The sequence below is a fragment of the Pseudonocardia acidicola genome (genome assembly GCF_012911935.1).
Classification (GTDB): Bacteria; Actinomycetota; Actinomycetes; order Mycobacteriales; family Pseudonocardiaceae; genus Pseudonocardia; species Pseudonocardia acidicola.
This window is the reverse complement of sequence record NZ_JAAXLA010000049.1, coordinates 1-50,873: the sequence shown is the minus strand read 5'-3', so window position 1 is coordinate 50,873 and position 50,873 is coordinate 1. Positions and strand designations below refer to the sequence as shown.

Annotated in this window: 51 protein-coding genes, 1 tRNA gene, 1 rRNA gene and 1 pseudogene; 38 read left to right on the top strand and 16 right to left on the bottom strand. The window is 72.8% G+C overall.

Going from position 1 to position 50,873, the window contains the following annotated elements:
* Positions 1-117: ribosomal RNA gene (gene rrf / locus HF526_RS23015) — 5S ribosomal RNA — on the top strand.
* A gap of 168 nt (positions 118-285) precedes the next feature.
* On the opposite strand, the gene HF526_RS23010 is transcribed toward rrf, so the two are convergent.
* Entirely contained in the window at positions 286-1,896 is a 1,611-nt protein-coding gene (locus tag HF526_RS23010) for a hypothetical protein (RefSeq protein ID WP_239029030.1), read from the bottom strand.
* Here HF526_RS23010 and HF526_RS35630 point away from each other — a divergent pair.
* From HF526_RS35630 to HF526_RS22895, 23 genes are all read left to right on the top strand, one after another.
* On the top strand, positions 1,858-2,919 hold the full coding sequence (locus tag HF526_RS35630; RefSeq protein WP_239029029.1) for a tetratricopeptide repeat protein: 1,062 nt from the start codon (positions 1,858-1,860) through the stop codon (positions 2,917-2,919). The two genes, HF526_RS23010 and HF526_RS35630, sit on opposite strands and share 39 nt — an antisense overlap.
* Positions 2,916-3,971 (top strand): HAD-IIA family hydrolase, encoded by a 1,056-nt coding sequence (locus tag HF526_RS23000; RefSeq protein ID WP_169383627.1) that lies wholly within the window; start codon positions 2,916-2,918, stop codon positions 3,969-3,971. Before HF526_RS35630 ends, HF526_RS23000 begins: the two co-directional genes overlap by 4 nt.
* A 21-nt stretch (positions 3,972-3,992) precedes the next feature.
* The gene (locus HF526_RS22995) at positions 3,993-4,241 is read left to right on the top strand and encodes a hypothetical protein (RefSeq protein ID WP_169383626.1); all 249 of its coding nucleotides are present in this window, start codon (positions 3,993-3,995) and stop codon (positions 4,239-4,241) included.
* A gap of 5 nt (positions 4,242-4,246) precedes the next feature.
* Entirely contained in the window at positions 4,247-5,050 is an 804-nt protein-coding gene (locus tag HF526_RS22990) for a TlyA family rRNA (cytidine-2'-O)-methyltransferase (protein WP_169383637.1), read from the top strand.
* Between the two features lie 10 nt (positions 5,051-5,060).
* Entirely contained in the window at positions 5,061-6,023 is a 963-nt protein-coding gene (locus HF526_RS22985) for an NAD kinase (RefSeq protein ID WP_169383625.1), read from the top strand.
* 52 nt (positions 6,024-6,075) lie between these two features.
* Positions 6,076-7,905 (top strand): DNA repair protein RecN, encoded by a 1,830-nt coding sequence (recN, locus tag HF526_RS22980; protein WP_169383624.1) that lies wholly within the window; start codon positions 6,076-6,078, stop codon positions 7,903-7,905.
* 158 nt (positions 7,906-8,063) lie between these two features.
* Complete coding sequence (gene steA, locus HF526_RS22975) at positions 8,064-9,248, top strand: putative cytokinetic ring protein SteA (protein ID WP_169383623.1); 1,185 nt, start codon at positions 8,064-8,066, stop codon at positions 9,246-9,248.
* A complete protein-coding gene (locus HF526_RS22970) occupies positions 9,245-10,171 on the top strand; it encodes a copper transporter (protein WP_169383622.1) in 927 nt (308 codons plus the stop codon). The genes steA and HF526_RS22970 overlap by 4 nt, the downstream gene beginning before the upstream one ends.
* 134 nt (positions 10,172-10,305) lie before the next feature.
* Entirely contained in the window at positions 10,306-12,078 is a 1,773-nt protein-coding gene (locus HF526_RS22965) for a CTP synthase (protein ID WP_169383621.1), read from the top strand.
* Positions 12,075-12,701, top strand: a complete 627-nt coding sequence (locus tag HF526_RS22960) for an NUDIX domain-containing protein (protein ID WP_338051676.1) — start codon at positions 12,075-12,077, stop codon at positions 12,699-12,701. Before HF526_RS22965 ends, HF526_RS22960 begins: the two co-directional genes overlap by 4 nt.
* 69 nt (positions 12,702-12,770) lie before the next feature.
* On the top strand, positions 12,771-13,757 hold the full coding sequence (locus HF526_RS22955; RefSeq protein ID WP_169383635.1) for an LLM class F420-dependent oxidoreductase: 987 nt from the start codon (positions 12,771-12,773) through the stop codon (positions 13,755-13,757).
* Positions 13,758-13,819: 62 nt separating this feature from the next.
* A complete protein-coding gene (xerD, locus tag HF526_RS22950) occupies positions 13,820-14,761 on the top strand; it encodes a site-specific tyrosine recombinase XerD (RefSeq protein WP_169383620.1) in 942 nt (313 codons plus the stop codon).
* 57 nt (positions 14,762-14,818) lie between these two features.
* Positions 14,819-15,595, top strand: a complete 777-nt coding sequence (locus tag HF526_RS22945) for a DUF4097 family beta strand repeat-containing protein (RefSeq protein WP_169383619.1) — start codon at positions 14,819-14,821, stop codon at positions 15,593-15,595.
* A 204-nt stretch (positions 15,596-15,799) separates the two neighbouring features.
* Positions 15,800-16,705 carry a ParA family protein gene (locus HF526_RS22940; RefSeq protein WP_169383618.1) on the top strand — a complete coding sequence of 302 codons (906 nt, stop codon included), beginning with the start codon at positions 15,800-15,802 and terminating at the stop codon, positions 16,703-16,705.
* A gap of 2 nt (positions 16,706-16,707) precedes the next feature.
* Positions 16,708-17,559 (top strand): segregation and condensation protein A, encoded by an 852-nt coding sequence (locus HF526_RS22935; protein WP_211177665.1) that lies wholly within the window; start codon positions 16,708-16,710, stop codon positions 17,557-17,559.
* Between the two features lie 14 nt (positions 17,560-17,573).
* Positions 17,574-18,212 carry an SMC-Scp complex subunit ScpB gene (scpB, locus tag HF526_RS22930; RefSeq protein ID WP_338051674.1) on the top strand — a complete coding sequence of 213 codons (639 nt, stop codon included), beginning with the start codon at positions 17,574-17,576 and terminating at the stop codon, positions 18,210-18,212.
* Complete coding sequence (locus HF526_RS22925) at positions 18,212-18,964, top strand: pseudouridine synthase (RefSeq protein ID WP_169383615.1); 753 nt, start codon at positions 18,212-18,214, stop codon at positions 18,962-18,964. The genes scpB and HF526_RS22925 overlap by 1 nt, the downstream gene beginning before the upstream one ends.
* 26 nt (positions 18,965-18,990) lie before the next feature.
* Positions 18,991-19,278: a chorismate mutase gene (locus HF526_RS22920; RefSeq protein WP_169383614.1), complete on the top strand. Its 288-nt coding sequence runs from the start codon at positions 18,991-18,993 to the stop codon at positions 19,276-19,278.
* Positions 19,279-19,459: 181 nt separating this feature from the next.
* Entirely contained in the window at positions 19,460-20,137 is a 678-nt protein-coding gene (cmk, locus tag HF526_RS22915; protein WP_169383634.1) for a (d)CMP kinase, read from the top strand.
* A complete protein-coding gene (locus HF526_RS22910) occupies positions 20,134-20,787 on the top strand; it encodes a lysophospholipid acyltransferase family protein (protein WP_338051672.1) in 654 nt (217 codons plus the stop codon). The genes cmk and HF526_RS22910 overlap by 4 nt, the downstream gene beginning before the upstream one ends.
* A 59-nt stretch (positions 20,788-20,846) precedes the next feature.
* Complete coding sequence (gene der, locus HF526_RS22905) at positions 20,847-22,241, top strand: ribosome biogenesis GTPase Der (protein WP_476705401.1); 1,395 nt, start codon at positions 20,847-20,849, stop codon at positions 22,239-22,241.
* 72 nt (positions 22,242-22,313) lie between these two features.
* Positions 22,314-22,979: a response regulator gene (locus HF526_RS22900; RefSeq protein ID WP_169383613.1), complete on the top strand. Its 666-nt coding sequence runs from the start codon at positions 22,314-22,316 to the stop codon at positions 22,977-22,979.
* Positions 22,976-24,172 carry a sensor histidine kinase gene (locus HF526_RS22895; protein ID WP_169383612.1) on the top strand — a complete coding sequence of 399 codons (1,197 nt, stop codon included), beginning with the start codon at positions 22,976-22,978 and terminating at the stop codon, positions 24,170-24,172. Before HF526_RS22900 ends, HF526_RS22895 begins: the two co-directional genes overlap by 4 nt.
* A gap of 32 nt (positions 24,173-24,204) precedes the next feature.
* On the opposite strand, the gene HF526_RS35625 is transcribed toward HF526_RS22895, so the two are convergent.
* On the bottom strand, positions 24,205-24,663 hold the full coding sequence (locus HF526_RS35625; RefSeq protein WP_211177663.1) for a MarR family winged helix-turn-helix transcriptional regulator: 459 nt from the start codon (positions 24,661-24,663) through the stop codon (positions 24,205-24,207).
* Positions 24,664-24,828: 165 nt separating this feature from the next.
* Between HF526_RS35625 and HF526_RS22885 the strand changes: the two genes are divergently transcribed.
* From HF526_RS22885 to HF526_RS22870, 4 genes are all read left to right on the top strand, one after another.
* Positions 24,829-25,170 carry an FmdB family zinc ribbon protein gene (locus HF526_RS22885; RefSeq protein ID WP_338051671.1) on the top strand — a complete coding sequence of 114 codons (342 nt, stop codon included), beginning with the start codon at positions 24,829-24,831 and terminating at the stop codon, positions 25,168-25,170.
* A 31-nt stretch (positions 25,171-25,201) separates the two neighbouring features.
* Complete coding sequence (gene fmdA / locus HF526_RS22880) at positions 25,202-26,449, top strand: formamidase (RefSeq protein ID WP_169383611.1); 1,248 nt, start codon at positions 25,202-25,204, stop codon at positions 26,447-26,449.
* A 66-nt stretch (positions 26,450-26,515) separates the two neighbouring features.
* Entirely contained in the window at positions 26,516-27,562 is a 1,047-nt protein-coding gene (locus HF526_RS22875) for an alpha/beta fold hydrolase (protein WP_169383610.1), read from the top strand.
* 226 nt (positions 27,563-27,788) lie between these two features.
* A tRNA-Pro gene (locus HF526_RS22870) sits at positions 27,789-27,862 on the top strand.
* A 495-nt stretch (positions 27,863-28,357) separates the two neighbouring features.
* On the opposite strand, the gene HF526_RS22865 is transcribed toward HF526_RS22870, so the two are convergent.
* The gene (locus HF526_RS22865) at positions 28,358-31,177 is read right to left on the bottom strand and encodes an AAA family ATPase (protein WP_169383609.1); all 2,820 of its coding nucleotides are present in this window, start codon (positions 31,175-31,177) and stop codon (positions 28,358-28,360) included.
* 174 nt (positions 31,178-31,351) lie between these two features.
* Between HF526_RS22865 and HF526_RS22860 the strand changes: the two genes are divergently transcribed.
* The gene (locus tag HF526_RS22860; protein ID WP_169383608.1) at positions 31,352-31,768 is read left to right on the top strand and encodes a hypothetical protein; all 417 of its coding nucleotides are present in this window, start codon (positions 31,352-31,354) and stop codon (positions 31,766-31,768) included.
* 333 nt (positions 31,769-32,101) lie between these two features.
* On the opposite strand, the gene HF526_RS22855 is transcribed toward HF526_RS22860, so the two are convergent.
* Positions 32,102-32,983, bottom strand: a complete 882-nt coding sequence (locus tag HF526_RS22855; protein ID WP_169383629.1) for an NAD-dependent epimerase/dehydratase family protein — start codon at positions 32,981-32,983, stop codon at positions 32,102-32,104.
* An 84-nt stretch (positions 32,984-33,067) separates the two neighbouring features.
* Here HF526_RS22855 and HF526_RS22850 point away from each other — a divergent pair, with 84 nt between their 5' ends.
* The 5 genes and pseudogenes from HF526_RS22850 to HF526_RS22830 all read left to right on the top strand — a co-directional run bounded on the left by HF526_RS22850 (position 33,068) and on the right by HF526_RS22830 (position 36,510).
* The gene (locus HF526_RS22850) at positions 33,068-33,646 is read left to right on the top strand and encodes a TetR/AcrR family transcriptional regulator (RefSeq protein ID WP_169383607.1); all 579 of its coding nucleotides are present in this window, start codon (positions 33,068-33,070) and stop codon (positions 33,644-33,646) included.
* 76 nt (positions 33,647-33,722) lie between these two features.
* Positions 33,723-34,379, top strand: a complete 657-nt coding sequence (locus HF526_RS22845; protein ID WP_169383606.1) for a TetR/AcrR family transcriptional regulator — start codon at positions 33,723-33,725, stop codon at positions 34,377-34,379.
* Positions 34,379-35,293 (top strand): NADP-dependent oxidoreductase, encoded by a 915-nt coding sequence (locus tag HF526_RS22840; protein WP_169383605.1) that lies wholly within the window; start codon positions 34,379-34,381, stop codon positions 35,291-35,293. Before HF526_RS22845 ends, HF526_RS22840 begins: the two co-directional genes overlap by 1 nt.
* A gap of 283 nt (positions 35,294-35,576) precedes the next feature.
* Positions 35,577-35,729, top strand: a pseudogene (locus HF526_RS37510) (SDR family oxidoreductase); the annotation flags it as partial.
* A gap of 262 nt (positions 35,730-35,991) precedes the next feature.
* Positions 35,992-36,510: a hypothetical protein gene (locus tag HF526_RS22830; RefSeq protein ID WP_169383604.1), complete on the top strand. Its 519-nt coding sequence runs from the start codon at positions 35,992-35,994 to the stop codon at positions 36,508-36,510.
* Between the two features lie 23 nt (positions 36,511-36,533).
* Here the strand turns inward: HF526_RS22830 and HF526_RS22825 are convergent, their stop codons facing one another.
* Positions 36,534-36,926, bottom strand: coding sequence for a transposase (locus tag HF526_RS22825; RefSeq protein WP_338051678.1), 393 nt, complete (start codon positions 36,924-36,926; stop codon positions 36,534-36,536).
* A 101-nt stretch (positions 36,927-37,027) separates the two neighbouring features.
* Here HF526_RS22825 and HF526_RS22820 point away from each other — a divergent pair, with 101 nt between their 5' ends.
* On the top strand, positions 37,028-37,213 hold the full coding sequence (locus HF526_RS22820) for a hypothetical protein (protein ID WP_169383603.1): 186 nt from the start codon (positions 37,028-37,030) through the stop codon (positions 37,211-37,213).
* Between the two features lie 3 nt (positions 37,214-37,216).
* Here the strand turns inward: HF526_RS22820 and HF526_RS22815 are convergent, their stop codons facing one another.
* The 10 genes from HF526_RS22815 to HF526_RS22770 form a co-directional block, all read right to left on the bottom strand.
* The gene (locus HF526_RS22815; RefSeq protein ID WP_169383602.1) at positions 37,217-38,302 is read right to left on the bottom strand and encodes a YncE family protein; all 1,086 of its coding nucleotides are present in this window, start codon (positions 38,300-38,302) and stop codon (positions 37,217-37,219) included.
* Between the two features lie 2 nt (positions 38,303-38,304).
* Positions 38,305-39,225, bottom strand: a complete 921-nt coding sequence (locus tag HF526_RS22810; RefSeq protein WP_169383601.1) for an alpha/beta hydrolase fold domain-containing protein — start codon at positions 39,223-39,225, stop codon at positions 38,305-38,307.
* A gap of 1 nt (position 39,226) precedes the next feature.
* The gene (locus tag HF526_RS22805; RefSeq protein WP_169383600.1) at positions 39,227-40,423 is read right to left on the bottom strand and encodes an acyl-CoA dehydrogenase family protein; all 1,197 of its coding nucleotides are present in this window, start codon (positions 40,421-40,423) and stop codon (positions 39,227-39,229) included.
* A 54-nt stretch (positions 40,424-40,477) separates the two neighbouring features.
* Positions 40,478-41,272: an SDR family NAD(P)-dependent oxidoreductase gene (locus tag HF526_RS22800; protein ID WP_169383599.1), complete on the bottom strand. Its 795-nt coding sequence runs from the start codon at positions 41,270-41,272 to the stop codon at positions 40,478-40,480.
* The gene (locus HF526_RS22795; RefSeq protein ID WP_169383598.1) at positions 41,269-42,828 is read right to left on the bottom strand and encodes an AMP-binding protein; all 1,560 of its coding nucleotides are present in this window, start codon (positions 42,826-42,828) and stop codon (positions 41,269-41,271) included. Before HF526_RS22795 ends, HF526_RS22800 begins: the two co-directional genes overlap by 4 nt.
* A 37-nt stretch (positions 42,829-42,865) precedes the next feature.
* Entirely contained in the window at positions 42,866-44,035 is a 1,170-nt protein-coding gene (locus HF526_RS22790) for a thiolase family protein (RefSeq protein WP_169383597.1), read from the bottom strand.
* Positions 44,032-44,643 (bottom strand): carboxymuconolactone decarboxylase family protein, encoded by a 612-nt coding sequence (locus HF526_RS22785; protein WP_169383596.1) that lies wholly within the window; start codon positions 44,641-44,643, stop codon positions 44,032-44,034. Before HF526_RS22785 ends, HF526_RS22790 begins: the two co-directional genes overlap by 4 nt.
* Positions 44,644-44,743: 100 nt before the next feature.
* Positions 44,744-45,361, bottom strand: a complete 618-nt coding sequence (locus HF526_RS22780) for a hypothetical protein (protein WP_169383595.1) — start codon at positions 45,359-45,361, stop codon at positions 44,744-44,746.
* The gene (locus tag HF526_RS22775; protein ID WP_169383594.1) at positions 45,358-46,581 is read right to left on the bottom strand and encodes a CaiB/BaiF CoA transferase family protein; all 1,224 of its coding nucleotides are present in this window, start codon (positions 46,579-46,581) and stop codon (positions 45,358-45,360) included. Before HF526_RS22775 ends, HF526_RS22780 begins: the two co-directional genes overlap by 4 nt.
* A gap of 158 nt (positions 46,582-46,739) precedes the next feature.
* Positions 46,740-47,489 (bottom strand): IclR family transcriptional regulator domain-containing protein, encoded by a 750-nt coding sequence (locus HF526_RS22770; RefSeq protein ID WP_169383593.1) that lies wholly within the window; start codon positions 47,487-47,489, stop codon positions 46,740-46,742.
* Between the two features lie 315 nt (positions 47,490-47,804).
* Between HF526_RS22770 and HF526_RS35620 the strand changes: the two genes are divergently transcribed.
* The 3 genes from HF526_RS35620 to HF526_RS22760 all read left to right on the top strand — a co-directional run bounded on the left by HF526_RS35620 (position 47,805) and on the right by HF526_RS22760 (position 50,751).
* A complete protein-coding gene (locus tag HF526_RS35620; protein WP_239029027.1) occupies positions 47,805-48,071 on the top strand; it encodes a helix-turn-helix domain containing protein in 267 nt (88 codons plus the stop codon).
* Positions 48,061-49,044, top strand: coding sequence for a Mu transposase domain-containing protein (locus HF526_RS22765; RefSeq protein ID WP_338051677.1), 984 nt, complete (start codon positions 48,061-48,063; stop codon positions 49,042-49,044). Before HF526_RS35620 ends, HF526_RS22765 begins: the two co-directional genes overlap by 11 nt.
* 168 nt (positions 49,045-49,212) lie before the next feature.
* A complete protein-coding gene (locus HF526_RS22760; RefSeq protein WP_169383591.1) occupies positions 49,213-50,751 on the top strand; it encodes a carboxyl transferase domain-containing protein in 1,539 nt (512 codons plus the stop codon).
* A 28-nt stretch (positions 50,752-50,779) separates the two neighbouring features.
* Here the strand turns inward: HF526_RS22760 and HF526_RS22755 are convergent, their stop codons facing one another.
* Positions 50,780-50,866, bottom strand: coding sequence for an integrase core domain-containing protein (locus HF526_RS22755; protein WP_420821637.1), 87 nt, complete (start codon positions 50,864-50,866; stop codon positions 50,780-50,782).
* Between the last annotated feature and the right edge of the window lie 7 nt (positions 50,867-50,873).

The following is a 50,873-nucleotide window of genomic DNA, read 5'->3' as shown; positions in this document are numbered from 1 at the left end:
GTCGGTGGTCATGGCGGAGGGGAAACGCCCGGTCCCATCCCGAACCCGGAAGCTAAGCCCTCCAGCGCCGATGGTACTGCACTCGCCAGGGTGTGGGAGAGTAGGTCGCCGCCGACATCAAACCCGACAAATCATCAGTGGGCCCCTGCCGCAGGCAGGGGCCCACTTTTGTATTCTAGAGATATGAGTATCGCGGATGGTTCCGGCGATAACCGTCCGCGACGCGACGAGCGCGACGGTTCCCGGGATCGCAACGACCGGTCCCCCCGCTCCGACAGCCGGCGGTCAGACCGCCGGGACGAGGGCGGACGGCAGAACGACCGACGCGGCTTGCCCGCTCGGGGTGAGCGACGTGGCGACAGCGGACGTTCGGGCGGTTTCGACCGGCGGGGCGGGACACCGGGACGAGACCGGTCGTCTGGCGCCCGGGTCGGTAGTGGCTGGAGTGGTCGCGGCGAGGAGCGCGCGGATCGCGGCGACTCGCGCCCCGATCGGCACCGCGGCGAGGGAGGGTTCCGGCGCGGAACCGACACCGGTGGCTCCGGGCGCAGCGGTGGCGCCGGGGCTCGCGGTCGCTGGCAGGGCGACCAGGCACGTGGTGGCCGGCGCCAGGAGGGCCAGTGGCGCGACGGGTCCGCGCGCGGTGATGACGCCTCCGCCGGCCGTCGGGGCGACGACCGCCGTGATGACGACCGGCGGTCCTACCGACGCAGCGACGAGTCCGGCGGGCAGGACCGCGGCCGGTGGTCCGGCGGCGGCTCGCAGCGGGGCGACGCCCGTGGTGATCGTGACCGTGGCGACGCCGGCGCGCGCGGCGGGTGGGGCAACCGGTCCCAGGACGACGGCCGCCGCGGCGGTGGCCGGCACGGCGCGGACGAGCGGCGCGGTAGCGGATGGCGCGGCGATGACCGCCGCGGCGGTGACCGTCGTTCCGACGACGCCCGCCCGCGACGCGACCGGGAGCAGGGACGGGACCAGGCCCGCGGTGGCGACTCCGGCCGGCCGGATCGGGGCTTCCGTTCCGACGACCGACCGCGGGGTGAGGGCGGTTCGGGCCCGCGGCCGTACGGCGCCGCGCCGCGGCGGCGTGCGGAGGGCCGAGGAGGATCCGACGAGCGCGGCGCGCGGAGCGATCGGGACTCCGCCCAGCGACGTGACAACCGCGACGACCGTGGGGGTCAGCGCGCGTTCCGTCGCGACGACCGTGGCGGGAGCAAGCCGGCGTACCAGCGCGACGAGCGCGGCGGTGAGCGTTCCCCCCGCAGGGATGAGCAGAGCGGAGATCGGCCGTCCTCCCGGCGTGACGACCGCGGCGCAGACCGCGCCGCGTTCCGCAGCGGAGACCGCCGCGACGACCGCAGCGGAGACCGCCGCGACGACCGCGGCGGAGACCGCCGCGACGACCGCGGCGGAGACCGCCGCGACGACCGCGGCGGAGACCGCGCTGCATTCCGCCGTGACGACCGTGGCGGGAACCGTTCCGGCTTCCGTGACGACCGGGGCGCAGACCGCGCGGGTTCCCGCGATGACCGTGGCGCAGACCGCTCCGGCTTCCGCGATGACCGCGCAGGACCGCGTCGCGAGCAGCGTTCCGGGGGCGACCGTCGTGGTCAGGACCGGGCCGGTGCGCGTCCCGAGCGCGGGACGTCCGCCGGTGGTTCCGGCCAGCAGCGGTGGAACCGCGAGGAGAGCCGTCCGCGGCGGGTCCCGGAGCGGGCGGAGAGCACCTTCGTGCCCGAGCCGCCGCTGACCGACGACATCGCCGCCGCCGGCCTCGACGCCGAGGTCCGCCGCGACCTGCGAGGCCTGCAGAAGGACACCGCGGACAGTGTCGCCCGGCACCTCGTCGCGGCGGGCATGCTCCTCGACGAGGACCCGGAACTCGCGCTGCAGCACGCCCGGTACGCCCGCCGTCGCGCGTCGCGGATCGCTGTGGTCCGGGAGGCCGCCGGTATCGCCGCGTACCACGCGGGCGAGTGGTCCGAGGCCCTCGGTGAGCTGCGCGCCGCCCGGCGGATGGGTGGTGGACCCGGCCACATCGCCGTGATGGCCGACATCGAGCGGGCACTCGGCCGCCCCGAGCGGGCCCTCGAGCTCGCCCGTGGCCCCGAGGTCGCGGAGCTCGGACCGGCCGAGCAGATCGAGCTCGCGATCGTGTCCGCCGGTGCGCGCCGGGATCTCGGTGAGCTCGACGCAGCGGTCGTCGGGCTGCAGATCTCGGCGCTGGACCCGCGCCGTCGCGATCCGTGGAGCGCGCGGCTGTTCTACGCCTACGCCGACAACCTGCTGGCCGCCGGGCGCGAGTCCGATGCGCTGCAGTGGTTCGTGCACGCGGCCGACGCCGATGCCGACGCCGAGACCGACGCCGCCGTGCGGATCGCCGAGCTGACCGGCGAGCCGCTCCCGGAGGAGGACGTGATCTTCGGCGAGGACGAGGTGCCGGACGAGCCTGCCGCACCGGCTGACGAGGCGACCAATGCCGCAGCCGACGTCGAGGAGGACGCCGACGCTGCCGAGGCCGGCGCGACCGGCGACTCGGCCGCCGAGGAGGGGGCCGACGCCGACGTCGAAGACGCCGACGTGACCGACGACTCGGATGCCGGGGCGGACGCCCTCGAGGACGGGGCCGGGGCCGAGAACGCCGACGCGACCGCGGACTCGGACGCCGGGGCCGAGACGGACACCCTCGCCGTCGGCGCCGAGGCGGAGAACGCCGACGCGCAGAGTGACACGGACGCCGAGGAGGACGAGGAAGACTCCGAAGGCCGTGCCGCCGCCGGCGCCGACCCCGGCGCAGGCGGTGCGCAGACCTCCGGGAACGCCGCTGAGGCCGAGCCCGCCGACACCCCGGCGCCGGACAGCACCGCATCCCGGCCGGGCGGGGACGCCCCTTCCGCGAAGGACGGCAGCGACTCGTGAGCGATCTGCTCGATGCCCACGATGTCCTGCTGGCCGACCTGGACGGCACCTTGTACCGCGGCCGGGGCGCGGTGCCGGGGGCGGTGGACGCGGTGACCGGCGCCGCCCGGCGCGGCACCCGCACCGTCTACGTCACCAACAACGCGTCGCGACGCCCGGTCGACGTGGCCGGGCACCTGGCGGAGTTGGGCTTCCCGGCCACCGAGCAGGACGTGATGACCAGCTCGCAGGCCGCGGCGGCGATGCTCGCCGAGCAGTTGCCGGTCGGCTCGCCGGTGCTGGTCGTGGGCACCGAAGCGCTCGCCGAAGAGGTCATCGGCGTCGGTCTGACCGTCACTACGGACCCTGACGGGGCCGTCGCTGTCGTCCAGGGGCACTCGCCGGACACCGGGTGGCGCGCGCTCGCCGACGCGACGGTCGCGGTGCGCGCGGGCGCGGTCTGGGTGGCCTGCAACATCGACCCCACGCTGCCCACCGAGCGCGGCCCGCTGCCCGGCAACGGCTCGATGGTCGCCGTGGTGCGCACGGCGTCGGGCCGGGAACCGCAGGTTGCCGGCAAGCCGGCGCCGCGGCTGCTGCGGGATGCGCTGCGGCGCAGCGGCGCCCGCAGCGGGCTGGTCGTCGGTGACCGGCTGGACACCGACATCGAGGGCGGCAACGCCGTCGACCTGCCCACGCTGCTGGTCTTCACCGGGGTCTCCGGCCCGGCCGAGGTGCTCGCCGCGCCGCCCGCGCTGCGCCCGACGTATCTGGCCGCCGACCTGGCCGCGCTCACCCGGCCCGCCGCCGAGCTCGCGCCCGCGGCCCGGCCCGGCTGGCAGGCCCAGCCCGGCGACGACGGCACGCTGGTCCTGTCCGGCGACGGCGCGGGCTCGCCCGAGCCTGCACTCGACGCGCTGCGGGCGTTGGCGGCCGTGCACTGGGCCGGCAAGGGCGGCGAGGTGCGGGTCCAGCCCGACGGCCCGGCCGCCGAGCGGGCGGTCAACGAGCTGGGCCTGCCGACCGGAGCGGACGCCGGCACCGGTGGCTCGACTACCGTGGCGAGTGCCTGACATCCGACTGGGAGCCCACTGATGACCGTCCCGCCGCAGCACCGACCGCGGCCACCGCACGACGCACCGCGTCCTGGCGACCCCCGGCCGGCCGCCGCCCGTCCGCTGGAGGCCGTGCAGGCCGCCGTCGGGGCCGCGATGGCCGGGCTCGACGCGCTCGAGGGCCGCCCCGCGGCCGAGCACGTGCCGGCCTTCGAGCGCGTGCACGCCGCGCTGGGCGAGGCACTCGCCGCCGGTGCTCCCACCGATCAGGCCACCGGCCGGGCGTGAGGGCGGTGGTCACCCGGGCCCGCCTCGACGCCGAGCTGGTCCGCCGGGGTCTGGCCCGGTCCCGCCAGCAGGCGGCCGAGCTGATCGAGCAGGGCCGGGTCCTGGTGCGCGGCGTGCCCGCGGGCAAGCCGGCGACGCAGATCGACCGGGACACCCCGGTCGTCGTCAAGCAGACCGACGAGCCGGAATGGGCGTCCCGCGGCGCGAAGAAGCTGATCGGGGCCCTCGACGCGTTCGACGTCGGCGTGCAGGGGGCGCGCTGCCTCGACGCCGGCGCCTCCACCGGCGGCTTCACCGACGTGCTGCTCAGCCGCGGTGCGGCGGAGGTCGTCGCCGTCGACGTCGGGTACGGCCAGCTGATCTGGCGGCTGCGCAGCGACGAGCGGGTCCGGGTGCACGATCGCACCAACGTCCGCTCACTGACCCCCGAGGCCATCGAGGGTCTCGCCGCGGTCACCGTCGCGGACCTGTCGTTCATCTCGCTGCGCACCGTGCTGCCGGCGCTGGCCGCGTGCACGGCCTCCGGCGGCATCCTGCTGCCGATGGTGAAACCGCAGTTCGAGGTCGGCCGGGAACGGCTCGGCGCCGGCGGGGTCGTGCGCGACCCGCAGCTGCGGCTGTCCGCGCTGACCGGGGTCGCGGCGGCCGCGCGCGAGCTGGGCCTGACCGTGCGCGGGGCGGTGGCCAGCCCACTGCCCGGGCCGTCGGGCAACGTCGAGTACTTCCTGCTGCTCGTCCGCGGCGACTCCGGAGGCCCGGACGTCGGGGACGCGGTGCTGGCCCAGGCCGTCGCGGAGGGTCCTCAGTGAGGGCGGCGCGGTGAGGGAGGCGTTGCTCGTGCTGCACGCCGGCCGTGAGACCAACCGGCGGACGGCGGCCGCGGTCGCCAAGCGCCTGGCCGCGGAGGGGATCCGGCTGCGGATGCTCGCCTCGGAGCTGGCCGAGGTCGGCACCGACCTGCCGGCCGGGCTCGAGCCGGTGCCCGTGGAGGACCGCCCGGGATCGGCGAAGGGCGTCGAGGTGGTGCTCGTCCTCGGTGGCGACGGCACGTTCCTGCGGGCCGCCGCGCTGGCCCGGCCCTGCCGGGTGCCGCTGCTGGGGGTGAACCTCGGCCGGGTCGGCTTCCTCGCCGAGGCCGAGCAGGAGTCGCTCGACGAGGCCCTGGACGCGATCGTCGCGCGCAACTACGCCGTCGAGGAACGCATGACGATCGACGCCGTCGTCCGCTCCAACGGGCACGTCCTCGGACGTACCTGGGCGCTCAACGAGGTGGTGGTCGAGAAGAGCACCCGCGAGCGGATCCTCGAGGTGGTGCTCGAGATCGACGGGCGGCCGGTGTCGAGCTTCGGGTGCGACGGCGTCATCTGTTCCACCCCGACCGGCTCGACCGCGTACGCGTTCTCCGCGGGCGGCCCGGTGGTGTGGCCGGAGGTGGAGGCGCTGCTGGTCGTGCCGAGCAACGCGCACGCGTTGTTCGCGCGGCCGATGATGATCTCCCCCGACAGCGAGGTGGCGATCGAGGTGGACCCGACCGGGCCGCCTGCGGTGCTCGACGCCGACGGCCGGCGCACCATCGTGCTGCCGCCCGGTGCGCGGGTGGAGCTGTTCCGGGGCCACCTGCCGGTGCGCATGGTGCGGCTGCACGCTCATCCGTTCGCCGACCGGCTGGTGCGCAAGTTCGACCTGCCGGTGCGCGGCTGGCGCGGTGCCCCGAGCCATCCCGAGGACGCCGCGGACTGGGAGGACATCGACCACGGCGCCGACCGGGACCCGCGGACCTGATCCGGCGATGTCGGGAACCGGAACGTCGGGGCGGCGCCGTACGCTGCGCCCCATGCTGGCCGAGATGCGGATCCAGGGCCTCGGCGTGATCGATGACGCGACCCTCGAGCTCGACCCGGGCCTGACCGTCCTCACCGGGGAGACCGGCGCGGGCAAGACGATGGTGGTCACCGGGCTGTCCCTGCTCGGGGGCGGCCGGGCCGAGGCGTCGCGGGTCGCCGAGGGCGCCCGCCGCGCGGTCGTCGAGGGCCGGTTCACCGCGGGGGAGCAGGCGCTCGTGCTGGCCGAGGAGGTCGGCGCCGAGCCCGACGACGACGGCACGCTGATCGCGGTGCGCACGGTGTCCGCCGACGGGCGGTCCCGCGCGCACCTGGGCGGGCGGTCGGTGCCGGTCGGAGTGCTGGGCCGGCTGTCCGAGGCCAGCCTGGCCGTGCACGGGCAGAACGACCAGCTGCGGCTGCTGCGGCCCGCCGACCAGCGGGCGTTGCTGGACCGCTACGCCGGCGACGCGGTCGGGAAGCCGCTCGCGGCGTACCGCGAGGTCCGGGCCGAATGGCAGCGGGTGTCCGCCGAGCTGGTCGAGCGCCGTGACGGGGCCCGGCGGCTGGCCCAGGAGGCCGACATGCTGCGCCACGGGCTCACCGAGATCGAGGCGGTCGACCCGCAGCCGGGCGAGGACCGCGAGCTCGTCGAACAGGCCCGCCGGCTCGCCGCCGCGGACGACCTGCGCGAGGCCGCGAGCGCGGCGCGGGCAGCACTGGCCGGGGCCGACGACGCCGCCTCGATGACCGACGCCGGGGGCCTGGGCGCACTGGGGCTGATCGGGGAGGCGCGGCACCGGCTCGCCGCCGCAGGCGACCCCGAGCTCGCCGCGCTCGATCCGCGGCTGGGCGAGGCGCTGGCTGTGCTCGACGACGTCGCCGGCGAGCTGTCCGGCTACCTCGACCGGCTCGACGCCGACCCGGAGCGGCTCGCCGTCGTGCTGTCCCGGCAGGCCGAGCTGAAGGCGCTGACCCGCAAGTACGCCGCCGACACCGACGGGGTGCTGGCGTGGGCCGAGCAGGCCCGGGAACGGCTCGAGCACCTCGACACCTCCGACGAGGCGCTCGCGGCGCTGGCGGCCCGGCGGAACGAGCTCGCCGGCGAGCTGGCCGGGCATGCCGCTGCGGTGACCGCCGCCCGCGCCGAGGCCGCGACCCGGCTGGCCGCCGAGACCACCGCCGAGCTCTCCGGCCTGGCCATGCGCGACGCGACGCTGCAGGTCGGGGTCTCACCGCGGGCGGCCACCGGTCCGGACGCCGCCGACGCGGTGCTCGTCGACGGCGTCGCGCTCGTCGCGGGCGCCGACGGGGTGGACGAGGTGGAGCTGCGGCTCGTCCCGCACGCCGGATCGAGCCCGCAGCCGCTGCACAAGGGCGCCTCCGGCGGTGAGCTGTCCCGGGTGATGCTGGCTCTGGAGGTCGCGCTGGCCGGCGCCGACCCGGTCCCGACGATGGTGTTCGACGAGGTCGACGCCGGGGTCGGCGGCCGGGCAGCGGTCGAGATCGGGCGCAGGCTGGCCCGGCTCGCCGCGCGTCACCAGGTCATCGTCGTGACCCACCTGCCGCAGGTCGCGGCGTACGCCGACCGGCACCTGGTGGTGCACAAGGCAGGCGAGGGCGGCGTCACCCGCAGCCGGGTCCGGACCCTCGCGGAGAGCGACCGGATCGTCGAGCTGGCCCGGATGCTGGCCGGGCTCGACGACACCGACACCGGGCGGGCGCATGCCGAGGAGCTGCTCGCGTCCGCGCGGGCGCACCGGGAGGCCGACCGTGCAGGCGCGGGGACCGGTGCCGCGGCCACATCCCGGCGCCGACCGCGGAAAGCTTCCGCGAAGGCGTAGCCGCGACTCCACCCGTTCGGGCGCCCCTTGCTCACCCCCCGTTCGTGAGAACCCGGGGGTGTGTGCGCCCGTCGACGGGTAGCCGACCTCGGTGACTGTGTGATCACTGTCCGGCGTGCCTTCCTCGCAACATGCGTCCCAGGTGTCACAGTGCGTGCATGAAGCTCTCCGGCCTGCTTCACCGTTCGCGACCGGAGCTACCCGGGCTCACCGGGGTGGCCCGGGTCGACCGCCGCACCGACGCACTCCTACGCCGGCTGCGCCCCGGCGACATCGTGGTGCTCGACCAGATCGACCTGGACCGGGCCACGGCCGACGCGCTCATCGCGGCGCAGGTCGCGGCCGTGGTCAACGCGTCGCCGTCGATCTCCGGGCGGTTCCCGAACCTCGGCCCGGAGGCCCTGGTCGACGCCGGCATCACGCTGGTGGACGACGCCGGGCCCGAGGTCGTGCACGCAGTCAAGGACGGCAGCCGGGTCCGGCTGCACGAGGGCGTCCTGTACGCCGGCGAGACGGTGGTCGGCGGGGGCGTGGTGCAGACGGCCGACTCGGTGGCCGACGCGCTGGTGGAGGCCAAGTCCGGGCTGACCCACCAGCTCGAGGCCTTCGCCGCGAACACCATCGAGTTCATGCGCCGCGAGCGGGCGCTGCTGCTGGACGGCGTCGGGGTCCCCGAGGTCGACCTCGACCTGGCCAACCGGCAGGTCCTCGTCGCCGGGGCCGGGTTCGACCACGCCGCCGAGTTGGCCCGGCTCAAGAGCTACATCAAGGAGTATCAGCCGGTGCTGATCGGTGTCGGCGCCGGCGCGGACGCGCTGATGGCGGCCGGGCACAAGCCCCACCTGATCGTCGGCGACCCGGCCGAGGTCTCCACCGAAGCGCTGACCAGCGGTGCGGACGTCGTCGTGCCCGCGTTCGCCGACGGGCACGCGCCCGGACTGCACCGGGTGCAGGACCTCGGGGCCGGCGCGGTGACGTTCCCCAGCTCGGCCAACCCGGAGGACCTCGCGCTGCTGCTGGCCCAGCACCGCGGCGCCGCGTTGATCGTCACGGTCGGGCTCACGGCGAGCATGGCCGAGTTCCTCGACCGTGGTCGCTCCGGCAGCAACGCCTCGACGTTCCTGACCCGGCTGCAGCTGGGCGGCACCCTGGTCGACGGCCGGGTGATCGCGGCGCTGTACCGCAGCCGCATCTCGTTCGGCGCGATCGCGCTGATGATCGGCGCCGCGCTCGTCGCGGTGGTGGCCGCGCTGCTCGTCTCCGACGCCGGGGACGCGGTGCTGGCGTGGTTGTCCCAGGGCTGGCACGGAATCGTCGATCAGATCAGGGGCCGGTCCGCGTGATCTCTCTGCGTTACCACGCGGTGTCGATCACCGCGGTGTTCCTGGCGCTCGCGATCGGGGTGTTCCTCGGGGCCAGCGGGCTGTCCGACCGGTTGCTCTCCGCGGTGTCCGCGCAGCGTGACAGCCTCAGCACCCAGGTCGACAAACTGACCACGGAGCGCGACAACCTGGCCGCCGCCCAGCGCGCGGCCGACGAGTTCGCCGCTCGTGTCGGCCCCGCCGCGGTGCGTGGGCTGCTGCCCGGCCAGACCGTCACGCTCGTCACCGTCGACGCCGACCAGGCCGACCGGGACGCCGTCGTCGGGCTCCTCGGGAAGGCCGGGGCCACGGTGACCGGACAGCTCGCCCTCACCGACGCCGTCGCCGACCCGGCCCGGGCCGACCAGCTCCGCGAGTTGACCTCGCAACTGCTGCCCAGCGGGGCACAGCTGCCCGCCGCCTCCGACACCGGCAGCCTCGTCGGCGGCTTGCTCGGCGCGGTGCTGCTGAACCGTGGGGGGCAGCCGCAGACCAGCCCGGACCAGGCGCAGGCGGTGCTGTCCGGGCTCACCGGCGCCGGGTTCGTCACCCCCGGCGACGCGCCGCGGCCCGCGAATCTCGTCGTCGTGCTGACCGGCGGCGCGCTGACCGGGGTCGACGCGGGCGACGCCGCCGCGGTGACCGCGCGGATGGCCACCCAGCTGGACCGGTCCGGGGCGGGTGCGGTGCTCGCCGGGCGCACCGGGTCGGCCGACGCCACCGGTGCGGTCGGGGTCGCGCGCGCCGACCGGGGTGCGACGGCCGGCCTGTCGACCGTGGACGACGTCGACACCGGCTCCGGGCGGGTGGCCACCGTGCTCGCGCTGCGCGAGGAACTGGACGGCCGCGCCGGGCGGTACGGCTCGGCGACGAGCGCGGACAGCGGGGCGGCCCCGGCGGCGTGAGGCCGCTCGGCCGCCGGGCGGTGCGGCTTTCGCCGCACCGTGCGCAGCACGAGCCACAATCGCCCCAGGGGGACGGCCGGCACACGGGGGGGTCAGCCGCGCCGGCGGTTGATCGGCGGGTACCCTGGAGACCCGTGCAGCCACGCGCGACCCGTCATCTGTTCGTCACCGGCGGGGTAGCGTCCTCGCTGGGTAAAGGCCTCACGGCGTCCAGCCTGGGCCAGTTGCTGACCTCCCGGGGCCTCCGGGTGATCATGCAGAAGCTGGACCCGTACCTGAACGTCGACCCCGGGACGATGAACCCCTTCCAGCACGGCGAGGTCTTCGTGACCGAGGACGGGGCCGAGACGGACCTCGACATCGGTCACTACGAGCGCTTCCTCGACCGCAACCTGCACGGCCGGGCCAACGTCACCACCGGCCAGGTGTACTCGTCGGTGATCGCCAAGGAGCGCCGCGGCGAGTACCTCGGCGACACCGTGCAGGTCATCCCGCACATCACCAACGAGATCAAGGACCGCATCCTCGCGATGGCGGAGCCCGACGACGACGGGGTCATCCCGGACGTGGTGATCACCGAGGTCGGCGGGACCGTCGGCGACATCGAGTCGCTGCCGTTCCTCGAGGCCGTCCGCCAGGTCCGCCACGACGTCGGCCGGGACAACTGCTTCTTCCTGCACGTCTCGCTGGTGCCGTTCCTGGCGCCGTCGGGAGAGCTGAAGACCAAGCCGACGCAGCACTCCGTCGCGGCGCTGCGCAACATCGGTATCCAGCCCGACGCGCTGGTGCTGCGCGCGGACCGGGATATCCCCGACGGCATGAAGCGCAAGATCAGCCTGATGTGCGACGTCGAGCTGGACGGCGTGGCCGCGGCACCGGACGCGCCGTCGATCTACGACATTCCGCGGGTGCTGCACCGGGAGGGCCTCGACGCCTACGTGGTGCGCCGGCTCGGCCTGCCGTTCCGCGACGTCGACTGGACGGTGTGGGGCGACCTGCTCGACCGCGTGCACCACCCGGACGAGGCGGCCCGGATCGCCCTGGTCGGCAAGTACGTCGACCTGCCCGACGCGTACCTGTCGGTGACCGAGGCACTGCGCGCGGGCGGGTTCGCGCACCGGACCCGGGTGGAGATCGTCTGGGTGCCCTCCGACGAGTGCGAGACCCCGGCCGGCGCCGCCGCGGCTCTGGAGGGCGTCGACGGCGTGCTCATCCCGGGCGGGTTCGGCATCCGCGGCATCGAGGGCAAGCTCGGCGCGATCCAGTACGCCCGCACCCACGGCATCCCGACGCTCGGGCTGTGCCTGGGCCTGCAGTGCATGGTCATCGAGGCCGCGCGGAACCTGGCCGGGCTGCAGGACGCCAGCTCCACCGAGTTCGACCCGCGGACGCCGCACCCGGTGATCTCCACGATGGCCGAGCAGGTCGACGTCGTCGCGGGGGAGCGGGACATGGGCGGCACCATGCGGCTCGGTGCCTACCCCGCGGTCCTCGGTGAGGGCACCGTGGTGGCCGGTGCGTACGGCACCCGGGAGGTGTCCGAGCGGCACCGGCACCGCTACGAGGTGAACAACGCCTACCGCGGCCGGCTGAGCAAGGCCGGGCTGGTGTTCGGGGGGACGTCGCCGGACGGGAAGCTCGTCGAGTTCGTCGAGCTGCCTGCCGACGTGCACCCGTTCTTCGTCGGCACCCAGGCGCATCCGGAGCTGAAGAGCCGGCCGACCCGGCCGCACCCGCTGTTCGCCGCGTTCGTGCAGGCCGCGCTGAAGTACCGGGCCGCCGACCGGCTGCCGGTCGAGCTGCCGGGCCGGGACCGGGCGGCGCTGCCGGCACCGTCGGCGAGCGGGGCGGACACCCCGGCCAAGGCGGACGAGGCCGCGGACGCGGTGAGCACGGTGGGGTCGTGACGGCCTCGGGCCACACCTTCCCGGTGGTCGACTCGCGCGACATCTACACCGGACGGGTCCTGGCGCTGCGCGCGGACGAGGTCGAGATGCCCGGCGGCCGCGCCGCCACCCGGGAGATCCTGGAGCACCCGGGGGCCGTCGCGATCGCCGCGGTCGGCGCGGACGACCGGATCATGCTGATCCACCAGTACCGGCACGCGGTCCGGCGGCGGTTGTGGGAGATGCCGGCCGGGCTGCTGGACGTGGCGGGGGAGGACCCGGTCGAGACGGCCAAGCGCGAGCTGGTCGAGGAGGCCGGCCTCGCCGCGAGCGACTGGTCGGTGCTGCTCGACCTGGTGCCTTCGCCCGGGTTCTCCGAGGAGTCGGTGCGGGTCTACCTGGCCCGCGGGCTCACCGAGGTCGGCCGCCCGGCGCCCGCCGACAACGAGGAGGCGGACCTGGAGCGGCGCTGGGTGTCGCTGCCGGACGCGGTGCGGATGGCCTTCGACGGGACGATCGTGAACGCGACCACCGTGGCCGGTGTGCTGGCCGTGCACGCCGTCGCCGACGGGGCCGCGGACCCGCGTCCGCTCGACGCCGAGTGGCCGGACCGACCCACCCGCTTCGCGGCCCGCAACCACTGAGCGCCCGCCACTCCCCTGGGGGACCGGCCCGCTCCGGACCGCCGGACTAGGCTTCGGATCATGGCTGGTTTGCGATGTGGACTGTTCGTTCCCCAGGGCTGGCGGCTCGACCTGGTCGGCATCGAGCCGTCCGCCCACTGGGACACCATGCTGGGGATCGCCCGGCACGCCGAAGCCGGGCCGTGGGAGTCGATCTGGGTTTACGACCACTTCCACACCGTGCCCGCGCCGACCGACGAGGCCACCCACGAGGCGTGGACGCTGATGGCCGCGTTCGCCGCCGCCACCGATCGGGTGCGCCTCGGCCAGATGTGCACCTGCATGGCCTACCGCAACCCCGCCTACCTGGCGAAGGTGGCCGCGACCACGGACCTCATCTCCGGTGGCCGCGTCGAAATGGGTATCGGCGCCGGCTGGTACGAGCAGGAGTGGCGCGCCTACGGCTACGGGTTCCCGCCGGCCCGGGACCGCCTCGGGATGCTCGACGAGGGCGTGCAGATCTTCAAGCAGGCCTGGGAGACCGGGCACGCGACGCTGGACGGCAAGTACTACCAGGTCAGCGACGCGATCGTGCAGCCGCGACCGCTGCAGGACGGCGGGATCCCGCTGTGGATCGCCGGCAGCGGTGAGAAGGTCACCCTGCGCATCGCGGCGAAGTACGCGCGGTACACCAACTTCGACGGCACACCCGAGGGCTTCCGGCGCAAGTCGCAGATCCTGGCCGAGCACTGCCGGGCCGTCGGCACCGACTTCGACGCGATCGTCCGCTCGGCCAACTACAACGTGGCCATCGGGGCCACCGAGGCCGAGGTGGAGGAGCGGCTGCAGGCGCTGAAGGCCCGGCTGGAGCCGATCGTCGGAACGGAGAAGGCCGAGGCCTCGCTGAGCGGGTTCCGCGGGATGCCGGCCTGCGGCACCCCGGAGCAGATCGTGACCAACCTGACCAAGCTCCGCGAGGACGGGCTGGGCTACGGGATCTTCTACTTCCCGGAGGCCGCCTACGACCGCTCCGGGATCGAGCTGTTCGAGCGCGAGGTCGTCCCCGCGCTCGCCTGAGGACCGCAGGTCCCCGGCGGGTCGCGCGCGCCTTCGCGGCCGCGCGACCCCCGTCGGGCACGATGATCGCCGTGACCGGCGCGGACGTGGCAGTGGGCGGGGTGGCCGCCGTCGTCGAGGCGTACCTCGCGCACCTGACCGTCGAGCGGGGCAGCTCGGCGAACACGCTGCGTTCCTACGCGAACGACCTGCGTCGCTACCTGGAGCATCTGCACGACCGTGGCCTGGGGGAGCTGGCCGCGGTCGGTGAGGCCGATGTCAGCGGGTTCGTCGCGGCAATGCGCACCGGCCCCACCCCGCTCGCCGCCTCGTCGACGGCCCGGGCACTGGCCGCCGTGCGCGGGTTGCACCGTTTCGCCCTGCGCGAAGGACTGGTCGCCATCGACGTGGCCCGCGCCGTCGCACCGCCCGCGCTGCCCAAGCGGCTGCCCAAGGCGCTACCGGTGGACCAGGTGGAGCAGTTGCTCGCCGGCTGCATCGGTGACGGCCCGGCGCCGCTGCGCGACCGCGCGCTGCTCGAGCTGCTCTACTCCACCGGCGCCCGCATCTCCGAGGCGGTCGGCATCGACCTCGACGACCTCGACGTCGCCGAGCGCACCGTGCTGCTGCGCGGCAAGGGCGGCAAGGAGCGGATCGTGCCGGTCGGGCGTCCGGCGCTGGCCGCGGTGGAGGCCTACCGGGTGCGCGCCCGCCCGGAGCTGGCCGCCCGCGGCCGCGGCACCGCCGCGTTGCTGCTCAACGCCCGCGGGGCCCGGTTGTCGCGGCAGAGCGCCTGGCACGCGTTGCGCGGGGCGGCCGAGGTGGCCGGGGTGGACGCGGAGATCTCGCCGCACACGCTGCGGCACTGCTTCGCCACGCACCTGCTGGCCGGCGGCGCCGACGTCCGGGTGGTGCAGGAGCTTCTCGGGCACGCCTCGGTGACCACCACGCAGGTGTACACGCACGTCACGGTGGACGCGCTGCGTGAGGTGTACGCGCTGGCGCACCCCCGCGCCCGCGGCTGACGCGCGGCCGGCACCCGGTCGGGACCGTCCGAATCGTCCCGCTACGGTCTGGCCGCGATGAGATCAACGCAGCCGCCCCGTGCCCGGCACGTCGCCGCGGCTCCACTCGCGGCGCTGCTCGCCGTGCTGCTGGCCGGCTGCGCCGGCGTGCAGCTCAGCGGTAACACCGTCGGCACCGGGTCGGGCAGCTCGGTGGGCGTCGCGGGTGATCTGCAGACCGAGACCGGGCGGCAGAGCCACCCGGAGCAGATCACCCGGCTGGAGATCGACTCCGACAGCGGCGACGTCGTCGTGCGCCCCGGTGCCGGCCGCGGGGCCGTCGTGCAGCACACGCTGCGGTGGTCCGGGACGAAGCCCGAGCTGACCGAGGTCGTCCAGGACGGCGCGCTGCGCATCACCGCCCGCTGCCCGGACGGCGACGGCGACGGCGGCGACCGGTGCCAGGCCGACCTGACCGTCACGGTCCCGGCCGCGACCGCGGTGCGCACGCAGTTGGGCGCCGGGGGCATCACCGTCTCCGACCTGGCCGGCGATCAGGACCTCGGCTCGTCCGCCGGAACGGTGACGGCGTCCGGGTTGCGGGCGCCCACCGTGACCGCGCGGTCCCGGGCCGGCGCCGTCGAGCTGGAGTTCGCGGCGCCCCCGCAATCGGTCGACGCCGAATCGTCGGCCGGCGCGGTGCGGGTGTTCGTGCCCCGCGAGGGCCCGGTCTACCGCGTCCAGGCGACGACGAACGCCGGCAAGGTCGACGTGCAGGTGCCCGACGACCCCGGCGCCGGCCCGGGCATCACCGCGCGGAGCAGCGCCGGCAGCGTCACCGTCGGGTACCGCTGACGGCGGCGGGTGCGCGTCGGGTTGAACCGGTCGTCACCGGGTCCGGGACGTCCCCGGGTCCGGCAGGCCGGTGAGCACGCTCTACCGTAAGAGTTCAGTTCGACGCCACACGGCGGGGCGTGTTGCCGCTCGTCCGGGCTCCCTCCTACTCTGCGTGCCTGGATCGTCCCCGGCTGGGGCCGCCCACGAGAGACCGGAGCCCGCATGACTACGCCGCGGCCCTTCGACCCCCGATCGGAGCCGCTCATCGACGAGGCTGACGACGAGACGGATCGGTACAGCCATCTCGACATCGCGGGACGGCGTCGGCGCAGCGTGCCGGAGCCGGCCCCGCCGACCTCGCACGGTCCGGCCCGGGTCATCGCCGTGGCCAACCAGAAGGGCGGCGTCGGCAAGACCACCTCGACGATCAACCTCGGCGCCGCGCTCACCGAGTACGGCCGCCGCGTGCTGCTGGTCGACTTCGATCCGCAGGGCGCGTTGTCGGTCGGTCTCGGCGTGCAGCCGCACCATCTGGAGACCACGATCTACAACCTGCTCATGGAGCGGGGCGCCGAGACCGACGAGGTGATCCGGCCGACCAGCGTCGAGGGCATGGACCTGCTGCCCAGCAACATCGACCTGTCCGCGGCCGAGGTTCAGCTCGTCAGCGAGGTCGGCCGGGAGCAGGCGCTGGGCCGCGCCCTCAAGCGGGTCCTCGACCGCTACGACGTGGTCCTCGTCGACTGCCAGCCCTCGCTGGGGCTGCTCACGATCAACGCCCTGGCCTGCGCCGACGCCGTGCTCATCCCGCTGGCCTGCGAGTTCTTCAGCCTGCGCGGCGTCGCGCTGCTGATGGACACCATCGACAAGGTGCGCGAGCGGCTCAACCCCGACCTGGAGATCCTGGGGATCCTGGCCACCATGTTCGACCCCCGCACGCTGCACACCCGCGAGGTCCACCAGCGGGTCGTCGAGGCGTTCGGCGATCTGGTGTTCGACGCCGTCATCAACCGGACCATCCGGTTCCCCGAGACCACGGTCGCCGGGGAACCGATCACCACCTGGGCCCCGACGTCCAACGGTGCGGAGTCCTACCGGCTGCTGGCCCGTGAGGTCCTCGCCCGGTGACTCTGGTCGAGAACGACCCCCTCGTCCCGGCCGGTGCGGAGAACCCCTCCGGGGAGAACGGCGCCCGGCCGCGGTTCACCGTCCGGCTGGACAACTTCACCGGACCGTTCGACCTGCTGCTGCAGCTGATCGGCAAGCACGAACTCGACGTCACCGAGCTCGCGCTGCACCGCGTCACCGACGACTTCATCGCGCACCTCACCGCGCTCGGCGACGACGCAGACCTGGACGAGACCACCGAGTTCCTCGTCATCGCGGCGACCCTGCTCGACCTCAAGGCGGCCCGGCTGCTGCCCGACGCGGAGGTCGAGGATGCCGAGGACCTCGCCCTGCTGGAGGCCCGGGACCTGCTGTTCGCCCGGTTGCTGCAGTACCGCGCGTACAAGCAGGTCGCGGCGCTGTTCGTGGAGCTGGAGGCGACCGCACTGCGGCGGTTCCCGCGCTCGGTCGCGCTGGAGGACCGGTTCGCCGCGTTGCTGCCGGAGGTGCTGCTCGGGGTCGACCCGGGCAGCTTCGCGCAGTTGGCCGCGACCGTGTTCCGGCCCAAGCCGCCGCCCACCGTCGGGCTCGACCACCTGCACGGCCCCAAGGTGTCGGTGGCCGAGCACGCGGCGCTGCTGCGCGAGCGGCTCGCCGAGCTGGGGGAGGCGACGTTCGCGGAGCTGACCGCCGACTGTGTGGGGCCGTTGGAGGTCGTCGCCCGGTTCCTCGCCATCCTCGAGCTTTACCGGGAGCAGAGCATCTGGTTGGAGCAGCCGGAGCCGTTCGGCGAGCTGACAGTACGCTGGACCGGCGGGGCCGAGAACCTCGCCGACAGCCCGCCGGCGGATGCCGAACCCGATCACGACGAATGAGCGACCCCAGCACTGTGAGCACCCCCCGCACGACCGGCCCGGCCGTTGCGCCCGCACCCGCCGAGCCCGAGCCTGCCGAGATCACCGACGACCCGTCGGTGCTGCCCGCGCTGGCCACCGACAGCGAACTGGACGCCGCGCTGGAGGCGCTGCTGCTAGTGGTGGACGCGCCCACCGAGGAGCAGGCCCTGGCCGGTGCCCTGGACCAGCCCGTGGACCGGGTCCGCTCCGGCCTGCGCCGGTTGTCCGAGCGCTACACCGCTGCCGGGCGCGGGATCGACCTGCGCCGGGTCGGGGAGGGCTGGCGGTTCTACACTCGCGACACCTACGCCCCGTACGTCGAGCGGCTGCTGCTCGACGGCCAGCGCGCCCGGCTGACCCGCGCAGCGCTGGAGACCCTCGCCGTCGTCGCCTACCGGCAGCCCGTCACGCGGGCGCGGGTGTCCGCGGTGCGCGGGGTGAACTGCGACGGGGTCCTGCGTACTCTGCTGACCCGCGGGCTGGTCGAGGAGGCAGGGGTGGACGGCGCGACCCAAGGGACCCTGTTCAGAACCACCGAGCTGTTCCTGGAACGGCTGGGCCTGGCGTCGGTGGACGAGCTGCCACCGCTGGCCCCGCTCCTCCCGGACGTGGATGCGATCGACGAACTGTGATGAGTGTGAACAATCCTGAAACCCGCAACGACGGCGTCCGGCTGCAGAAGGTGCTGGCGCAGGCCGGGGTGGCGTCCCGCCGCGCCGCCGAGGACCTGATCGCGGCCGGGCGAGTGAGCGTGGACGGCAAGGTCGTCCGTGAGATGGGTCGCCGGGTCGACCCCGAGACCGCGGTCGTGCACGTCGACGGGTCCCGCATCGTGCTGCGCGAGGACCTGGTGCACCTGGCACTGAACAAGCCGAAGGGCATGCTGTCGACGATGTCCGACGACCGGGGCCGCCCCTGCGTCGGCGACCTGGTGGCCAACCGCACCGAGCGGCTGTTCCACGTCGGCAGGCTCGACGCCGACACCGAGGGCCTGCTGCTGCTCACCAACGACGGGGAGCTGGGACACCGCCTGATGCACCCGTCGTTCGAGGTGGAGAAGACCTACCTGGCCGAGGTGGCCGGCCAGCTTCCGCGGGACCTGGGCAGGCGGCTGCGCGCGGGGATCGAGCTCGAGGACGGTCCGGTCACCGTGCACTCGTTCCGGATGGTCGACTCGCACGCCGGCCGGTCGATCGTCGAGCTGGTGCTGCACGAGGGCCGCAAGCACGTCGTGCGCCGGCTGATGGACGAGGTCGGGCACCCGGTGCAGCGCCTGGTGCGCACCGCGATCGGGGAGGTCCGGCTCGGCGACCAGCGGCCGGGGCGGATCCGGCCGCTGAACCGGGCCGAGGTCGGCGCGCTGTACCGCACCGTCGGGCTCTAGGGCTCGAGCCGTCGGGGCTGCGCCTCATGGCGGTGCGTGCGGTGCGGGGCGCGATCCAGGTCGACGCCGATGACCGGCAGGAGATCCTGGAGCGGTCGGCGGAGCTGGTCACCGCGGAGTTCCCGGCGTACGCGGCGCGGCTGCTCGGGTTGACCGACGTGCCGCTGCTGTGCGCGACCGAGATCGCGGTACCGGGTGCGCTGCCGCGCACGCTGCGGCTGCTCGCGCACGTCGAGACGGATCGGCCGCGGGCGCAGATCCGGCACGTGTACCTGCGCGGCGCGGCCGCGCTGCGGACGGATGTGCCGCAGTAGCGCGGATCGCGCACGACCGCGCGCGCATGCCCCTGCCGGGGCGGCGTCGCGCACCCGGCACAATGGAAGCGGACCGCGACTGCCGCGGAGCACGGCCGGTGACGCGGCGCAATGGGCCGCGAGGCCCGGGGAAGGAGTCGGGTCGGTGGCCGAGCCGGGAACGTTGCGCGGGATCGTGGCGATGGACGGTCCGTCCGGGACGGGCAAGTCCACCGTCTCCCGGCGGCTCGCGACCACATTCGGTGCGGCCTACCTCGACACCGGCGCGATGTACCGCGCGGCGACGCTCGCCGTGCTGCGCGCCGGTCTCGACGAGAACAGCCCGGCCGACGAGGTGATCGCCGCCGCGGTGGGCGCCAAGGTCGGCTCGGGTACCGACCCGCAGGCCCCGGCGATCGAGCTGGACGGCGAGGACGTCGAATCGGAGATCCGTGGCGGCCCGGTGACCAAGCTGGTCAGCGCGGTGTCCGCATACGTGCCGGTGCGCGCGGCGCTGGTCGAGCGCCAGCAGGAGCTGATCGCCGACGCGCTGCGCGAGGGCCCGGGCGGGATCGTCGTCGAGGGCCGCGACATCGGCACCGTGGTCGCCCCGGACGCCGGGCTCAAGGTGTACCTGACCGCATCCGACGAGGTCCGGGCGGCGCGCCGGCACCGGCAGGACAGCAAGGCCGGCCGGGCCACCGACGACGCCACGACGCTCGCCGACGTCCGCCGCCGCGACCGGCTCGACTCGACGCGTGCGGTGTCGCCGCTGCACGCGGCGGCCGACGCGGTCGTCATCGACACCGACCATCTGAGTGTGCCCGGGGTGCTGGAGGAGCTGATCCGGCTGGTCACCGAGCGGGGGCTGGTCCGGTGAGCACGGCGATCCCCGCGGACCTGCCGCCGGGAGCGTCGCCCCGGCTGCACGACGTCGCCCGCTGGATCGGTACCTGGTGCTTCCGCCCGGTGCTGCGGGTCCGGGTGCACCATCGCGAGCGGATCCCGGCCACCGGACCGGTTGTGCTGGTCGCGAATCACAGCGCGCTCGTCGACGGGCCGCTGCTCTACGGACTTTTGGGGCGCCGCGCGGTGTTCCTGGTCAAGCAGGAGATGTTCACCGGGCCGCTCGGCTGGCTGCTGCCCCGCATCGGGCAGCTGGCCGTGCGCCGGGGTGAGCCGGACCGGCGTCCGCTGACCGCGGCGCTGGCGGTGCTGCGCGGCGGCGGCCTCGTCGGCGTGTTCCCCGAGGGCACCCGGGGCAGCGGGGACGTGGCCGCGGCGCAGCAGGGGGCGGCATGGCTGGCCCGGGCGTCCGGCGCGGCCGTGCTGCCGATCGTGTGCCGGGGGACCCGGCGCCCCGACGGAGCAGGCCGCCGCTTCCGGCCGCAGGTGGACGTGTGGGTCGGGGAGCCGCTGGCGCCCCCGGCCGGGAAGGGCCGGGCGGAGCTGGCCGCGGCCACCGAGACCATCCGGGCCGCGCTGGCCGGGCTGGTCATGGAACTTGATGACGTACGGAGCAGGACGTGAGTACAGACGACCGCGCCGCGATGGCCGAGCTGGGGATCGACCCCGCCGACTTCGTGGCCATGGACGACGGAGTCGACGGTGCCTCCGCCGACGGGACGGCGGGTCTGGGCGGTGATGAGACCGCCGGGCCGCCCGCCCCGGTGCTGGCCGTGGTCGGTCGACCCAACGTGGGCAAGTCGACGCTGGTCAACCGGCTCATCGGCCGGCGCGAGGCCGTCGTACAGGACGTTCCCGGGGTGACCCGGGACCGGGTGGCCTACGACGCGCTGTGGAACGGGCGCCAGTTCACCCTGGTCGACACCGGGGGCTGGGAGCCGGACGCGACCGGGCTGCAGGCCGCCGTGGCCGCGCAGGCCGAGATGGCGATGCAGACCGCGGACGCGGTGTTGCTGGTCGTCGACGCCAGCGTCGGCGCCACCACCACCGACGAGGCCGTCGCCCGGGTGCTGCGCCGCTCGGACCGGCCGGTGCTGCTGGCCGCGACGAAGGTCGACGACGACCGGCTGACCGCCGACACCGCCGCGCTGTGGCGGCTCGGGCTGGGGCAGCCGTACCCGGTGAGCGGGCTGCACGGCCGCGGCTCGGGTGACCTGCTCGACGCCGTGCTCGAGGCGTTGCCGGAGACCCCGCGGGAGACCTTCGGCGTCGCCGCGGGCGGCCCGCGCCGGGTCGCGCTGGTCGGCAAGCCGAACGTCGGCAAGTCGAGCCTGCTCAACCGGGTCTCCGGGGAGCTGCGCTCGGTGGTCCACGACGTCGCCGGTACGACGGTCGACCCGGTCGACTCGCTGGTCGAGCTCGACGGCGAGGTGTGGCGCTTCGTCGACACCGCGGGCCTGCGCAAGCGGGTGAAGACGGCCAGCGGCATGGAGTACTACGCCAGCCTGCGCACCCAGGCCGCGATCGAGGCGGCCGAGGTGGTCGTCGTGCTGATCGACGCCGCGGAGCCGATCGCCGAGCAGGACCAGCGCGTGATCACCATGGTCGAGGAGGCCGGCCGCGCCCTCGTCCTGGTGTTCAACAAGTGGGACCTCGTCGACGAGGACCGCCGGTTGGCCATGAAGCGTGAGCTGGAGCGGGACCTGGTTCGCGTGCGCTGGGCCGAGCGGGTGAACATCTCTGCGCTGACCGGGCGGTCCGTGCAGAAGATCGCTCCCGCGCTGCGCACCGCGCTGGAGTCGTGGGACAAGCGGATCCCGACGGGGCGGCTCAACGGCTGGTTGTCCGAGGTCATCGCGGCGACCCCGCCGCCGGTGCGCGGGGGCAAGCAGCCGAAGGTTCTCTTCGCCACCCAGGCGCAGACCCGCCCGCCGACCTTCGTGCTGTTCACGACCGGTTTCCTGGAGGCCGGATACCGCCGGTTCCTGGAGCGGCGGCTGCGCGAGGAGTTCGGCTTCACCGGCTCGCCGGTGCGGCTCTCGGTGCGGGTGCGGGAGAAGCGCCCCCGCAAGCGCTGACCCGGGGCCGGATCCGGCATCCGGGCCGCATCCGAACAGACGAGTCATCGCGCGGCCAGTAGGCTCACGCTCATGCGGCCGGAGGCGGGAGCGCACGGTCCTGCACCGGTGCGGGTGGTTCTGGCCGACGACGAGCCGCTGCTGCGGGCCGGACTGCGTACGGTGCTGGAGATCGGCGGGACGATCCGCGTCGTCGGCGAGGCCGGCGACGGCGACGCGCTGCTCGCGGCCGCCGACCGGCACCGCCCCGACGTGGTGCTCGCCGACGTGCAGATGCCCGGCACCGACGGGCTGACCGCGCTGCGCATCCTGTGCACCCGGCCGGACGCGCCCGCCACGGCGGTGCTGACCACGTTCGACCTCGACGACTACGTCGCGGAGGCGCTGCGCATCGGTGTGCAGGGGTTCCTGCTCAAGGACGCCGATCCCGAGGCGCTGGTCCGGGCGGTCCGCGACCTCGCCGCGGGTGGTGCGGTCCTGGACCCGCGGATCACCGCCCGGCTGCTGCCGCGGCTGGCGGCGTCGCCGCCGGCGCCGTCGCGCCCGCCGGACCTCACGCTGCGCGAGAGGCAGGTGCTCGAACTGCTCGCGGCCGGCGAGTCGAACGCCGCCATCGGGTGCCGGCTGGGCCTGGCCGAGGCGACGGTGAAGAAGTACGTCTCGGCCCTGTTGGTGAAGCTGGGGGCCCAGAACCGGGTCCAGGCCGCGCTGCTGGCACAGGGCTGGGGGACCGGATGATCGCCACACCGAGCATCCGCCGGGTGGGTCTGGAACTGCTGGCGGTGCTGCTGCCGGCGGCCGCGGTGCTGCTCAGCCACCCGCCGTACGGGTACTCGGTGCCGGCCGGCCTGGTGGCCTGCGCACTGCTGCCGTTGCGACGCCTGTGGGCGCCGCTCGGCGTGCTCGGGGTGCTGTGGGGGCTGACCGGGGGGCTGGGCCTGCCGGCGGGCCTCGTCGCGCTGTACACGCTTGGCCGGCGCGGCGAACGGCTGTCGCGCACGGTGCCGTGGCTGGTGCCGGCCGGACTCGCCGTGGTGTTGCCGGTGCTGATCCTGCAGCGGCTGCCGTTGCCGGATGCGATCCTCACCGTCGCGTTCGCCGTGCTCACGGTCGGTGGGCCGGCGGCGCTGGGGCTGCTGATCAGCACCCGGGAGCGGCTGACCGCGAGCCTGCGCGAGTTGGAGCAGGCCCGTGAGCAGACCGTGGCGGCCCGGGAGGCCGCGGCCCGGGCCGAGGAGCGGTCCCGGATCGGCCGCGAGATCCACGACGCGGTAGGCCACCATGCGACCCTGATCGCGGTCGGAGCCGCCGCGCTGGCCGCGTCGACCGGCGAGGAGCAGACCCGGGCGGGCGCCGAGCGGTTGCGCCTGCTGGCCAAGCAGGCGCTGGCCGAGATGCGCGCGGCCCTTGGGCTGCTGGGCGGCAGGCCCGATCAACCGGCCGGGGTGGCGGAGCTGCCCGGGCTGGTGGCCCGCTCGTGTTCGGCGGGGATGCAGGCCGACCTGGGGCACGACGGGGACCCTGCCGAGCTGCCGGCGGCCCTCGACCGGGCCGTCTACCGGGTCGTGCAGGAGTCACTCACCAACGCCGCGCGGCATGCGCCCGGTGCGCCGGTGCGGGTGGAACTGCATTGGCGCGACACCGCCCTGCGGGTGCGGGTGCACAACGGCCGGGTCCCCGCTTCCGGCGGTCGTCGGCGGGGGCCCGCCACGGAGGCGTTCGGAACCGGCGGGGCGGGGTTGGTCGGGCTGGCCGAGCGGGTCCGCGCGGCGGGGGGCGAGCTGGCCACCGGGCCCGGGCCGGACGGCGGGTTCGTGGTGCAGGCGCTGTTCCCGCTGCGCGGCATGCCCGGGAGGCGCGCGCCCGTCTGCGTGGCGGAGCCCTCACCGGCGCCGCACGGGTCGGCAGCGCCGGCCGGCCGCCCGCGCTGACCGCCGGCGCGTGACATGGTCGTCTGCGGCGCTCAGCCCAGCCGCTGAGCCAGCCTGCTGAGCAGGTCCAGCAGGTGCGCGGCGTCGTCGGCGCCGAGCTCGGCGGCGATCTCCTGCTCGACCTGGGCCACCTCCGAGGTCAGTCGCCTCCGCAGGTCGCGGCCGTGCTCGGAGAGGAACACGAGCACCCGGCGCCGGTCGGCGTCGTCGACCCGGCGGTAGACCAGCGCGGCGTCCACCAGCCGATCCACGATCTTCGTCAGGGTCGGGGCCGGGACCATCGCGTATCCGGCGATCTCGGTCATCGGGTGGCCCGCGCCGTCGGCGAGCAGCTCGAGCACCCGCCACTGCTCCAGCGTCGGCCCCCCGGACGCCGACCCGAGCGCGGCTTCGGTCCGGCGGGCGACGTGGTGCTCGACATGGTCGAGCAACCGGCCCAGCGCGGGCTGCGCGGTGCCGGACGAAGCGGCCGGCAGCGTCGGTGACGACACGTGCTCTCCCGGGTAGAGCCGAAGCGGAGGGTGACGAGATCCCTCTCATCGTAAACAGTGTCGTGCGGAAACGTACCGGCGCGTCGGCGCTGCCGTGACCGGCTCGCGGGACCCCGCGGCGGCCACCTCCTCCTTGACCGAACCTGTCGCTCAGAATAGTTTCGCGTGATAGTAATCACGCAGGGCTGTTCCTTCCGGGAGGTGCCCGTGCCCACCTACACCTACCGCTGCCCGAACTGCGGCAGCTTCGATCTCGTCCGCCCGATGGCTCAGGCGGATGCCCAGGCGAGGTGTCCGGACTGCGGCAGCGAGGGCCGCCGCGTGTACGGCGCACCGGCGCTGCGCGCCATGGAGGCGAAGCTGCGCCGGGCCTTGGACGCGGGGGAGCGCAGTGCCGATGCCCCCGAGGTGGTGACGTCGGTGCCGTCGCGGGCGGCGGACCGGCGACGGGGCCGGGCGACCCGCTACACGACCGACCCGCGGCACGCCCGGCTGCCGCGGCCCTAGTCTCGTCCGTTCTCAGCGTCGGAGGTTCCCCATGCCCGATGTCGTGTTCACCGTCGACCAGGCCAAGTCGATGCGCGACCAGGCGGTGCCCGGTCACAACCGCTGGCATCCCGACATCCCGCCGGCCGTCACCGTCCGGCCCGGCTCGTCGATCCGCGTCGAATGCCGGGAGTGGACCGACGGGCAGATCGGCAACAACGACTCGGCCAACGACGTCCGCGATGTCGAGCTCGACGGCGCGCACATGCTGTCCGGGCCGATCGCGATCGAGGGTGCCGAGCCCGGTGACCTGCTCGTCGTCGACATCCTCGATCTGGGTCCGGTTCCGCAGCAGGTGGGCGATGCGCCCGGCCAGGGCTGGGGCTACACCGGCATCTTCGCCAAGCACAACGGCGGCGGGTTCCTCACCGACCAGTACCCGGACGCGTACAAGGCGATCTGGGACTTCAGCGGGCAGAAGGCGACGTCGCGGCACATCCCCGGGGTCGGCTTCACCGGCATCACCCACCCGGGTCTGTTCGGCACGGCGCCGTCGCCGGAGCTGCTCGCGCGCTGGAATGCCCGGGAGCGGGCGCTGATCGCGACCGACCCGGACCGGGTGCCCCCGCTCGCACTGCCCCCGCTGGACGCCCAGGTGCTCGGCGGCACCGCGACCGGGGAGGCGCTCGCCGCGATCGGCCGCGACGGCGCGCGGACGATCCCGGCGCGGGAGAACGGCGGCAACCACGACATCAAGAACTTCACCCGGGGCTCGCGGGTGTTCTACCCCGTGCACGTGCCCGGGGCGCTGTTCTCCGGCGGCGACCTGCACTTCAGCCAGGGCGACGGCGAGATCACGTTCTGCGGCGCGATCGAGATGGGCGGCTTCATCGACTTCCACGTCGACCTGATCAAGGGCGGCATGGAGACGTACGGGGTCACGACCAACCCGATCCTGATGCCCGGCAACGTCGAGCCGCGGTACTCGGAGTTCCTCACGTTCATCGGGATCGGCGTCGACCACGAGACCGACACCCAGCTCTACAACGACGCCACCGTGGCCTACCGCAACGCGTGCCTGAACGCGATCGAGTACCTCAAGAAGTTCGGCTACTCCGGGGCGCAGGCCTACCTGCTGCTCGGGGCGGCGCCGATCGAGGGCCGCGTTTCCGGGGTGGTGGACATCCCGAACGCGTGCTGCTCGCTGTATCTGCCCACGGCCATCTTCGACTTCGACATCACACCGTCGGCGGCCGGCCCGGTGCATGCGGACCGGGGCAGTTGCGCGGTCTCGTCATGAGGGGCTTGCGGCGTGACGGTTCAGCGCAGGACCATCAACCGGGGGGCCAGCCAACCAGGAGACGCCATGACCGGTCCTGACGCGCCGTACAAGGTTCACGAGATCCCCGACTTCACCCTCGTATCCGGCGAAACGCTGCGGCCGGCCAGGGTGGCGTACCAGACCTACGGGTCGCTGAACGACGACAAGTCCAACGCGATCGTCTACCCGACCTGGTACTCCGGGCGGCACTGGGACAACGAGTGGCTGATCGGATCGGGCATGGCGCTCGACCCGGAGCGCTGGTTCATCATCGTGCCGAACATGCTGGGCAACGGGCTGTCGTCGTCACCGTCGAACACCCCACCGCCGTTCGACCGGGCCCGGTTCCCGCGGATCACGGTGCGCGACAACGTCGAGTCCCAGTACCGGCTGGTGACCGAGGTGTTCGGCATCGAGACGCTGGCGCTGGTGCTCGGATGGTCGATGGGCGCGGGCCAGACCTACCAGTGGGCGGTCAGCCACCCGGAGATGGTGCAGCGCATGCTGCCGTTCTGCGGATCGTCGAAGACCGCGCCGCACAACAAGGTCTTCCTGGACGGCGTCCGGGCCGCGATCACGACCGACGCCGCGTTCCGCGGGGGCTGGTACCCGCCGGACGAGTGGCCGGTCGCCGGGCTGCGGGCGGCCTCCCGCGTGTACGCCGGGTGGGGGTTCTCACAGGCGTTCTACTGGGACGAGGTGTGGCGGGAGCTGGGCTACACGTCACTCAGCGACTTCCTCGTCGGGTTCTGGGAGGGCTTCTTCCTCGACGGGCGCGACCCGAACAACCTGCTGACGATGCTCGACACGTGGTGGAACGGCGACGTCGGCACCACGCCCGGGTTCTCCTCGACCGAGGAGGCGTTGGCGTCCATCCGGGCGCGGGCCATCGTGATGCCGGCGGAGAAGGACCTGTACTTCCCGCCGGAGGACGAGGCATGGGCCGTCTCGCACATGCGCAACGCCGACGTCGAGCTGCGGGTCATTCCGGGGGTGTGGGGCCACTTCGCCGGCGGCGGGGCCAATCCGGTGGACGTAGCCTTCATCGACGCCGCAGTTGCGGAGCTGCTGGACTCCAAGCCGCGCATCTGAGTGTGTTGTTACTGTCCGGTACCCACCAAAGTCGCCATTGATGGGGCGACCGAGGGCGGTGGTGGTCGGTGGCTCGATCGTCGAGACTGAACCTGACGGTCACCGGGGCCAGACGTCCCGGAGACCGCCCAGCGGGTGCTCTACCTGCGTGAATGGGGGGAGCGACGACCGGTCGATCGGGTCCGATCGGGGTGCGGTAAGCTGATCGGGCCTCCTCGGGGGCGGCCGGGACGTGGCGCAGCTTGGTAGCGCACTTGACTGGGGGTCAAGGGGTCGCAGGTTCAAATCCTGTCGTCCCGACGGCCGGAACGGGCGGTTCCCTTCGACGGGGGGAGCCGCCCGTTCCGCTTTGTGACCAGCGGGAATGCGTGTAATGCCGATCTTGTAGACGATTACTGGATCGGGATCTTGCCCGGTCGGTGGCGACCCCTTGAAGGGCTCTGACAGCGGCGAGAGCGGCTTTTGACAGCAACGCTATTCGCGTCGATGCCGGTGCGGCTGGCCCGCACGCCGGCGCGACGGCGCCTTTGACGGCCGGTCGAGGTGCTGCGGGGACTGATCACGGCATGCGGTGACGTCCGCTGATGCCAGCGGGGCCGGGGCCACTCGAGGGGTACTGCTGGGGCCTCCCGGGGCCGCACGGTCGGGATGCGCACCACGGCCAGCCGCGCTCGGCACGTGCACGCTTCCGCCATGAGGGCCGCCAGCGCATCCCTGCTCGGAAGCACCCTCGAGTACTTGGACTTCTTCATCGAAGATGGTAGCGGGCCTGCTGGGTGGTCGGTCGTTCTTCGTTCACCATTCATTGCGGGCAGCTCGGGCAACAAGTTGTGCGCGTTGCGGTGTGCCGGTTTTGGCGAGAAGTCGTTCGACGTGTTTCTCGACCGTGCGGGTCGACAGGGTCAGCCGTTGGGCGATCTCGCGGTTGGTCAGGCCCTGAGCGACGAGTTGGAGGACCTCCATTTCGCGGCCGGTGATGCTGGAGCCCACGAGGCCTGCCGGTATCGGAGGTCCCGGGGTTCGGCGCGGCACGGGCTTGCCGGTGCGTCGGAGGAGCCCACGGCATGCCGCTGCGAGGAGGTGATGTCCCTTGTCCCGGAAGTAGACCTCGTCCTCATGCAGCCATTGGTGTGGGCTGCCCCAGCCGTCGTGGATCGCGGCTTCCGCGACGTGGCGGCGGGCCAGGTGCTGGAAGTGGGGCATCGGCACGGGGTGGTTCATCGTGCGGTCGGCGGCCGTGAACGCGGCGGTGGCGGCTTCGGGGCGGTGCTGTCGGCCGAGGGAGACGGCTTCGGCGTATCCGAGGTAGCCGTTCGTCCATCGGGCGAGCCGTATCCCGGGCAGGGTCGAGACGTGGTGGAGCGGGTCGTCGCCGCGTTCGATCGTGGCCAGGAGCGTCCACAGAGCGAGGGGCGGACCGGATGTGGTCTCCAGGCGGTCCCGGTAGCTCTCCATGCATGGATCGAGGGCGGCGAGGGCTCCGGGTCGGTTCTCAGCCAGTAGGAGGCGGGTGGCGTGCACGTGGGCGACGGCGGCGTGGACGTGAGGATCGTCGCCGGCTGCGGCGAGTGCGTCCTCGCAGAGCGAGTCATGACGGCGTCCGGTTGTGGCTGTGACGAGCGCCTGCATGGTGAGCACCATCGGCAGGAGGGGTAGGTGCAGTGATCGGCAGAGGCGTTCGCAGTTCGTGAGCAGCGCTGATGCTGCGTCGTGCTCGTCGCGCCAGCAGTGCATGACGGCGCGGTGGAAGTCGGAGAAGGCCACGAGGCTGACCGCGCCTCGGCGCTCGGCCTCGGTACCTGCCTTCTCTGCCCGGCCGACGTCGAGGCTCCACAACAGGTCGATGGTGGAGAGTTCGTGCAACGCGCGCAGCCGCCAGACCGGCAGGTCGTGCAGTTCGGCCGTGTCGAGCGCGAGGCCGAACATGTCCGCGGCCGCGGTCAGGTCGTGTCGTCGTGCCAGCCGCCCCAGCAGTTCGAGGGCCTCGCAGGCGAGCTCGTGCGGTCCGGTCCGTTCGGTCGATCTGTGCACGGCCCGGGCCAGCCTCTCGGACCGCTCGAACTCCTCGTGGCCGAAGGCGACGACCGCATCCATCAGGTCGATCTCCCGATCGACCGCGGGATCGGTCGACGCTGCCCGGGCGGCTGCCGATTCGCGGGCGGCGTCGGTCCATCGTCCGGCAGCTGCCCACGCCTTGGCCAGCCGGAGTCGCACCGGCGCCATCCTGGCACTGCGCCGCTGGATGCCTCCGTGCTGTTCTAGCAGGGTGGTGGTGACGGCGGCGGCCTCGACCGGGCGACCTGCCCGGACGAGCACCTCGGCAAGCAGCTCGTTGGTCTCGATGATCTGCGACGTCGTGGTCTCGAGAGCAGCGGCGCGGCGCAGCGCCGCTTCGGCGGTGGCCAGCGAGCCTCGATCGAGGTCGACGCGCGCGCCGGACTGCAACAGGGCGACGGCAGCCTCGTCCTTGCCGGCGAGGACCGCGAACTCGGCTGCCGATGCGCACCATGTGCCGTCGTGGTCCCCACCGCCGGGTTTCAGGGCTTCCCATGCACGGCGGGCGACGGCTGCCCGCTGCGGCCGGAGCATGGTAGCGAGGACAGCATCGCGGGTGAGTGCGTGGCGGAACCCGAAGCCACCGCCGGGCACTTCATGGATCAGACCAGCATCCACTGCCTCACGCAGTGCGCTGATCACCGCCGTCGGGTCGTGATCGACGACGGCGGTGAGCATGTCCCAACCGAAGCGTGCACCCAACACGGCTGCCGCCTCGATCACGGCCTGTGAACAGGGGTCCAGAGAGGACAGTTTCGCGGACGTGACCTCCGCGACCGTCGACGGCACCACATCCGCGTGTGGCGATGCCGGGTCTGTGGCGACGAGCTCCTCGATGAGCAGCGGGACACCCTCGGCTCGGCTCCGCACGAGATCGTTCAGCTCAGGGGACGGCGAGTGCCCCAGGCAGCCGGCGGCCATGAGCTGCGTGTCCTCGTCGTTCAGCGCAGGCAGTGCCAGATCGCGGAGGACGCCACGTGCGGTGAGCCGTCGGCGCAGGGCGTGAGCGGCTCCTGGCGCGTCGCGGGCGGTGATCACGACGAGGAGCCCCGTCGTGGCGACGTTGTCGGCGAGGTACTCGACGACGGCGAGCGTGTCCGGGTCTGCCCACTGCAGGTCCTCGAGCACGAGAATCGCCGGAGTGCGACCGGCCACCGAGGACACCAGCCGGAGGACGCCCTCGGCGACGACGATCGGCGACCTGTCGACGGGCCTCGCCACGGTAGGCCACAAGGGCACGACCGAGCTCAACGCAGGCAGGAAGGGAGCGAGGTCGGGTCCTGTCGGAATCTCCATGACGCGCAGACCGCTCAGCAGGGCCTCGGTGAGTGGGCGCAACGCCGGCGGCGATCCGTCCTCGACGCACCGGCCGACGAGCACGACGGCGTCGTCCCTGGCCGCCGCGGTGAAATCGCCGACCAGACGTGACTTCCCGATCCCGGGCGGGCCGAACACCCCGATCGCCGAACCGCGACCGGACCGTGCCATGGCCAGGGCCGCACGAAGATCACCCCACTCGGACTCCCGGCCGACGATGACCGGGCAGCGCAGGAAGGGCACCGTCGAAGTATCGGCGCCGGCGTTGCCCAGGTCGAGTGCTTCATGACGGCAGCGAGCCTTCCTGTCTACGTACCGCAGCCGCCGCTACGTACGTGGTGATCCGCTCCCGACGTCAAGGGCCGATGCGGAGGCTGATGGGACCCACAGCCACTACCTGTGCAACGAGGAGAACAGATGCGACGGCAGACATGGCAGCTCCGGTTCGAACCGCAGGCCACAGCCCCAACGGGGGAGCCACCGACGTTCGAGGTCAAATCCGGCCCCGGCACGGTGGTCCTGCTCGAAGGCGACGGCTCGGGGCTTCCCACCGAGGCGAGCTACGTGACCCGAGTGACGATGCTCGATGCCACGGCGTTGCTGGAGGAGGGCACGATGACCCTCGACGGGGGAACCCTGCGCCTGTCCACAATCGGCACCGGGATCATGGAACCGGCACCGGTCGAAGGACTACTGCGCGGTGCGGTGATCTGGAGGGTCGAAGGAGCCGGACGATTCAGCGGTGCGACCGGCATACTCGCCTCGGTCTTCAGCACCGACCCCGCCAAGGGCACCGCCGTCGAGAACCAGGTCGCACAGCTGTTTCTCCCCTAAGTTTGGTGCCCTCAACGACGTACGGATGCGCAAGAACCGCCGGTAGATGGGCGGGATGACAGAGCAGCGTGACAGCGATGCGTCACAGCAACGCTATCGGCAGTTGATGGACGCGCTCCGATCTACAGACGTCACCCGTCCCAGGCCAGAGACTTACCTAGACGGTGACCTCTGGCAGGGCCGAGCCTGGGGGGCAAGGAGTCGCAGGTTCAAATCCTGTCGTCCCGACGGTCTGATGGGCGGTGTCTTTGACGCGGGGGTCCCGTGACGCGTCCTGGGGAAGCCATGCAAGAGGACGACCGGCGGTCGAGCGGTGAGTTCCCGGCGGACATGTCAGGACTGGATGTTCTCGAGGTCTTCCAGGAGGCTCGGCTGGGTCGGCTCCCAGCCGAGTGCTTGGCGGGTGTGGGTGCTGGAGGAGGGCTGGTCGGTGGCGAAGATCGGGCCGAGGGGGCCGAAGGTCTCCTGGGGCATCGGCTTGACCGGCAGGCTCAGTCGTCTGCCGATGACCGCGGCGATGTCGCGAACCTTGTCGCCCTCGTCGGCCACGGCGTGCCACGAGGTTCCTGCCGGTGCCTGCTCCAGGGCCAAGCGGAACAGGACGGCGGCGTCCTGTGCGTGCACGGCGGGCCAGCGCTGGGTGCCGTCGCCGGGGTAGCCGGACACGCCGGTTCGGCGTGCGATCTCGGTCAGCATTCCGGCGAAGCCGCCGTTGCCCTCGTTGTGGACGGTGCGCGGCAGGCGTACCGCGCTGCTGCGGACGCCACGAGAAGCCAGGTCCAGGACTGCCGTGACGGCGCGGCTGCGGCCACCGACGGGCCCGTCGGTCGGCAAGGGGTCTGTTTCGGTGGAGGCACGGCCCGGCACCGGCGGGGTGCCGGAGACGATGACGAGGGGGCGGTCACTGCCGAGGAGCTCCTCGCCGAGGACCGCGAGGGCCGCGCTCTCCTCGGCGATCGCTCCGGCGATGGCGTCGGGGCTCCTGAAGTCGTTGCCGAACGCCAGGTGGATCACCCCGTCGGCCTGGGCGGCGCCGTCGCGGAGGGCGTCCAGGTCGGCGAGGTCTCCCCGGAGGGGCACGGCGCCGGCCTTGTCGAGCGCCCCCGCGGAGGCGTCGGAGCGTGCAAGCGCGAGGACGGTGTGACCGTTGCCGAGGAGCTCGGCGACGACGGCGGAGCCGATCCGGCCGGTGCCGCCGGTGACGAAGACGTGCACAAAACCCTCCTGACGTTGATGGGACCCTTGTCTCATCAACGTAGCAGAGTGATGGGACGGATGTCCCATCACTAGAATGGTCACATGGCCAGGTGGGAACCGGGAGCGCGCGAACGACTCGTCGTGGCGGCCGTGGACCTGTTCACCGAGCAGGGCTACGACGCCACGACCGTGGCGCAGATCGCCGAGCGCGCCGGGGTCACGAGGAGCACCTTCTTCCGGTACTTCCCCGACAAGCGCGAGATCCTGGTGGCCGGACAGGAGACCCTGAGCCGGCTGCTGACCGAGGGGATCGCCGAGGCTCCCGTGGGCGCCAGCCCGCTCCAGGCGGTCGCGGCCGGCCTTGAACGCGTCTCCAGTGCGATGGGCCCGATGAACCGCGAGCTCGGCCCCCGCATGAAGGCGGCCGTCGCAGCCAGCGCCGAGCTCCGGGAGCGGGACGCCCTCAAGAGCGTCGGCCTCGCCGTCGCCATGACCACGGCCCTGATCGCCCGCGGCGTGCCCGACCCGACGGCCCATCTCGCAGCTGAACTGGGTGTCCTCGCGTTCAAGCGAGGCTACTCCCAGTGGTCCGACAGCGACCGCGAGACCGAGCACGATCTCGCGCACTACACCCTCGCAGCCCTCGACGAACTGCGGAGAGCGACCGCATCACTCGAGTGACCATCGCCGGGCAGCGTATGTGCGACGCGGATCGGCACGGTTGCGATACGAGACAGGTTCGTATCATAATGTAGGAATGAGCGGCGAGGGACAGGCGCCGGGCGCCCCGCCGCGGCGGGGGCGGCCACGGGACACCACGCGCGACACCGCCATCCTGGACTCCACAGTGGCCCTGCTGTTGGAGGTCGGTTACGACCAGCTGTCCGTCGAGTCCGTCGCGGCACGGGCGGGTGTCGGCAAGGCGACGATCTACCGGCGCTATCCCGATAAGGCCGCGATGGTCGCGGCCGCGGTCGACCGTCGCGGGCCGGGGGACCCGCCGAATCTGCCGAATGAGGCGAATGGAGCCTCCCGGGAGGCGCTCCTGGCGATGGCGGGCTGGCTGGCCCGGCAGATCGGCGAACAGGAAATCGGTCTGCTCGGCGCGCTGTTCGCCGGGATGCGCAGCGATCCCGCCCTTGCCGCGGCCATGCGCCGGGTCCTCGGCCGCGACCAGGCCGCGATGATCTCCGATGGATTCGGGCGAGTTACGCCTGATGAGCGCACCGCGGCGCTGCTGACCGAGGTCGCCACCGCCCTGATCGTCCATCGCGTGGTCGTCGTCGGCGAGCCGTGCGACCGGGGCTTCGTCGAGCACCTGGTCGACGACGTCCTGTCCCCCCTCGTCCGCCTGCCCTCCATCTCCTCCCGAGCCTCGGGACACCGAGACTCCCCACCCGATCGAGGAACATGATGCGAGTAGTGCGCTACGACCGTTTCGCAGGCATCGACGGCCTGTACCTCGAGGACGCAACGATCCCGGCCGCCGCACCCGGCCATGCCGTGGTGCAGATCCGCTCGACCTGCATCAATCCCGGCTCGCTGTCGGCGCTGCACGGGTCGTCCTACGTGCCGGTCCGAGACCTCGCCGGCATTGTCGTGGCCGTCGGCGCGGACGTGTCGGGGTTCGAGGTCGGCACCGAAGTGCTCGGCTGGCTGCAGGGCTGGGCGGCCCACGCCGAGTACGCCGCGGTCCCCGCCGACCAGCTGATCGAGAAGCCCGCCGGACTGCCCTGGGACGTCGCTGGATCGCTGTTCGTCACGCCGATGGCCGGTCTCGCCGGCGTCCAGGCCGTACAGCCACGAGAGGGCGAGACCCTCGTGGTGGCCGGCGCGTCCGGCGGCGTCGGTCTCACCGCCGTGCAGCTCGCCCAACGCAAGGGGGCGACGGTCGTCGGCATTGCCGGCCCGGCCAGCGCAACCCGGCTCGCCGACCTCGGCGCCATCCCGGTCGTCTACGGCGACGGGGTGGCAGCGACCATTAGGGATGAGGTCGGCGGGAAGGTCGACGCGTTCCTCGACGCGTATGGACCCGGCTACATCGACCTCGCCCTCGAACTCGGCGTCCCCCCGCAGCGCATCGCCACCGTCGTCGACTACCGCGGCGCCCAGGACAAGGGGGTGCGAGCCACCGGCACCATGGACGCCGGCGGCCGCACCGCCCTGCGCGAACTGGCCGAACTCGCCGCGGCCGGCGAGCTGCAGATCCCCATCGCCGCGACCTACTCGCTGGCGGACGTGCAGACGGCCTACCGTCGGCTCTCCGAGGACCGCCCCTTCGGCCGCGTGGTGCTCCACCCGCACGACCCGGGAGTGTCCGTCGAATGACATGCATCGACCGTTCCTCACGTTCCGAGCTGCGGGTGCTCCGGTAGGGGACCGCGGACGGCGTGGAGAACAGCGGGTCCGACGACGCAGCTGGCGCGGCCGCGCACGGGTGGGGCTCTCACCGAGTACGCGGGTTCGCCGCCCACGAGACCCCGACGCAGCGCAGACCTCCGCTGCGTACGCCCTGATCCACCTCGCCCAACAGCGCCGTGGAGTGGGTACCCCGTGAACGGGTCAGCGCGATCGCTCTCGGCGTGATCCGGGCTGGGAGGGCCGAGAAGCCGCTGCGAACGCCGCAGCCCTCCTCGGGCGCTTCGGAACGGTCGACGAGGTCGCCGCGGCGGTCTGCTGTCTGCTCTCCGACGCCGCCGCGTCGATCACTGCGAAGGCGCTTGTCATGGACGATGGTGAGCGGCTGGCCGTGCACGGCGGGTGACCGGGACCGAGCGGTAGTCGGGGAAGGTCTCGGCGCCGATGCAGAGCTTGCCGATCGCGTTGTGGCGGTCATGAGGGACCTGTCCAATGACCGGACCCGGTGAGCTCGGCCTCTCGCCGGTGGCTACGGGCGACCATCTACCCGCGCCGCGCATCGACGCGGGCAGCGCCAAGGTCACCGTCGAACGCACGGACGGTCAGTGGCTCCTCTCGGGATCGGACGCGTCATGAGACTCCGTCTGCACGACCGCAGGGCCGAAGCGGTGGATGACCCGCCCGCCGAGACGGCCGCGGCCGGCGCCTCGTCGGACGCCGACGCCGACGCCTCACCGGAGTCGGCACCCGATGCTTCGGCGGTGGCGGCCGCCGTCCTCGGCGTGCTCCTGGTGCGCGAGCACGACCGCGCCGCCGACCGGGCCGCGGCGACCGCCACCGCGGAGGAGGTGTCGTCGGAGCTGCTCGCCCTGGGCTTCCAGGACTCCCTCGCGGCGATCGGCCGGATGCTCGACCGGTCGACCGGCCCGCTGCGCAGCCAGCTCACCGCCCTGTCGTCCACCCTGACCTCCCTGCTGCAGCAGGGGCGGGTCGCCTCGGACGGGCGCGTCACGTCGTCGGCGATCGAACGGATCGACGCCGACACCGCGGTAGTCCTCGTCGCCGCGGAGGCCCTGCTGAAGAACACCGAGATCCCGAACGGTCAGCAGCGCACCTACCGCATCGCGGTGTCGCTGGAGCACCAGGGCGACCGCTGGCTCGCCTCGTCCGTGGACTTCGTCGGATGAGACACCCTCTGTCAACCTCGGGGTCAGGCTGCTCGGCCGAGGGCTCGGTTGCGGTTGGCGACGTGGACGTTCTCGTCGTAGGGGATGCCTCGGGTGAGGCAGTACCAGAGGATCTCCAGCCAGCGGTTGCCGAGCGCGCGCAACGCGTTGTGATGGCTCTTTCCCGCGGTGATCTTGCTGTCGTAGAACTCGCGGGCCCAGCCGCTTCGGGTGAGGCTGCAGAAGGCCCATTGGTGCACGGCGTCACCGAGATGTCTGTTGTGCGTGAGACGTCGGGCGACGACGAAATCGCTCTTGCCCGAGCGTCGGGTGACCGGGGCGCGCCCGGCGTAGCACTGCAACCCGTTCTGCCCCGGTTTCTGAACCCGGGACTGACGACGCTGGCCGGGCGGATGCCACCGCTGGCGGTCATCCACCACCGGGGGAGGCGCAGCGGCCGCGACTACGCGACGCCGGTGCAGGCCTACCCGACGTCCAACGGCTTCATCGTCGGTCTCGCGTATACCGACGATCCGCAGTGGGCGCGCAACATCATCGCGTCCGGCACGGGCAGCTGGCCCGATCCGGAAAGACGTACACGCTCAGCAACCCGGGCAAGCGCGGCGCCGAGGCCCGCACCGACCTTCCGGCGCCCGTGGCCATGATGATGGGGGCTCTGGGGATCGAGCACTTCGTGGAGTTCGACGCCGTCGCCCGGCCTTGACGGTCATGTCCCGGCCCGCCCGGGCACGACGCACAGTCCGTGCGTGCCAGCGAGAGTGCCCGCGGGGGCGGGCCGGTTCATCACGGTGGCCCTCACCTCGTGGGTGCCGAGGTCCACGACGGTGACGGTGCCGGTCTTGACGTTGGCGACGAACGCCGTGGTGCCGTCGGTGGAGAACCGGCTGGTGAACGGAAGTTCGTCGGTCACCACCGACGCCAGAAGCGTCATCGTCGCCCCGTCGACGACGTGCAGCCGTCCACGGATCGGCCCGTCGGGCGCGGCGTCGGCTGCCGGGAGCCGGAACTCGCTGACCAGCACTCGCCCGTCCGGGCCCGCTCGGACCGCGGCCAGGTAGTCGTCGAACTCCAGCCGGCCGAGCTCGGTACCGCTCGCGGCGTCGAGCTTCAGCAGGTGTGGGCGGGGGAGGCCGGACGCGGGCGCGGCCTTCGCCAGCCGTCCCTGGGCGACGTTCATGACCAGCCGCATCGTCGGCGCCGCGGCGTAGACGTGGCGGCCGTCCGGCGAGCAGTCGATCTCCTCGGCGCCGCCGGGTGCGGTGATGCGCGCGACCTGGCGTCGCTCGAGCAGGTCGACGACCGAGAGCTCCTGGGCGTCCTTGTGTGCCAGGTACGCCCGGGTCCCGTCGGGCGAGAGACAGAACCAATGGGTGTTGGGTGCGTCGACCGGGATGTGGTCTATCACCCGCCGGCTCGCAGCATCGACCACGACCAGACCGTTTCCGGCCTCGCCCGCCTCGACCCCGGCGTACACGAGGTCGGCGGCGGGGTCGTGGTGCACGTCGTGCGGTGCCTCGAACGGCCCGATGTCGATGACGTCGACGACCTCACGGCGATCGGGATCGACGACCGAGATCTCGTGCGCCTTCGGCTTGCCCTCGCGGTAGCCGCCGGAGCGGTAGGTGTGCGCCACGTACACCAAGCGCCGCCGCCCGTCCCACGCCATCTCGTGCGGCTGGTCGACCAGGCCGGTGAGCGTGTGGAACCGCTCGAGGGTCGACGCGTCGACGAAGTCCAGTGTGGACTGCTGCTGGTTGGCCACCAACAGCAGGTCACCACTCGGCTCAGGCATGGTCACCCGACCCCGGGGAGATCGAGAACGGCGCGCAAGAAGGTCATCGTCGCCTGATGCACCTGCGGCTGGTCGAAGTGCGGGGATGCGTGGTCCGCACCGGGCACCACCACGAGCTCGGCATGCGCGCCCGCTGCGGTCAACGCGCCGTGCAGGCGGCGGCTCTGCCCGAGCCCGACGCGGTGGTCGTCGTCGCCGTGGAAGATGAGGAACGGCGGGGCGTCGGGTGCGGCGTACCGCAGGAGCCCGGCCTCATCGGCCCGCTCGGGCTGCTCAGAGGGGACGTAGCCGAGGTAGCGGGCGATGCTGCTGCCGGGGGCATCCATCAGCTCGACCGCGTCGGTGGGCGCGTCGTCGTCCATGTGCAGGAAGTCCGACGGCCCGTAGTGCTCGACCACCGCGGCGAGCTCGCACGACACCCCGGGCGTTGGGCCGAGGTCGCCGACGAGGTCGGGGTGCTTGTGCATGAGAGCGGCGGCGGAGACGAGGTAGGCGCCCGCGCTCGAGCCGAAGCCGACGATGCGAGCGGCGTCGAGGCCGAACTCCTCGGCGTTGGACCGGACCCAGCGGATCGCCGCGACCGCGTCCTGCACGCCGGTCGGGAACACGCCCTCACCGCTGAACCGGTAGCCCACCGACGCCACGGCGAGCCCGGCGTCGAGCAGGAAGCGCCACGGCCCCATCCTCCGGGAACCGATCATGAAGCCACCGCCGTGGCAGTAGACCGCGACCGGCGCCGGGCGGCCGTCCACGGGCTCCGGGACGTGCAGGTCGAGCGTCAGCGGCCGGAATCCCACCGGACCCGCGTACTGGATCTCGAGGTGGCTGCGGACGCCCGGGAACACGGTGAGCGGCCCCACCGCAACGAGCTCGGGCACCTGCATGGCGCGCGTGTCGACGTCGGCGGGCAGGAACGAGGTCACGTCAGACCCGGATGAACGAGGTGACGGGCGGGAGCTCACCGGTGACCTCGAACGTCCCGATGTAGACGTTCTTCGAGTCGGTGGAGTCATGGGAGGCGAAGGTGCGGGCGTTGCGCCAGAACCGGTCGAGCCGGTACTTGTTCGAGGTGCTGCGGGCGCCGGTGAGGTCGAACAGCGACCCAGCGGCGTCGAGCGCGGCCTCGATCGCGGCGACCTTGGCGCGGAAGCCGTCGACGGTCACGGTGGCGGCCTCGCCGCCCTCGCCCAGCGCCTCCACCTTGTCGGCGGTCTCGCCGAGCAGCGCCCGTGAGGCGGCGAGCCGTCCGGAGAGGGCGCCGATGCGGCGCAGGATCAGGGGATCTTCCGCGGCGGTGGTGAACTGGCTCATCGTGGCGCGGTTGAGGGTGCGGACGTACTCGACGGCCGCGTCGAGCGCGCCCTCGCCGATGCCCTGCTCGAGGGCGCCGTGCAGGAGCATGATCGCGCCGAACAGCAGCGGCGACGGTGCCGGTGACGGATAGTGCCAGCCGTCGGGCACGAAGACGTCGTGGTAGGTGATCGTCTGGCTGTCGGTGCCGCGCTGGCCCATGTTGTCCCAGTCGTCGTGCAGCTCGACGTCGGGATGGGTCAGATCGACCAGGAGGTGATGACGCCCGGGAACCCCGTCCAGCGGGCAGCCCACGTTCGCCATGCCGCGCCCGCCGCTGTTGGTGTTGAACGACTTGCTTCCGCTCAACACCACGCCCCCAGGGACCGTCCGGGCGGCGGCCTTCTGCGCCACCCCGGTCTCGGCGGCGGAGGCGACCAGGCGCAGACCCTCGTTCAGTACCCGGTCGGCGACCTGCCGGCGGGTCTCCTCGGGCAGGCCGGCGCGCGGATCGAAGATCTCCCGGCACACCAGACCGGACGTGAGCCAGTTCTGCCCGGTCGGGCCGTCACCGGCGGAGACCTCCATCGCGGCGCGGATGAACGTGCCCCATCCGCCGAACATCGAGCTGCCGTCCCAGACACCGCCGTGGTCGCGGGGGAGCAGCAGGCGAGCGGCCCCGGCCTGACCGAGGAGGGTGAAGTTCTCCGCCGGGTCCGCGTTGTCCCGGTCCGCCGCTGCGCCGATCTTCGCGAGCTGGGGTCGCAGTGATCGCAGCGCCTCGAGGAGCGACCGCGACTCGGGCTCGGTCCACGATGGGAGGGCGTTCATCTCGCAGGCTCCTTCGGGTGGGAAGAGTTCGGTAGGTCGAACGTGCGACGCTGATCAGCGGGTCGTGTTGGTCAGCCCGCCGTCGACGACGATCTCGGTGCCTGTGACGAATCGGGCGTCGTCAGAGGCGAGGTAGAGGCTGGCGCGGGCGACGTCCCAGGCGTCGCCGGTGCGCTGCAGTGGTACGGCTGCCGCCCGGGCCTGTTGCTGGGCGGCGCGCGCTTCCTGGTCGAGGGTGCGGTAGGCGGCCGCGACGGTGGGGGTGTCGACGTAGCCGACGACCACGGTGTTGGCGCGGATGTTGTCAGGGGCGAACTCGACGGCGAGGGCCCGGACGAGCTGGTCGGCGGCGGCCTTGCTGGACGAGTAGGCCGCGAAGGGCCGGCCGACGCTGCGGCGACCGGCGATCGAGGAGATGTTGACGATGGCGCCGCCGCCGCGTCGGCGCATGTGCGGGATGACGGCCTGCGCGGCGAGGAACAAACTGGTGACGTTGACCCGGTACATCAGCTCCCAGCGCTTCAGGGGGCAGTCCAGCAGCGCGCCGACGGAACCGATGCCGACGTTGGCCTGCAGCACGTCGATCCCGCCGAAGCTCTCGATGGCGGCGTCGACGTAGGCCTGTACGCCGTCGGGGGTCGCGACGTCGGCGGTGACGGTGACGTACTTCGCGCCGTGCTCGGCCACGAGGGCCGCTGTGCGGTCGAGGGCCTCCCGGTCGCGGTCGACGAGGACGAGCCGGGCGCCTTCCTGCGCGTAGAGCACGCTGGTCGCGCGCCCGTTGCCCCAGCCCTCGCCGATCGAGCCGGCGCCGGTCAGCACGACCACCTTGTCGTGGAAGCGGCTCATCGCTCGATCGCCGGCCAGTCGCGGCCGCGGAGGGCCTTCTTGTCGACCTTGCCGACGGGTGTCTGGGGTAGTTCGTCGACGAAGACGACGGCCTTGGGGGCCTTGACCGGGCCGAGGGCCTGGCGGGCGTGGGCGATGACGAGGTCGGGGTCCGGGGGGCGGTCCTCGGCCGCGACGACGACGGCGACGACGGCCTCCCCCCATTTCTCGTGCGGGACGCCGACGACCGCGCACTGGCGGACCTGCGGGAGCGCCGACAGGGCGGCCTCGACCTCGGCGGGGTAGACGTTGAAGCCGCCGCTGATGATCATGTCGCTCTTGCGGTCGACGATGTAGGCGTAGCCGTCGGCGTCGAGGTAGCCGATGTCGCCGGTGTGGTGCCAGCCGTGTGTGCGAACCGCGGCGGTGGCCGCGTCGTCGCCGATATAGCCGGGCGTGACCAGCCCGCCGCGGGCGACGAGCTCGCCGCGCTCACCCGGGGGGAGCAGGTTGCCGTCGTCGTCCATGATCGCGACCTGGGAGCCGAAGGTGGCGCGCCCGCAGCTGCGCAGCCGCTCGGGGGCGTCACCGCTCGCGGCGGCCGCGAGGTCCTCCGCGGTGAGGTAGGTCAGCACGAACGGGGCCTCGGACTGGCCCCAGCACTGCCCGATGCAGGGCCCGAACTCCGCGACGCCCTGGGCGAGCCGGTCCGGGGCCACCGGTGCGGCGCTGAGTAGCAGCATCGTCAGGCTGGAGCAGTCGCGGGGGCGCGCCTGCTGGCGTTCGAGCAGGCCGTAGAACGCGGTCGGCGGCAGGAACAGGTGCGTGACCCGGTCGTTCTCGATGCGGTCGAGCACGTCGTCGGCGTCGAAGCCGGGGCGCATGACGATGGTGGCGCCCAGCGCCGCGTAGACGATCGCCATCACCCCGGCGGCGTGGGTGATGGGCGCGACGAGCAGGTTGACCGGCCGCTCGGCGGCGGGCCAGTGCCGGGTCGCGGTCTCGACGAGGTTGCTCCACACGCTGTTGGTCCACGCGACGGCCTTGCTGCCGCCGGTGGTGCCTCCGGTCGGCCAGGCGCAGGCCTCCATCTCGGGCCGGCCGTACGGGTCGTTCCAGTCCGGCACCGTCATCGACGACCCGGAGTCGAGGAACGCGGTGATCGTGAGCGCCCCGTCGAGCTCGGTGCCGTCGAGGGCGATCACGAGCTCGAGGCCGGGCACCTCGTCGCGGATCTGCTTGAGCTCCGCGTCGAAGCGGGGGTGGACGAACAGGGCGCGGCAGCCGACCTTGTTCATGAACGCGACCGTGGCGGCCACGGCGTTGCGGGTGTTGAGCGGTACCCAGGAGCAGCCGGCCCGCCACAGCCCGAGCATCGCGAGGAACGCCTCGGGCACGTTCGGCGCGAGCACCCCGACCCGGGCACCGAGCCCGATCCCGTGATGGTGCAGTGCCGCCGCGACCTGCCACGAATGGTCGGTCGCCGCTGCATAGGTGACAGCACCGGAGTCGGAGAGCAGGACCGTCCGCTCCGGGTCACGGGCCGCGCCCTTGTCGAAGAAGTCGATGACACGCACCGTTGCAGCGCCCTCCCGATCAGGTGGTGGAACCAGGTCAGTCGCGGCTGAGGACGGTGGTCACGCAGGTGGCGTAGTCCTCGCCCATCCACCCTCCGGCGTTCACCGCCATGGCGTGGCGGGCGCCGACGACCTGGCGGCCGTCGGCGTTCCCGCGCAGCTGCCGGGTCAGCTCGACGATCTGCGCGATCCCCGTGGCGCCGAGCGCGTGTCCCCGGCTGAGCAGACCGCCGTCGGTGTTGACCGGGCTCGGGCCGCCGGGACCGGTTTGCCCGTCGCGCACGGCGTCGACGGCGCGGCCGGGCTCGGCGATGCCGATCTGTTCGTACTGCAGCAGCTCGGCGAACGCGCAGGCGTCGTGCAGCTGGAAGACGTCGATGTCGTGCACGCCGAGCCCGGTCCGCTCGTAGGCGCGCGCGGTCGCAGTGGCGACGACGGATGCCCCGGCGCGATAGCTCGCCATGGTCGTCGCCGCGATCCGCACTCCACCCGGCCGGTCGTTTCCCCCGGCCGTCAGCACGACCGCCGCTGCACCGTCGGTGAGCGGCGAGCAGGTCAGCAGCCGCAGCGGGTCGGCCACCGGCCGGCTGGCCGCGACCTGCTCGGCGGTGATGGGCTCGCGGAACTGGGCGTCGGGATTGGCGGCGGCGAAGCTGCGGTTCTTGACCGCGATCGCGGCCAGCGCCCCGGTGATCTCGCCGTGCGCGGCGGCGTAGGCACGCGCCTCGGCGGCGTAGGCGCCCATCATCACCGACCCGCCGCTCACGGACTCGCCGTCGTGGGTCAGCGAGAGGTCGGTGCCGGACTCGATGGCGGCGAACGAGCGGGCCTTGTCGGGGTGGAACAGCTTCTCCGCCCCGACGGCCACGGCGACGTCGACCAGCCCCGACGCGACCGCGAGCCACGCCAACTGCACGGCGGAGCTGCCGGAGGCGCACGCGTTCTCGGTGTTGACGATCGGCACGCCGGCCAGCCCGGTGTCCTTGAGCGCGACCTGGCCGCGGATCATCTCCTGGCCCGAGAGCACGCCGGCGGCCGCGTTGGAGAACACGGCCTGCTCGACGTCGCCGGCGTCGACGCCCGCGTCCTTCAACGCCGCGGCCAGCGCCTCGTGGCTGAGCGAGCCGAGCGACCGGTCGAGGTGCTTGCCGAAGCGCGTCGTGGCGACACCGGCGACGTGCACGTCGCGGAGCAGAGGAGTGCTCATGCGTGATCTCCCGTGGTCGAGAGCGCCGCCGACGCCGACGCGTCGTCGGGCCAGGTGGGCAGATACGGCTCCGGCTGCACGCCGGTCACGTTGAGGAAGCCCCCGGCCATGCGGTAGAGCCCCACGAGCATCACCAGCTCGAAGGTCTCCTCCACCGTGTGGCGGGCGCTGAGGGCGTCCCAGGTCGGGTCGGTGACGTCGGTGAAGTCGACGAGCTCGTCGACGAACCGGACCAGCAGCGCGTCGGCGTCGTCGCTGTCCGGTGCGAACGGCTCGGGTCGGGCGAGCCGTGCGATCTCCGGCTCCGTCAGGCCCGCTTCGCGCGCGATCAGGACGTGTTGTCCCCATTCGTACCGGCTGTTGATCCGCCACGCGGTGCGCAGCACGACGATCTCGCGTGTCCGGGCGGGCAGCACGCCGCGGGTGCGGAAGAACCCGGCGATGACGTTCCAGCGCTTCAGCAGCGGCGGGTGGTGGGCCATGGTCCGGAAGATCGCCAGCGGCGCGCCCTCCGGATCGGCCAGGGTGTGGCGCAACAGCTCGGCCGCCTCCGGCCCGGGATTCTCGACCGGCTCGACACGAGGGTTGTCACGGTGTGGCAGCACCATCCGAGATGTCGCCCTTTCTTTCTGTTGTGATCGAGCGGACCGACGGTCCCGAGGCCGTGGGGACCTGTGCTCGACCAGGTCCCCACGGCCGGCCGTCGGGTCAGGTCGTGACGGCGCGGAACGCGTCGCTGGTACCGACCTCGCGGCCGTGTGGCAGGTAGGGCTTGACCAGCTGCCACAGGTCGTCGGAGGTGATGACCTCCTCCGGCTTGAGCTTGATCACCTTGCCGGCTTCCATCTCGTAGACGTTCTCGCCGATCAGGCGGGCGTCGGAGTCGTAGAGCCAGTACATCGCGCACGGGGTCTGGACGACGTAGTGGGCGTCGGGATCGTCGACCTCCACGCCCTCGGCCTGCAGCTGGGCACCGGTGCGGAAGAGGTTGATCTTCAGGAACGACGAGAAGCCCCAGTCGGCCACGGACAGCAGCTCGTCCTGGTTGGTGAGCACACCGCCGTCCTTGAGGCCGGTGTAGAAGCCCTTGACGGCGTCGAGGCCGTCGAACACGACCGTCTCGGGGGTGCCCCACTTGACCTTGTAGACGGGGTGCTCGATCGTCCGCTCCGGGGTGAAGATCTCCGGCCAGCGGTCGGTGTACTCCAGCGCGGCGTGTTCGAGGTAGTTCTGGCAGATCTTGCGGCGATGCGCGCTGGGGTTCTCCCGCCCCTCACGTGCGATGCTCTCGTACCACTGCACACAGGCCTCGTAGTAGGGGTTCACGTCGTCCTCCGCGTCGTTGGGGGGTGTTGGTGGGAACGTGCCGTCAGTTGCTGGGTGACGCCGTCGTCGCGCAGCTGCGCGAGTTGGGCGACGGTCAGGTCGAGACACCTGGCCAGGACGTCGTCGGTGTGCTCGCCGAGCTCGGGTCCCGGCCAGCGCACCGCGCCGGGGGTGCGGGACAACATCGGCAGCGCGGCGGGCATCGACCGGTCGCCCCGTGTGGTGGGGACGCGCACCACGCTGCCCCTGGCCTGGACGTGCTCGTCGGCGATGATCTGGGAGGCCGTGTTGACGCCGCCGGCGACGACGTTGTTGGCCTGCAGCTCCTTGGTCGCGGTGGCCTGGTCGCGCTCGGCGCACCAGCGGCGCAGCGCGAACACGGTCGCCGTACTCGAGGTCTCGGTGGCGGGGAGCTGGCCGGCGGTCACGAGCAGGGCCTGCAGGGACGCGATCGACGTGGAGGTCGCGGCGGAGACGACGACACTGCCGCCGTCGCCGGTGGCGCAGATGTCGGTGATGAACGCTTCGTTGAACGGGAACTGGTTGCCGTTGCGGGAGGGTTCGTGGCCCTGGGTCTCGGCGAACGGCAGCTGCCATTCGATCATCCGCAGCAGCGGCTCATACAGGGCGAGGTCGATGACCTGGCCTTCGCCGCTGCGTTCGCGTTCGAACAGGGCGAGCATCAGGCCGTAGGCGCCCATCAGTCCGCTCGTGGCGTCGGCGAGCGAGTAGCCGGGGTGCAACGGGGCCTGGCCGCGGTTCCCGGTCAGCTCGGTCGCCCCGCTGAACGCCTCCGCGATCTTCCCGAACCCGCCCCGCGCGCTGTACGGGCCGGTCTGCCCGAACCCGGAGACGCGCAGCATGACCAGCCGCGGGTTGACCGCGCTCAGCTCCTCCCAGCCCAGGCGCGCCCGCTCCAGCACGCCGGGCCGGTAGTTCTCGACCACGGCGTCGCAGCTCCCGACGAGCCGCAGGACCAGTTCCCGGCCGGCGGGCGCCTTGAAGTCGATGGTCACGGAGTGCTTGTTGCGGCCGCCGACCGACCACCAGATGCTGTTTCCGTCGATCCGGGGACCCATGCGGCGCAGGCTGTCGCCGACGCCGGGCTGCTCGACCTTGATGACCTCGGCCCCGAAGTCGGCCAGCAGACTGGCGGCGAAGGGGCCGGCTACGGCGTGCCCCATCTCGAGGATGCGGATCCCGTCCAACGCCGACGCCATCGTCCCGGCCTCCGAACTCTCAAAAATTGGGAGTAACTCTCAACCAATGAGTACGATGCCAGCTCGGCGATGGGGTCGTCAAGAGACGGTGTCCCCGTCGAATCGGGCACCGTGGCGGTGGGGGAGCGCGGCGGAGCGTTCCGGCCGGGTGTCGAGTCCTACTGTCCCGACAGGGCGCCGGGCGCCGGGGTGGAGCCGTCAACCCGAGCTGTGATCTCGGTGGTGACCTGCACGAGGGCCTCGACGCACGCCTCGGCCCGGATCCGGTCGAAGCGCGAGCTGGGCCCGGAGATGGACACGGCGGCGCGCACCTTCTTGCCGACGAGGATCGGCGCCGAGACGCCGGTCAGGTCGGGTATCCATCCGGACTCGGCGATCACCCAGCCGTTGCGGCTCGCCTGACCCACGAGATCCCGGAACCAGTCCCGACGCTCTGCGGGGAGATCCTCGAGCAGGTCGGCGAGCTCCTCGGCCGGGGTGTCGGCGAGCAGCACGGCGCCGGTGGCGCTCCCCGCCACCGGCTCCGCGGTGCCCACGGGGATGACGCGGCGAAGCGGCTGCGGGCTCGGCACCTCCACGACACAGACCCGCTGCCGCCCGCGCAGGACGTGCATCGAGACCGTCTCGCCGAAGGTGTCACGCAACCGTTCGAGCAGTGGCCTGCCGATCGACTCGAGATCGAGACCGGACTCCGCGGCCCGGGAGAGCGCATAGATCTTCGGCCCGAGCGTGTAGCGGCGGTCGCGCTCGCTGCGGTGCAGCAGGCCCGCCTCGGCGAACTCGATCATCAACCGGGAAACGGTCGAGATCGACAAGCCCGTCGTCTCGGCGACCTCCGCCGCGCTGGCCGGATGCGGGCTGGCGCTGACGGCGTCGAGGATCATGATCAGTCGATCAAGTGACGGCACCGGTGCCTCCCTCCCCGCCGGCAGATCGCGCCATGGTCGGCGGCCCACCGGGAAGGATAGTTGCTCGCCGCGCTGCGCTGTCCGTCGATCGCGGTGAGCCGCTCGGCACGGTCTCGGCGAGCGTCTGACGCTGGCCTTCCCGGGCCCGTGGGAAGACCCGGACGGCGCCGAGTCGATCCTGGCTGTCGTCTGCCACGAGCATGGGACCGGCTGAGCCGGTTTTTGCCATGAGCATGGGACCACCTGTTTGCCAGTGATGGGACCACCCTGGCGTGGCTCCCGCCGGTTGGTCGTGCGGCCGCTGTGGTCGTCCGCATGAGCTACCGGGAGGTGTCGGTGATCGAGGTGAAGGAGATCCTGCGGCTGTGGCTGGACGGCCGGTCGCTGCGGGAAGTGACGACGCTGGCCGGGGTGGACCGCAAAACCGTCCGCCGCTATGTCGAAGCGGGCAAAGCGGCCGGGCTGGACCGCGACGACGGCCCCGCGCAGCTCTCCGACGAGCTGCTCGGGGCGGTGGTGGCCGCGGTGCGCCCGGCCCGCCCGCGCGGCACCGGCGCCCTCTTGGGGGAGGATCGCTGGTGAGCGGGACCGGATCGAGGGCTGGCTCAAGCAGGGATTGACCCTGGTCAAGGTGCATGTGCTGCTGGAGCGGCACGGGGTGGTGGTGCCGTATCGCACGCTGCACCGCTTCGCCGTGGCCGAGCTCGGGTTCGGCCGCCGCCGCGCCACCGTCCCGGTGGTCGACGGTGACCCGGGGGTGGAGGTGCAGGTCGACTTCGGCCGGCTGGGGCTGATCCCGGACCCGGCCCGCGGCACCCGTCGGGTGACCCACGCGTTGATCTTCACCGCCGTCTACTCGCGGCACCTGTTCGTCTTCCCCACCCACCGCCAGACCCAGGACGAGGTGATCGCCGGGTTCGACGCCGCATGGGCGTTTTTCGGCGGCGTGTTCGCCGTGGCGATCCCGGACAACCTGGCCCCGGTGGTGGACCGCGCGGATGCGCTCTACCCGCGGTTCAACGACGCCTTCCGCGAGTACGCCCAAGACCGCGGTTTCGCCATCGACCCGACCCGGGTGCGCCACCCGCAGGACAAGCCGCGTGTCGAGCGCGCGGTGCAGTACGTGCGCGGCAACTTCTTCGCCGGCGAGGATTTCCTCGACCTGGCCGACTGCCGGGCCCGCGCCGCGCACTGGTGCACCCATGTGGCCGGCACCAGGGTCCATGGCCGGACCCGGGCGCGCCCGGGTGAGGTGTTCGCCGCCGAGGAGGCCCCGCTGTTGGGCCCGGCGCCGAGTGCGCTGTTCGCGATCCCGCAGTTCACCCGGCCCAAGGTCGCCCGGGACCGGCATGTCGAGGTGGCCCGTGGGCTCTACTCGGTGCCCGGTGAGCTGATCGGCCAGCGGATCACCGCCCGCGCGGATGCGACCACGGTCAAGCTCTACCACCGCGGCCAGCTGCTCAAGGTCCATTCCCGCCAAGAACGCGGACGCCGGCGCACCGACCCGGCCGACCTGCCCGACGAAGTCTCCGCCTATGCCTTGCGTGACCTTTAGTGCATGCCTTGCACCGCTCACCGAATATCCGCCCACTTTTTGGGCAAAAGTTGCCGAACGTCGTGCCGCTGTGGTCGTTTACGGTTGGGCGATGGTTTTCGGCGACCGAAGACAGGGCCTGCTACGCAGCGACGCCATCCATCGTTGGCTCGGGCAGGGACCGGACCGATGAGCCGGGTGAGCGCGAGCACGCTGCTGGAGCAGGTGCTGGACGGTGGCACGTTTTCCTCGTGGGACACCCCTCCGGTGGATATCTGCCCGAGTTCGGCGTACGCCGCAGAGCTGCGGCATGCTCAGCAGAGAACCGGGATGGACGAGGCTGTGCTCACCGGCGAGGGGCGGCTGCGCGGCCGGCGGGTCGCCGTGCTGGCCTGCGAGTTCGGCTTTCTGGCCGGGTCCATCGGGGTGGCCGCCGGCGAACGCCTGGTGCAGGCGGTCGAGCGGGCCACCCGCGAGAGACTTCCGATACTGGCTGCACCGGCGTCGGGGGGGACCCGCATGCAAGAGGGGACTGTGGCCTTCCTGCAGATGGTGAAGATCGCCGCGGCCCTCGCCGCGCACAAGGCCGCGCTTCTGCCCTACCTGGTCTATCTCCGCAACCCCACCACGGGCGGCGTGCTCGCCTCCTGGGGCTCGCTCGGCCACCTCACCCTAGCGGAGCCGCGAGCGCTCATCGGGTTTCTCGGGCCCCGGGTGTACGCGGCCCTACATGGCGCTCCCTTCCCCGAAGGTGTGCAATCCGCGGAGAACCTGCACGCTCACGGCATCGTCGACGCGGTCGTCCCCCCGGAGCAATTGGCCGAGATCGCTGGACGGGCGCTCACCGTTATGACCGCCCGCTCGCACCTTCCGGCCGCCGCGCCGAGCCCGGAGCCGGAAAGTGTCGCTGTACGCGACGTGCCGGCGTGGGACTCGGTGCTGGCCTCCCGCCGCACTGGGCGGCCGGGCGTGCGACAACTCCTGCAGACCGCGGCCACCGACGTAGTCCCGCTCGCCGGCACCGGCCAAGGCGAGGTCGACCCGGGGGTGGTGCTGGCACTGGCCCGCTTCGGCGATGCGCCGTGTGTGCTGCTCGGCCAGGACCGGCAGGGACAGAGCGTCGAGCATCCGCTGGGGCCCGAGGCGCTCCGCGTGGCCCGCCGCGGCATCCGTCTGGCCTCCGAGCTTGCGCTGCCGCTGGTCACCGTCATCGACACGGCCGGCGCCGCGTTGTCCCAGCAGGCGGAGGAGGGCGGGCTGGCGGGGGAGATTGCGCGCTGCCTGGCCGAGCTGGTCACTCTCCGGGCGCCGACGGTGTCGCTGCTGCTCGGCGAAGGGGCCGGTGGTGCAGCGCTCGCTCTGGTGCCCGCAGACCGGGTGCTCGCGGCGCAGCACGGCTGGCTCTCACCGCTCCCGCCGGAGGGGGCCAGCGCGATCGTGCACCGCGACGTCACCCACGCCCGGGAGATGGCCGCGGTGCAGGGCGTCCGCTCGATGGATCTCGCCGCGGCCGGGATCGTCGACGTGGTCATCGGGGAGCGCTGCGACGCTGCAGACGAGCCGGTGGAGTTCTGCCAGCGGGTGGGCCGGACGCTGCAGCGCGAGCTGGCAGAACTGACGACCGAGGACCCGACGCAGCGCACGGCGCGCCGCCTGCAGCGCTACCGCCACATCGGACTCAAGCGGCGCGGCACTCAGCCCTTCGCGGCGACGGGCACCTCGGTCTAGGTGTAGTGACCCGGCACCTTGTTGACGGTCATGCGGCGAGTCGGGTGGCCGGGGGCCGGCCGCCGAGGGCGGAGTGGGCGCGTCGAGTGTTGTAGTCGTGCACCCAGCTGTCCAGGGCGGTG

Bases quoted from the DNA above. Each gene is read 5' to 3' on its own strand.
- HF526_RS35630 (WP_239029029.1), top strand. From the start codon at position 1,858: ATGCTCCTCGACGAGGACCCGGAACTCGCGCTGCAGCACGCCCGGTAC.
- HF526_RS22995 (WP_169383626.1), top strand. From the start codon at position 3,993: ATGACCGTCCCGCCGCAGCACCGACCGCGGCCACCGCACGACGCACCG.
- recN (WP_169383624.1), top strand. From the start codon at position 6,076: ATGCTGGCCGAGATGCGGATCCAGGGCCTCGGCGTGATCGATGACGCG.
- steA (WP_169383623.1), top strand. From the start codon at position 8,064: ATGAAGCTCTCCGGCCTGCTTCACCGTTCGCGACCGGAGCTACCCGGG.
- xerD (WP_169383620.1), top strand. From the start codon at position 13,820: ATGATCGCCGTGACCGGCGCGGACGTGGCAGTGGGCGGGGTGGCCGCC.
- HF526_RS22945 (WP_169383619.1), top strand. From the start codon at position 14,819: ATGAGATCAACGCAGCCGCCCCGTGCCCGGCACGTCGCCGCGGCTCCA.
- HF526_RS22940 (WP_169383618.1), top strand. From the start codon at position 15,800: ATGACTACGCCGCGGCCCTTCGACCCCCGATCGGAGCCGCTCATCGAC.
- HF526_RS22925 (WP_169383615.1), top strand. From the start codon at position 18,212: ATGAGTGTGAACAATCCTGAAACCCGCAACGACGGCGTCCGGCTGCAG.
- HF526_RS22920 (WP_169383614.1), top strand. From the start codon at position 18,991: ATGGCGGTGCGTGCGGTGCGGGGCGCGATCCAGGTCGACGCCGATGAC.
- cmk (WP_169383634.1), top strand. From the start codon at position 19,460: ATGGACGGTCCGTCCGGGACGGGCAAGTCCACCGTCTCCCGGCGGCTC.
- der (WP_476705401.1), top strand. From the start codon at position 20,847: ATGGACGACGGAGTCGACGGTGCCTCCGCCGACGGGACGGCGGGTCTG.
- HF526_RS22900 (WP_169383613.1), top strand. From the start codon at position 22,314: ATGCGGCCGGAGGCGGGAGCGCACGGTCCTGCACCGGTGCGGGTGGTT.
- HF526_RS22895 (WP_169383612.1), top strand. From the start codon at position 22,976: ATGATCGCCACACCGAGCATCCGCCGGGTGGGTCTGGAACTGCTGGCG.
- fmdA (WP_169383611.1), top strand. From the start codon at position 25,202: ATGCCCGATGTCGTGTTCACCGTCGACCAGGCCAAGTCGATGCGCGAC.
- HF526_RS22875 (WP_169383610.1), top strand. From the start codon at position 26,516: ATGACCGGTCCTGACGCGCCGTACAAGGTTCACGAGATCCCCGACTTC.
- HF526_RS22860 (WP_169383608.1), top strand. From the start codon at position 31,352: ATGCGACGGCAGACATGGCAGCTCCGGTTCGAACCGCAGGCCACAGCC.
- HF526_RS22850 (WP_169383607.1), top strand. From the start codon at position 33,068: ATGGCCAGGTGGGAACCGGGAGCGCGCGAACGACTCGTCGTGGCGGCC.
- HF526_RS22845 (WP_169383606.1), top strand. From the start codon at position 33,723: ATGAGCGGCGAGGGACAGGCGCCGGGCGCCCCGCCGCGGCGGGGGCGG.
- HF526_RS22840 (WP_169383605.1), top strand. From the start codon at position 34,379: ATGCGAGTAGTGCGCTACGACCGTTTCGCAGGCATCGACGGCCTGTAC.
- HF526_RS22815 (WP_169383602.1), bottom strand. From the start codon at position 38,302: ATGCCTGAGCCGAGTGGTGACCTGCTGTTGGTGGCCAACCAGCAGCAG.
- HF526_RS22805 (WP_169383600.1), bottom strand. From the start codon at position 40,423: ATGAACGCCCTCCCATCGTGGACCGAGCCCGAGTCGCGGTCGCTCCTC.
- HF526_RS22800 (WP_169383599.1), bottom strand. From the start codon at position 41,272: ATGAGCCGCTTCCACGACAAGGTGGTCGTGCTGACCGGCGCCGGCTCG.
- HF526_RS22790 (WP_169383597.1), bottom strand. From the start codon at position 44,035: ATGAGCACTCCTCTGCTCCGCGACGTGCACGTCGCCGGTGTCGCCACG.
- HF526_RS22785 (WP_169383596.1), bottom strand. From the start codon at position 44,643: ATGGTGCTGCCACACCGTGACAACCCTCGTGTCGAGCCGGTCGAGAAT.
- HF526_RS22775 (WP_169383594.1), bottom strand. From the start codon at position 46,581: ATGGCGTCGGCGTTGGACGGGATCCGCATCCTCGAGATGGGGCACGCC.
- HF526_RS35620 (WP_239029027.1), top strand. From the start codon at position 47,805: ATGAGCTACCGGGAGGTGTCGGTGATCGAGGTGAAGGAGATCCTGCGG.
- HF526_RS22760 (WP_169383591.1), top strand. From the start codon at position 49,213: ATGAGCCGGGTGAGCGCGAGCACGCTGCTGGAGCAGGTGCTGGACGGT.